At 73.3% G+C, this 40,823-nt stretch carries 36 protein-coding genes, 1 pseudogene and 1 riboswitch; of the genes and pseudogenes, 26 read left to right on the top strand and 11 right to left on the bottom strand.

Annotated elements, in window-relative coordinates:
- Positions 1–287: 287 nt before the first annotated feature.
- Positions 288–512 (bottom strand): hypothetical protein, encoded by a 225-nt coding sequence (locus tag ABEA77_RS27005; protein WP_345652894.1) that lies wholly within the window; start codon positions 510–512, stop codon positions 288–290.
- Between the two features lie 150 nt (positions 513–662).
- Here ABEA77_RS27005 and ABEA77_RS27000 point away from each other — a divergent pair, with 150 nt between their 5' ends.
- Positions 663–1,640 (top strand): carbohydrate kinase family protein, encoded by a 978-nt coding sequence (locus ABEA77_RS27000; RefSeq protein ID WP_345652892.1) that lies wholly within the window; start codon positions 663–665, stop codon positions 1,638–1,640.
- Positions 1,641–1,658: 18 nt separating this feature from the next.
- Here ABEA77_RS27000 and ABEA77_RS26995 read toward each other — a convergent pair whose 3' ends face one another.
- Positions 1,659–3,110: a cysteine desulfurase/sulfurtransferase TusA family protein gene (locus tag ABEA77_RS26995; protein ID WP_345652890.1), complete on the bottom strand. Its 1,452-nt coding sequence runs from the start codon at positions 3,108–3,110 to the stop codon at positions 1,659–1,661.
- Positions 3,111–3,354: 244 nt separating this feature from the next.
- On the opposite strand from ABEA77_RS26995, the gene ctaC reads away from it, so the two are divergent.
- From ctaC to ABEA77_RS26975, 4 genes are all read left to right on the top strand, one after another.
- Entirely contained in the window at positions 3,355–4,320 is a 966-nt protein-coding gene (ctaC, locus tag ABEA77_RS26990) for an aa3-type cytochrome oxidase subunit II (protein ID WP_345652888.1), read from the top strand.
- On the top strand, positions 4,317–6,050 hold the full coding sequence (ctaD, locus tag ABEA77_RS26985; protein ID WP_345652885.1) for an aa3-type cytochrome oxidase subunit I: 1,734 nt from the start codon (positions 4,317–4,319) through the stop codon (positions 6,048–6,050). Before ctaC ends, ctaD begins: the two co-directional genes overlap by 4 nt.
- Positions 6,047–6,445, top strand: coding sequence for a cytochrome c oxidase subunit 4 (locus ABEA77_RS26980; protein WP_345652882.1), 399 nt, complete (start codon positions 6,047–6,049; stop codon positions 6,443–6,445). The genes ctaD and ABEA77_RS26980 overlap by 4 nt, the downstream gene beginning before the upstream one ends.
- A gap of 107 nt (positions 6,446–6,552) precedes the next feature.
- Positions 6,553–7,842, top strand: coding sequence for a L,D-transpeptidase (locus ABEA77_RS26975; RefSeq protein ID WP_345652879.1), 1,290 nt, complete (start codon positions 6,553–6,555; stop codon positions 7,840–7,842).
- Positions 7,843–7,979: 137 nt separating this feature from the next.
- Here ABEA77_RS26975 and ABEA77_RS26970 read toward each other — a convergent pair whose 3' ends face one another.
- Positions 7,980–8,381, bottom strand: a complete 402-nt coding sequence (locus ABEA77_RS26970; RefSeq protein WP_345652876.1) for a DNA-binding transcriptional response regulator — start codon at positions 8,379–8,381, stop codon at positions 7,980–7,982.
- Positions 8,382–8,582: 201 nt separating this feature from the next.
- Between ABEA77_RS26970 and ctaE the strand changes: the two genes are divergently transcribed.
- The 6 genes from ctaE to ABEA77_RS26940 all read left to right on the top strand — a co-directional run bounded on the left by ctaE (position 8,583) and on the right by ABEA77_RS26940 (position 15,646).
- On the top strand, positions 8,583–9,203 hold the full coding sequence (ctaE, locus tag ABEA77_RS26965; RefSeq protein WP_345652873.1) for an aa3-type cytochrome oxidase subunit III: 621 nt from the start codon (positions 8,583–8,585) through the stop codon (positions 9,201–9,203).
- Between the two features lie 74 nt (positions 9,204–9,277).
- Positions 9,278–10,087, top strand: coding sequence for a cytochrome bc1 complex diheme cytochrome c subunit (qcrC, locus tag ABEA77_RS26960; protein WP_345652870.1), 810 nt, complete (start codon positions 9,278–9,280; stop codon positions 10,085–10,087).
- Positions 10,084–11,136 (top strand): cytochrome bc1 complex Rieske iron-sulfur subunit, encoded by a 1,053-nt coding sequence (gene qcrA / locus ABEA77_RS26955; RefSeq protein ID WP_345652867.1) that lies wholly within the window; start codon positions 10,084–10,086, stop codon positions 11,134–11,136. Before qcrC ends, qcrA begins: the two co-directional genes overlap by 4 nt.
- Entirely contained in the window at positions 11,133–12,758 is a 1,626-nt protein-coding gene (qcrB, locus tag ABEA77_RS26950; RefSeq protein ID WP_345652864.1) for a cytochrome bc1 complex cytochrome b subunit, read from the top strand. Before qcrA ends, qcrB begins: the two co-directional genes overlap by 4 nt.
- 193 nt (positions 12,759–12,951) lie before the next feature.
- Positions 12,952–14,016 carry an anthranilate phosphoribosyltransferase gene (gene trpD / locus ABEA77_RS26945; RefSeq protein ID WP_345652861.1) on the top strand — a complete coding sequence of 355 codons (1,065 nt, stop codon included), beginning with the start codon at positions 12,952–12,954 and terminating at the stop codon, positions 14,014–14,016.
- Between the two features lie 100 nt (positions 14,017–14,116).
- Positions 14,117–14,234, top strand: a riboswitch (SAM riboswitch).
- Between the two features lie 128 nt (positions 14,235–14,362).
- Positions 14,363–15,646 carry an aminotransferase class V-fold PLP-dependent enzyme gene (locus ABEA77_RS26940; protein WP_345652858.1) on the top strand — a complete coding sequence of 428 codons (1,284 nt, stop codon included), beginning with the start codon at positions 14,363–14,365 and terminating at the stop codon, positions 15,644–15,646.
- Positions 15,647–15,696: 50 nt separating this feature from the next.
- Here the strand turns inward: ABEA77_RS26940 and ABEA77_RS26935 are convergent, their stop codons facing one another.
- Both ABEA77_RS26935 and ABEA77_RS26930 read right to left on the bottom strand, forming a co-directional pair.
- Positions 15,697–15,978, bottom strand: a complete 282-nt coding sequence (locus tag ABEA77_RS26935) for an Lrp/AsnC family transcriptional regulator (protein WP_345652855.1) — start codon at positions 15,976–15,978, stop codon at positions 15,697–15,699.
- Complete coding sequence (locus tag ABEA77_RS26930) at positions 15,975–16,694, bottom strand: rhomboid family intramembrane serine protease (protein WP_345652853.1); 720 nt, start codon at positions 16,692–16,694, stop codon at positions 15,975–15,977. The genes ABEA77_RS26935 and ABEA77_RS26930 overlap by 4 nt, the downstream gene beginning before the upstream one ends.
- A 183-nt stretch (positions 16,695–16,877) precedes the next feature.
- Between ABEA77_RS26930 and ABEA77_RS26925 the strand changes: the two genes are divergently transcribed.
- From ABEA77_RS26925 to ABEA77_RS26910, 4 genes are all read left to right on the top strand, one after another.
- Positions 16,878–18,251 carry an NYN domain-containing protein gene (locus tag ABEA77_RS26925; protein ID WP_425588400.1) on the top strand — a complete coding sequence of 458 codons (1,374 nt, stop codon included), beginning with the start codon at positions 16,878–16,880 and terminating at the stop codon, positions 18,249–18,251.
- Between the two features lie 334 nt (positions 18,252–18,585).
- Positions 18,586–19,623, top strand: a complete 1,038-nt coding sequence (locus ABEA77_RS26920; RefSeq protein ID WP_345652851.1) for a C40 family peptidase — start codon at positions 18,586–18,588, stop codon at positions 19,621–19,623.
- A 244-nt stretch (positions 19,624–19,867) separates the two neighbouring features.
- On the top strand, positions 19,868–20,905 hold the full coding sequence (locus ABEA77_RS26915; protein WP_425588399.1) for a C40 family peptidase: 1,038 nt from the start codon (positions 19,868–19,870) through the stop codon (positions 20,903–20,905).
- A gap of 44 nt (positions 20,906–20,949) precedes the next feature.
- Complete coding sequence (locus ABEA77_RS26910) at positions 20,950–22,224, top strand: hypothetical protein (protein ID WP_345652845.1); 1,275 nt, start codon at positions 20,950–20,952, stop codon at positions 22,222–22,224.
- Here ABEA77_RS26910 and ABEA77_RS26905 read toward each other — a convergent pair.
- Positions 22,181–23,536: a glycosyltransferase 87 family protein gene (locus ABEA77_RS26905; protein WP_345652842.1), complete on the bottom strand. Its 1,356-nt coding sequence runs from the start codon at positions 23,534–23,536 to the stop codon at positions 22,181–22,183. The two genes, ABEA77_RS26910 and ABEA77_RS26905, sit on opposite strands and share 44 nt — an antisense overlap.
- A 141-nt stretch (positions 23,537–23,677) precedes the next feature.
- On the opposite strand from ABEA77_RS26905, the gene ABEA77_RS26900 reads away from it, so the two are divergent.
- Positions 23,678–24,814 carry a glycosyltransferase family 4 protein gene (locus ABEA77_RS26900; protein ID WP_345652839.1) on the top strand — a complete coding sequence of 379 codons (1,137 nt, stop codon included), beginning with the start codon at positions 23,678–23,680 and terminating at the stop codon, positions 24,812–24,814.
- A gap of 43 nt (positions 24,815–24,857) precedes the next feature.
- Here the strand turns inward: ABEA77_RS26900 and ABEA77_RS26895 are convergent, their stop codons facing one another.
- Positions 24,858–26,654, bottom strand: coding sequence for an AMP-dependent synthetase/ligase (locus tag ABEA77_RS26895; protein WP_345652836.1), 1,797 nt, complete (start codon positions 26,652–26,654; stop codon positions 24,858–24,860).
- A gap of 245 nt (positions 26,655–26,899) precedes the next feature.
- Here ABEA77_RS26895 and ABEA77_RS26890 point away from each other — a divergent pair, with 245 nt between their 5' ends.
- The 6 genes from ABEA77_RS26890 (at position 26,900) to ABEA77_RS26865 (ending at position 31,975) form a co-directional block, all read left to right on the top strand.
- On the top strand, positions 26,900–27,670 hold the full coding sequence (locus ABEA77_RS26890; protein ID WP_345652833.1) for a metallophosphoesterase family protein: 771 nt from the start codon (positions 26,900–26,902) through the stop codon (positions 27,668–27,670).
- 82 nt (positions 27,671–27,752) lie between these two features.
- Entirely contained in the window at positions 27,753–28,205 is a 453-nt protein-coding gene (locus tag ABEA77_RS26885) for an SRPBCC family protein (RefSeq protein WP_345652831.1), read from the top strand.
- A 5-nt stretch (positions 28,206–28,210) separates the two neighbouring features.
- A complete protein-coding gene (locus ABEA77_RS26880; protein WP_345652829.1) occupies positions 28,211–29,434 on the top strand; it encodes an ArsA family ATPase in 1,224 nt (407 codons plus the stop codon).
- A gap of 171 nt (positions 29,435–29,605) precedes the next feature.
- Positions 29,606–30,112 carry a DUF5304 family protein gene (locus ABEA77_RS26875; protein WP_345652826.1) on the top strand — a complete coding sequence of 169 codons (507 nt, stop codon included), beginning with the start codon at positions 29,606–29,608 and terminating at the stop codon, positions 30,110–30,112.
- 65 nt (positions 30,113–30,177) lie between these two features.
- A complete protein-coding gene (locus ABEA77_RS26870) occupies positions 30,178–31,119 on the top strand; it encodes an ROK family glucokinase (protein WP_345652823.1) in 942 nt (313 codons plus the stop codon).
- 103 nt (positions 31,120–31,222) lie between these two features.
- Positions 31,223–31,975, top strand: coding sequence for an endonuclease/exonuclease/phosphatase family protein (locus tag ABEA77_RS26865; protein ID WP_345652820.1), 753 nt, complete (start codon positions 31,223–31,225; stop codon positions 31,973–31,975).
- 67 nt (positions 31,976–32,042) lie between these two features.
- Here the strand turns inward: ABEA77_RS26865 and ABEA77_RS26860 are convergent, their stop codons facing one another.
- Positions 32,043–32,750, bottom strand: a complete 708-nt coding sequence (locus ABEA77_RS26860; RefSeq protein WP_425588398.1) for a hypothetical protein — start codon at positions 32,748–32,750, stop codon at positions 32,043–32,045.
- Positions 32,656–33,438 (bottom strand): alpha/beta hydrolase, encoded by a 783-nt coding sequence (locus ABEA77_RS26855; RefSeq protein ID WP_345652813.1) that lies wholly within the window; start codon positions 33,436–33,438, stop codon positions 32,656–32,658. Before ABEA77_RS26855 ends, ABEA77_RS26860 begins: the two co-directional genes overlap by 95 nt.
- Before the next feature lie 198 nt (positions 33,439–33,636).
- Between ABEA77_RS26855 and ABEA77_RS26850 the strand changes: the two genes are divergently transcribed.
- The 3 genes from ABEA77_RS26850 to ABEA77_RS26840 all read left to right on the top strand — a co-directional run bounded on the left by ABEA77_RS26850 (position 33,637) and on the right by ABEA77_RS26840 (position 36,447).
- Positions 33,637–34,395, top strand: a complete 759-nt coding sequence (locus ABEA77_RS26850; RefSeq protein ID WP_345652896.1) for a lysophospholipid acyltransferase family protein — start codon at positions 33,637–33,639, stop codon at positions 34,393–34,395.
- Between the two features lie 61 nt (positions 34,396–34,456).
- Positions 34,457–35,734: a MacS family sensor histidine kinase gene (macS, locus tag ABEA77_RS26845; protein ID WP_345652810.1), complete on the top strand. Its 1,278-nt coding sequence runs from the start codon at positions 34,457–34,459 to the stop codon at positions 35,732–35,734.
- A complete protein-coding gene (locus tag ABEA77_RS26840; protein ID WP_345652807.1) occupies positions 35,731–36,447 on the top strand; it encodes a response regulator in 717 nt (238 codons plus the stop codon). The genes macS and ABEA77_RS26840 overlap by 4 nt, the downstream gene beginning before the upstream one ends.
- A 35-nt stretch (positions 36,448–36,482) precedes the next feature.
- Here the strand turns inward: ABEA77_RS26840 and ABEA77_RS26835 are convergent.
- A pseudogene (locus ABEA77_RS26835) lies at positions 36,483–37,201 on the bottom strand (FadR/GntR family transcriptional regulator).
- Positions 37,202–37,359: 158 nt separating this feature from the next.
- Between ABEA77_RS26835 and ABEA77_RS26830 the strand changes: the two are divergent.
- On the top strand, positions 37,360–38,310 hold the full coding sequence (locus ABEA77_RS26830) for a dihydrodipicolinate synthase family protein (protein ID WP_345652804.1): 951 nt from the start codon (positions 37,360–37,362) through the stop codon (positions 38,308–38,310).
- 87 nt (positions 38,311–38,397) lie between these two features.
- Here the strand turns inward: ABEA77_RS26830 and ABEA77_RS26825 are convergent, their stop codons facing one another.
- Positions 38,398–40,395, bottom strand: coding sequence for an anthranilate synthase family protein (locus tag ABEA77_RS26825; protein WP_345652801.1), 1,998 nt, complete (start codon positions 40,393–40,395; stop codon positions 38,398–38,400).
- Positions 40,396–40,823 lie beyond the last annotated feature (428 nt).

Below are 40,823 nucleotides of genomic sequence, written 5' to 3'. Positions count from 1 at the left end.
CCTTGATCTACGAGGTGTTGGCTCCCGACGAGCTGCAGCCAGGACCCCGGCGGCCACCGCCGCGAGCGCCAGCGGCGCGGGCCGCCCGCGCCGCGCCCCCGCGCGCCGGACACCGTCCCCGCGCCCCTCAGGTTCCCCTGTACCGCTCACCGCTGCCCTCCTCAGGCCGGCCGTCCGTCCGCGGCCCGTACACCGGCGCGTACGTCCACGGTCGACGCTGGGACGCGGCCGCCCGCCGCCCGGTTCCGCGCGGCGGACCTCCCGGCACGGCACGGGCACCGCAGCCGTCAGGCCCCGTACTCGGCCATCCGCGCGACCAGCAGCACCGACGCCGGGTCGACCCGCACGCGCGAGGTCCGCACGGGCGCGTCCTGCGGGACCGGCCCCGCGGGCCGCGCCGCCCAGCGCGCCGCCATCCTGGCGCAGTCGCCCCGCAGTTCCGCGAGGCACGCCCAGGGCTCGACGCCCACATCGCCGCCCGGCCGGATTCCTCGCACACCCTGAGTCGTCATGGACTCACGGTACGCACCGTGGGCGTACCGGGCGAAACCGGGCACTCCCGCGATTTCCGGCCGGTACCCCCGGGCCTCTCCCGCACGCCGCGCGCGGATGGCGGTAGCGTGAAGCGCCCACCGTTCGTGACCCCCAGGAGCGTTCACGCCGTGCGAATCGCGATCTCCGGCTCCATCGCCACCGACCACCTGATGACCTTCCCGGGACGGTTCTCCGACCAGCTCGTCGCCGACCAGCTCCACACGGTCTCCCTGTCGTTCCTCGTCGACAACCTCGACGTGCGCAGGGGTGGCGTCGCTCCCAACATCTGCTTCGGCATGGGCCAGCTCGGCCTGCGGCCCATCCTCGTCGGCGCGGCGGGCGAGGACTTCGACGAGTACCGCGCCTGGCTGGAGCGGCACGGCGTCGACACCGCCTCCGTCCACATCTCCGACCATCTGCACACCGCGCGCTTCGTGTGCACCACGGACACCGACCACAACCAGATCGGGTCCTTCTACACCGGCGCCATGAGCGAGGCGCGGCTCATCGAGATCCAGCACGTCGCCGACCGTGTCGGCGGCCTCGACCTGGTGCTGATCGGCGCCGACGACCCCGAGGCGATGCTCCGGCACACCGAGGAGTGCCGCACCCGCGGCATCCCGTTCGCCGCCGACTTCTCCCAGCAGATCGCCCGCATGGAGGGCGACGACATCCGCGCCCTCCTCGAAGGCGCCACCTACCTCTTCTCCAACGAGTACGAGAAGGGCCTCATCGAGGCCAAGACCGGCTGGACCGACGCCGAGATCCTCAGCCGCGTCGGGTACCGCATCACCACCCTCGGCAAGAACGGCGCCCGCGTCGAGAAGGCGGGGCACCCCGCCGTCGAGGTCGGCTGCGCCCAGGAGGAGACCAAGGCCGACCCGACCGGCGTCGGCGACGCCTTCCGCGCAGGCTTCCTCGCGGGCCTGTCCTGGGGCGTCCCGATGGAGCGCGCCGCCCAGATCGGCTGCATGCTGGCGACGCTCGCCATCGAGACCGTCGGCACCCAGGAGTACACGCTGGCGCGCCACCACTTCATGGAGCGCTTCACCAAGGCGTACGGCCACGACGCCGCCACCGAGGTCCAGGCGCACCTGGCCGCCTGACCCTCCGCGCCCGGCGGTTCACGACAGCCGGCGGACCACGTACGCGACACCGCGGTCCGCCGGCCGTTCGCCCAGGTACTCCTGCCCCCGCATCCCGCACCACGCGGGGATGTCGAGGCGGGCCGCCTCGTCGTCCGAGAGCACGGCGACCGTCCCGCCCACCGGCACCCGGCCGAAGACCTTCGCCAGCTCGATCACCGGGATCGGGCACCGCCTGCCCAGCGCGTCCACCACCAGTTCCCCGGTGGGCCCGGGGGCCGCCGCGGGCTCCGGGGGCTCGGGGGACTCAGCGGCAGCGGCAGCCGGGGCCCGGGACCCAGGGGACCCAGGGGAAGCGGCAGCCGGGGCCGCGAGCCGCGCCCGCACCGCGGCGACCGCGCCGGGCAGCACCGCGAGGAACCGCTCCACGTCCGCCCGCCCGGTGCCGCAGGGCAGCGACACCCGTACGTTGCCCTCCGACAGCACGCCCATCGCGCGCAGCACATGGCTCGGCGTCAGCGTGTCGCTCGTGCATGAGGAACCGGACGACACCGAGAAGTCCGCACGGTCGAGCTCGTGCAGCAGTGCCTCACCGTCGACATAGAGACACGAGAACGTCACCAGGTGCGGCAGCCGCGCCACCGGATCGCCCACCACCTCCACGTCGGGCACCAGCTCCGGCACCCGCGTCCTGACCAGGTCCACCAGCTCCGACAGGCGCCGCGCCTCGGCCTCCGCCTCCGTCCGCACGGCACGCAGCGACGCCACCGCAGCCACCACGGCGGGGATGTTGACGAAGCCGGGCGAGCGCCCCGACTCCCGCTCGTCGGCGGGCCCCCGCACCGCGTACCTGACCCCCTTGCGCACCGCGAGCAGCCCCACGCCCGCGGGCCCGCCCCACTTGTGCGCGCTCGCCGCAAGCAGCGACCAGGCGCCTTCCACCGGGCCCCAGCCCAGCGACTGCGCCGCGTCCACCAGCAGCGGCACCCCGCGTTCCCGGCAGACCTCGGCCACCTCGGCCACCGGCTGGACCGTGCCCACCTCGTGGTTGGCCGACTGGAGGCACGCGAGCGCCGTGTCCGCGCGCAGCGCCTCGCCGTACGCGGCCGGCGCCACCGCCCCGTACCGGTCGACCGGCACCTCCGTCAGCGAGCCCCCGGCGTCCGCCGCGGCCCGTGCCGCGTGCAGCACCGACGAGTGCTCGACCGCGGAGACCACCGCGTGCCCCCCGACACGCCGACGCCCGGACAGAGCCCCGGAGATTCCGGCGTGGACCGCGTGCGTCCCCGAAGGAGTGAAAACCAGCTCGTCCGCGCGACACCCCACGGCCTCCGCCGCGGCCTCCCGCGCCGCGTCGAGGAGCAGCGCGGCGCGCCGCCCCTCCCGGTAGAGGCGGGCGGGATCGGCCCACCCCTCGTCCAGGGACGCCTGCAGCGCCCGGCGGGCCACGGGGTGCAGCGGCGCTGAGGAGGCGGAGTCGAAGTAGGACACGCCGCGAGGCTAACCCGGACCCCCGCCGCCAGGGCCGGAAGGAGCGTCAGAAGCGGGGCCCGGCCAGGGGTTGAATCCCTTCGGGGACTCGGACGGCGCGTTGGGCACCCTCCCCGCGCGACGCCAAATAGCGTCCAGTAGGGTTTGGTCCGCATAAACATCAAACCCCTGCCCGTGACCGGGCCGGCGACGACCGAGACGGCCGCAGCCGGCCGCGCGGGCGAGACTCTCGGGAAGGCGCTACGTGAGTCCCAACGGCTCCGACCGCTCGTCGCGGCGCCCGATGCGGCGGAAGCTGCCGCAGGTGGTGCTGACCGCGGGCCTGATCATGGTGACCGCCACCGGTTGCTCTTACAAGGATTTCCCACGCCTTGGTCTACCGACTCCGGTCACGGAGCAGGGACCTCGGATCCTCTCCCTCTGGCAGGGATCGTGGGCGGCGGCGCTGGTGGTCGGCGTCCTCGTCTGGGGCCTGATCATCTGGAGCGTCATCTTCCACCGGCGCAGCCGCACGAAGGTGGAGGTGCCGCCGCAGACCCGGTACAACCTCCCCATCGAGATGCTGTACACGGTGGTGCCGCTGATCGTCGTATCGGTGTTCTTCTACTTCACCGCGCGCGACGAGTCCAAGCTCCTCGACCTGTCTCCCAAGCCCGCCCACACCATCAACGTGGTCGGCTACCAGTGGAGCTGGGCCTTCAACTACGTCGAGAACGTGGACGGCGACGACGCGACGGGTTCCAAGATCCCGAGCGAGCTCAGCGCCATCCCGGACAAGTTCACGAAGGCGTTCCCCAAGGGCGCCGAGGGTGTCTACGACGCCGGTGTGCCGGCCGAGCGCAACCCCCAGACCGGGAACCCCGGACCGACGCTCTGGCTCCCCAAGGGCCAGAAGGTCCGGTTCATCCTGACGTCGCGCGACGTCATCCATGACTTCTGGGTGCTGCCCTTCCTCATGAAGATGGACGTCATCCCCGGCCACACCAACTCCTTCGAGGTCACGCCGACCCAGGAAGGCACCTTCCGCGGCAAGTGCGCCGAGCTGTGCGGCGTGGACCACTCGCGGATGCTCTTCAACGTCAAGATCGTTTCTCCGGAGCGCTACGAGCAGCACCTGAAGGACCTGGCGAAGAAGGGCCAGAACGGCTACGTCCCGGCGGGCATCGCCCAGACGGGTCCGGCCAGGAACGCGGAGGACAAGACACTGTGAGCATCCTCAACGAACAACCCAAGGGTGCCGAGGACGCGTACGCGGACGAGCTGCCGGTGCGCAGCCGGCAGCCCGGAAACGTGGTCGTGAAGTGGGTGACCACGACCGACCACAAGACGATCGGGTCGCTCTACCTGATCACGTCGTTCGCGTTCTTCTGCATCGGCGGCCTGCTCGCCCTCGTGATGCGCGCGGAGCTGGCAAGGCCCGGTCTCCAGATCCTGTCGAACGAGCAGTTCAACCAGGCGTTCACGATGCACGGCACGATCATGCTGCTGATGTTCGCGACGCCGCTGTTCGCCGGCTTCGCGAACTGGATCATGCCGCTCCAGATCGGCGCGCCCGACGTGGCGTTCCCGAGGCTCAACGCCTTCGCGTACTGGCTGTACCTGTTCGGCTCGCTCATCGCCGTCGGCGGCTTCCTCACCCCCCAGGGTGCGGCCGACTTCGGCTGGTTCGCGTACTCGCCGCTGTCCAGCGCGGTCAACTCGCCGGGCGTCGGCGGCGACCTGTGGATCATGGGTCTCGCCTTCTCCGGCTTCGGTACGATCCTCGGCTCGGTCAACTTCATCACCACGATCATCTGCATGCGCGCGCCCGGCATGACGATGTTCCGGATGCCGATCTTCACCTGGAACGTGCTGCTGACCGGTGTGCTGGTCCTGCTCGCCTTCCCGGTGCTGGCCGCCGCCCTGTTCGCCCTGGAGGCCGACCGCAAGTTCGGGGCACACGTCTTCGACGCCGCCAACGGCGGGGCGCTGCTGTGGCAACACCTCTTCTGGTTCTTCGGCCATCCAGAGGTGTACATCATCGCGATCCCGTTCTTCGGCATCATCTCCGAGGTCATCCCGGTCTTCAGCCGCAAGCCGATGTTCGGCTACATCGGCCTGGTCGCCGCGACGATCTCCATCGCCGGCCTCTCCGTGACCGTGTGGGCGCACCACATGTACGTGACCGGCGGCGTGCTCCTGCCGTTCTTCTCCTTCATGACCTTCCTCATCGCGGTACCGACCGGTGTGAAGTTCTTCAACTGGATCGGCACCATGTGGAAGGGGTCGCTCTCCTTCGAGACCCCGATGCTCTGGTCGATCGGCTTCCTGATCACCTTCGCCTTCGGCGGCCTCACCGGCGTCATCCTGGCCTCGCCGCCGCTCGACTTCCACATCTCCGACTCGTACTTCGTGGTGGCGCACTTCCACTACGTGGTGTTCGGCACCGTGGTGTTCGCGATGTTCGCCGGATTCCACTTCTGGTGGCCCAAGTTCACCGGCAAGATGCTGGACGAGCGCCTCGGCAAGATCACGTTCTGGACGCTGTTCGTCGGCTTCCACGGCACGTTCCTCGTCCAGCACTGGCTGGGGGCCGAGGGCATGCCGCGGCGCTACGCGGACTACCTGGCGAGCGACGGCTTCACCACGCTGAACACGATCTCGACGATCAGCTCCTTCCTGCTCGGCCTGTCGATCCTGCCGTTCTTCTACAACGTCTGGAAGACCGCCAAGTACGGCAAGAAGGTCGAGGTCGACGACCCGTGGGGCTACGGACGTTCGCTGGAGTGGGCCACCTCGTGCCCGCCGCCGCGGCACAACTTCCTCACGCTGCCGCGCATCCGCTCCGAATCGCCGGCGTTCGACCTGCACCACCCGGAGATCGCGGCCCTGGACCAGCTCGCCCACGTCGAGGGTGACAAGGCCCTGGCCGGCAGCACCGGCAAGGAGGCCGGCAAGTGAAGATCCAAGGTCGGCTCTTTCTCTGGCTGAGCCTTTTCGTCCTCGTCGTCGCGATCGTCTACGGCTACTGGTCGCGCGAGACCGTCGGCACAGTGGCGCTGTTCCTGGCCTTCGGCCTGGCGCTGATGATCGGCTTCTACCTGTCCTTCACGGCCCGCCGCATGGACGAGCTGGCGCAGGACGACAAGGAGGCCGACGTCGCGGACGAGGCCGGCGAGGTCGGGTTCTTCTCCCCGCACAGCTGGGCCCCCGTCTCGCTGAGCATCGGCGGCGCGCTCGCCTTCACCTCCGTCGCGCTCGGCTGGTGGCTGCTGTACTTCTCGGCGCCGCTCATCATGCTCGGCCTGTGGGGCTGGGTCTTCGAGTACTACCGCGGTGAGAACCGCAACCAGTAGCACAGAGCGGTACGGCGAGGGGCCCGGACACTCCGACACGGAGGTCCGGGTCCCTCTTTTGCCTCACCCGTCGCGCCGGGGGTGACGAAGCTTCATACCGTGAGGCCATGAACGACACGCCTCGCTACCGCACCGTTGCCGGCTGCGCCCTGCTGCTCGCGTCCCTCGGGGCGGGCGCCGCGGCGTGCGGCGGCACCGACAGCGGGAAACTGTCCACGCATCCCTACGACGCGGCCGACCAGGTCTCGTTCGGGACGGCAGGCCACGACAAGAAGCCGGTGGCCCTGAACAAGCCCCTGGAGATCACCGCGAAGGACGGCGACGGACGGATCACCGACGTCACCGCCGTCGACACCGCGGGCCACCACCTGGCGGGCGAACTCGCCGCGGACGGCCTGCGGTGGCACTCCACCGCGCCGCTCACCGCGGGCACCCGCTACACCGTGCGGGTCGCCACGGAGAACGACGACGGCAAGCCCGGTGGCCGCACCCTCACCTTCGACACCGCGCCCCCGCCCTCCAGCAAGCAGCTGAAGGTCACCTTCGGGCCCGAGAGCGGCGAGTACGGCGTGGGCGAGCCGATCACCGCGAAGCTCAGCGCCCCGGTGAAGTCGCAGGCCGCGCGCGCCGTCGTGGAGCGCTCCCTCAAGGTCACCTCCGTACCCGCGACCGAGGGCTCCTGGTACTGGGTCGACTCCACCCATCTGCACTACCGGCCGCAGCAGTACTGGCCGAGCCACGCCAGCATCAGGGCGACGAGCAACCTCGGCGGCGTGAAGGTCGAGGGCAAGCTCTACGGCGCTGCGTCCAAGCCCCTCAGCATCACCACGGGCGAGCGCCTGATCGCCGTCACCGACGCGGCGGAGCACCGGATGAAGGTGTACCGGGACGGCAAGGAGATCAACGACCTGCCGGTCACCACAGGCAAGCCGGGCTTCGAGACCCGCGACGGCATCAAGGTCGTCCTGGAGAAGCAGTCGTTCGTCCAGATGAAGAGTTCCACCGTGGGCATCGCCGCGGGCAGCTCCGACTCGTACGACCTGCCGGTGCACTGGGCCACCCGGGTGACGTGGAGCGGTGAGTACGTGCACGCCGCGCCCTGGTCGGTGGGTTCACAGGGCGCCGCCAACGTCAGCCACGGCTGTGTCGGCATGTCGACCGACGACGCCGAGTGGTTCTTCGACACGGTGCGCCCCGGCGACATCGTGCAGGTCGTCAACAGCGGCGGTGACGAGATGGAGCCGTTCGGCAACGGCTTCGGCGACTGGAACCTCGACTGGAAGAAGTGGCAGAAGGGCTCCGCGATACAGGGGGGCGGGTCCGCCACCGGCGACAAGAGCGCCGTCAACTCCTCGCAGAACGTCGTCCAGGCGTCGCGTCTGCGCCCCGCGGTCTGACCCGCGGTCGGCGCGGCGCACGCCGTGCGGGGGACAGCACGGTGCCGCCCCTGAGCCCTGTGAGAGGGCTCAGGGGCGGCACCGGCGCGTCAGCGGGACGGCGGGGACTCGGGCATCAGGAGCGGGACGGCGCGGACTCAGGCGTCCACGGCGAGCCTGCGGCGCAGCAGCGAGGCGAGCGCCTCCGCCAGGTCCACGGGTTCCACCGGAAGAGTGACAGCCGCGTCGGCGCGGCTCCACGTCGCGAGCCAGGAGTCCTGCGGCCTGCCGATCAGCAGCAGCACGGGCGGGCAGCGGAAGACCTCGTCCTTGATCTGCCGGCACACGCCCATGCCGCCCGCGGGGGCGGTCTCCCCGTCCAGTACGCAGACGTCCACACCGCCCCGGTCGAGGGCGTCCAGCACGGCGGGCAGTGTCGCGCATTCGAGGAACTCGACCTCCGGCACATCGGCGGCGGGCCTGCGCCCCGCGGCCAGCCGGACCTGCTCGCGGGTGTTGGCGTCGTCGCTGTAGACAAGCACGGTGGCGGTCGGCCGCATTGTTCCTCCATGGTTTGAGGCGTCTGCGAGGGCCCGCGACGGGTCGCCCGCCGTCGGACCGATGCGCCGGATGCTACTCCGTCCCACGCCCCGTCAGCACCGGTGCGGACGGCTGTTGACTGAGCCGTTCGGGCTGGACACAGGCCATAGACACACCGAACGGGACCCCCGGGAGTGAGGGCGGGATAAGCGACCGACATAATGTCGGTCGTGGCGACAGCAACGACAGTAGAAACCGGGCCCGCGCACCCGACGGTCAATCGGCCGAACCTCACCAGCGTCGGAACGATCATCTGGTTGAGTTCCGAGCTGATGTTCTTCGCGGCCCTCTTCGCGATGTACTTCACCCTGCGTTCGGTGACGGGCGAGGCCCACTGGCACTCCATGGCCTCGCACCTGAACGTCCCGTTCTCCGCGGGCAACACCACGATCCTGGTGCTCTCCTCCCTCACCTGCCAGCTCGGCGTGTTCGCCGCGGAGCGCGGTGACGTGAAGAAGCTCAGGGCCTGGTTCGTGGTCACGTTCGTCATGGGTGCGATCTTCATCGGCGGCCAGATCTTCGAGTACACGAACCTGGTCAAGGAGGACGGCATCTCGCTCTCCTCCGACCCGTACGGTTCGGTGTTCTACCTGACCACCGGCTTCCACGGCATGCACGTGACGGGCGGCCTCATCGCCTTCCTGTTCGTGCTCGGCCGTACGTACGTGGCCAAGAGATTCACCCACGAGCAGGCTACGGCCGCCATCGTCGTGTCCTACTACTGGCACTTCGTCGATGTCGTCTGGATCGGCCTTTTCGCCACGATCTACCTGATCAAGTAGCGGGCATCGCGCCCGACGCGCTCGCACACACTCCAGAAGCACCGACGCAGAAGATCCTGACACCGGGGTAATCCGTGAAAAAGCTCTCCGCACGACGACGCCACCCGCTGGCGGCGGTCGTCGTCCTACTCCTCGCGCTGGCGGCCACAGGGGGGCTGTACGCCGCGTTCGCGCCCGCGGACAAGGCGCAAGCTGACACTTCCGCCCAGTCCCTCGCCATCGACGAGGGCAAGAAGCTGTACGACGTCGGCTGTGCCAGCTGCCACGGAACCGGTGGTCAGGGCAGCTCCGACGGCCCCAGCCTGGTCGGCGTGGGCGCCGCGGCCGTGGACTTCCAGGTCGGCACGGGCCGCATGCCCGCCCAGCAGCCCGGCCCGCAGATCGAGAAGAAGAAGGTCCAGTACTCGCAGGGGCAGATCGACCAGCTCGCCGCGTACGTCGCCTCGCTCGGCGCCGGGCCGAACGTCCCGACCTCGCAGGAGTACAACCCCGCAGGATCGGACGTCGCCAAGGGCGGCGAACTCTTCCGCACGAACTGCACCCAGTGCCACAACTTCAGCGGTGAGGGCGGCGCGCTGACGAACGGCAAGTTCGCGCCCAACCTCGAAGGCGTCTCGGCGAAGCACATCTACGAGGCCATGCAGACCGGCCCGCAGAACATGCCGTCCTTCCCGGACACGACGATGCCGACGAAGCAGAAGCAGGAGATCATCGCCTACATCAAGACGGTCAACGGCTCGCAGTCCGCGTCGCCGGGCGGTCTGAAGCTCGGCGGCCTCGGCCCCGTCAGTGAGGGCCTGTTCGCCTGGATCTTCGGTCTGGGCGCCCTCATCGCCGTCGCCGTCTGGATCGCGGCCCACACCGCTAAGGCCAAGAAGTCATGAGCACCCACGACACCCCCTCAGAAGCGCACCTGCCGAGCGAGCAGGCGCACGGCCCCCTCGCCCGCGGTGAAGAGGACCCGTTCGCGGACCCGGGGCTCCCCCCGCACCTGCCGCGCATCCAGGACATCGACGAGCGGGCCGCCAAGCGGTCCGAGCGCACCGTCGCCTTCCTGTTCGTCCTCTCGATGCTGGCCACCGTGGCGTTCATCGCCTCGTACGTGGCGTTCCCGGTCGACAAGATCGTCTACATCTTCCCGTTCGGGCACGTCAGCATCCTGAACTTCGCCCTGGGCATCACGCTCGGCATCGCGCTGTTCTGCATCGGCGCGGGCGCCGTGCACTGGGCCAGGACCCTGATGTCGGACCGCGAGGTCCCCGACGACCGGCACGCCATCGAGGCGCCGCCCGAGGTCCGCGCAAAGGTGATGCAGGACTTCGCCGACGGCGCCGCGGAGTCCGGCTTCGGCCGCCGCAAGCTGGTGCGCAACACCCTGTTCGGCGCCATGGCGCTCGTCCCGCTCTCCGGCGTGATGCTTCTGCGCGACCTCGGTCCGCTGCCGGAGAAGAAGCTGCGCTCCACCATGTGGGCCAAGGGCAAGCAGCTCATCAACATGAACACGATGCAGCCGCTGCGCCCCGAGGACGTCTCCGTGGGCTCGCTCACCTTCGCCATGCCCGACGGGCTGAAGGAGGACAGCGAGGACTTCCAGGAGCAGATCGCCAAGGCGGCCCTGATGATCGTCCGCATCCAGCCGGACGAGATCAAGGACAAGCGCGAGCTGGACTGGTCCCACCAGGGCATCGTGGCCTACTCGAAGATCTGCACCCACGTCGGCTGCCCCATCAGCCTCTACGAGCAGCAGACGCACCACGTTCTGTGCCCGTGCCACCAGTCCACCTTCGACCTCTCCGACGGCGCCAAGGTCATCTTCGGCCCGGCCGGCCACCCCCTCCCGCAGCTGCGGATCGGTGTGAACAGCCAGGGCAACCTGGAGGCGCTCGGCGACTTCGACCAGCCCGTCGGTCCTGCCTTCTGGGAGCGCGGATGAGTACTCCGAGCGACGACAACCGCCAGGTACCCGCGGGCGAGCGCCTCGCGGACTGGGCGGACGGCCGGCTGGGGATCTACTCCCTGGCCAAGGCCAACATGCGCAAGATCTTCCCGGACCACTGGTCCTTCATGCTCGGTGAGGTCTCGCTCTACAGCTTCATCATCATCATCCTCACGGGTGTGTACCTGACGCTGTTCTTCCACCCGTCGATGAACGAGGTGGTCTACCACGGCAGTTACGTCCCGCTGCAGGGCATCCGGATGTCCGAGGCCTTCAGCTCTACGCTGAACATCAGCTTCGACGTCCGCGGCGGCCTGCTGATCCGGCAGATCCACCACTGGGCCGCGCTCATCTTCCTCGCGGCGATGTTCGTGCACATGATGCGCGTGTTCTTCACCGGCGCGTTCCGCAAGCCGCGCGAGGTCAACTGGCTGTTCGGCTTCCTGCTGTTCGTCCTGGGCATGTTCACCGGCTTCACCGGCTACTCGCTCCCCGACGACCTGCTCTCCGGCACTGGTGTCCGCTTCATGGAGGGCGCGATCCTGTCCGTGCCGATCGTCGGCACGTACCTGTCGATGTTCCTCTACGGCGGCGAGTTCCCCGGCGGCGACTTCGTCGCCCGGTTCTACTCGGTCCACATCCTCCTGCTGCCCGGCATCATGCTGGGGCTGGTGGCGGCCCACCTGATCCTGGTCTTCTACCACAAGCACACGCAGTTCGCGGGCCCCGGCCGCACCGAGAAGAACGTCGTCGGCATGCCGCTGCTGCCGATCTACATGGCCAAGGCCGGCGGCTTCTTCTTCCTGGTCTTCGGCCTGATCGCGATCGTCGCCGCGATCGCCACGATCAACCCGATCTGGGCGATCGGGCCCTACCGGCCCGACCAGGTGTCGACCGGCGCCCAGCCGGACTGGTACATGGGCTTCTCCGAGGGCCTGATCCGTGTGATGCCGGGCTGGGAGATCAACTTCGCGGGCCACACGCTGGTCCTCGGCGTCTTCATCCCGCTGGTGATCTTCCCGCTGGTGCTCGCCGCGATCGCGGTCTACCCGTTCATCGAGGCCTGGGTCACCGGGGACAAGCGCGAGCACCACATCGCGGACCGGCCGCGCAACGCGCCGACCCGCACCGGCTTCGGTGCCGCGTGGATCTCCTGGTACTTCGTCCTGCTCGTCGGTGGCGGCAACGACCTCTGGGCCACGCACTTCCACCTGTCGATCAACGCGATCACCTGGTTCGTGCGCGTGGCGTTCTTCGTCGTGCCTGTCCTCGTCTTCATCGTCACCAAGCGGGTCTGCATGGGCCTGCAGCGGCGCGACGCGGAGAAGGTCCTGCACGGGCGGGAGTCCGGCCTCATCAAGCGGCTGCCGCACGGCGAGTTCGTCGAGGTCCACACCCCGCTCGACCAGGCGGACCTCTTCAAGCTCACCGCGCACGAGCAGTACGAGCCGCTGGAGATCGGCGAGACCGTCGACGAGAACGGCGTACGGCGCAAGGTCGGCCGCGGCGAGAAGCTGCGGGCGCGCCTGAGCAAGGGCTACTACGGCGAGGGCAACCAGATCCCCAAGCCGACCGCAGAGGAGTACAAGGAGATCACCAGCGGCCACGGCCACCACTGATCCCGCACCACTGTCCGCCACGCACCGGGCCCCGGTCCGGTCCCCGCAAGGGGGCCGCGCCGGGGCCCGGCCGCGTGCGCGTCCCCGCGCCCGGCCCGGGGCCGCCCCGCCGATAGGCTGTCGCCCAGCGGCGGCGCGGCCCGCCGCCCGCCCCGGCAGGACGCCGGCGGACCCACTCACCCCAGGAGCGACCATGAGCGCTGTGACCCCCGCCGGAGGCGACACCGCGGCGGTCCCGTCCTGGCCGGGTGTGCTGAACGCGTTGCTGCGGGGCGAGGACCTCGACGCCGGGCAGACGGCCTGGGCGATGGACCGCATCATGAGCGGCGAGGCCACGAACGCGCAGATCGCGGGGTTCGCGGTGGCGCTGCGCGCCAAGGGCGAGACGGTCGAGGAGGTCACGGGCCTGGTCAGGGCGATGTACGAGCACGCCCGCACCATCGAGATCCCCGGCCGTACCGTCGACATCGTCGGCACCGGCGGCGACCTCGCGAAGACCGTCAACATCTCCACCATGGCCGCGGTCGTGGTGGCGGGCACCGGCGCGAAGGTCGTCAAGCACGGCAGCCGCGCCTCGTCGTCGCGGAGCGGCGCGTCGGACGTGCTGGAGAAGCTCGGCGTCAACCTGGACCTGAGCCCCGAGCGGGTGGCGGAGGTGGCCGACGAGGCCGGCATCACCTTCTGCTTCGCGGTCAGGTTCCATCCCGCGCTGCGGCACGCGGCGACCGCGCGCCGCGAGCTGGGCGCCCAGACGACGTTCAACATCCTGGGGCCGCTGACCAACCCGGCGCGGGTGCGCGCCCAGGCGGTCGGTGTCGCGGACGCGCGCATGGCGCCGATCGTCGCGGGCGTCCTCGCGGAGCGCGGCAACTCCGCGCTGGTCTTCCGCGGTGACGACGGCCTCGACGAGCTCACCACGACGGCGACGTCCCGGGTCTGGCGGGTACGGGAAGGGCGCGTGCGCGAGGAGCCCTTCGACCCGCGCTCCGTCGGCCTCGACATCGTGCCCGTCTCGGCGCTGCGCGGCCAGGACGCCTCGTACAACGCGGATGTCGCGCGCCGGCTGTTCGCGGGCGAGCGCGGCCCGGTGCGCGACGCGGTCCTGCTCAACGCCGCCGCGGCGCTCGTCGCCCTCGACCAGACCGACGACGCGCTCGACGTCCAGCTGGCCGCGGGCCTGGTCAGGGCCGCGGAGTCCGTCGACTCGGGCGCCGCAGCGCGGGCCCTGGCGGGCTGGGTCGCGGCCACCAACCGCTGAACCGCGCGCCCCCGTGACGCCCGCTCAGGCCGCCCGCCGGCCGCGGGCGGCACGGGGGACTTGCAGAGAACTCGTACGTGTGTGGCATACTCGCGGCCAAGGTCATGAGTGACAGCGACTACGGCCCCGGCCCGCTGTCCGGCAACCCTCCGTCCGTGGCGGGGTGCCCCGGGTGAAGACCAGGCCGTGGGCAGCGAGGTCCGCGGCAAGCGCGGGCCCTTAGTCTCCACTGGGGTCCAGGTCCTCAGAGGGAGCTGCCGTACCCATGCGAATGCGATAGGCGCAGAGCGCCCCTCCGTGTCCCCGCCGCCTCAGGCACACGTCTCGCACCCCAGAAGGCTTCGCCATGTCCGTACACCTGGATGCCCCCGTCACCCCCGCCCCGCTGCCCGTGCTCGGCACCGAGGTCTGCGCCCCGCTCGCCGACGGCACCGAGATCCCGTACGCCGCGCTCGACTACGCGGCGAGCGCACCCGCGCTGCGGCGCGTGTGGGAGGACGTCGCCGCGTACCTGCCGTACTACGGCAGCGTGCACCGCGGCGCCGGCCACCTCTCGCGGCTGTCCACCGACCTGTTCGAGGAGAGCAGGCGCACCGTCGCCGCCTTCCTCGGCTGCCGCCCCGACGACCGGGTCGTCTTCACCCGGTCCACCACCGACTCGCTGAACCTGCTGGCCACGTCGCTGCCCGAGGGGTGCGAGGTCTTCGTCTTCGAGACCGAGCACCACGCGGCGCTGCTGCCGTGGCAGCGCACCGCGTCCGTGACGTACCTCGACGCGCCGCGCTCGCCGGTCGCCGCTGTCGCCACGCTGGACGCGGCGCTCGCCGCCCGCGACACCGCGCGGCCCGCGCTGGTCTGTGTGACCGGCGCGTCCAATGTGACGGGCGAGCTGTGGCCGGTGCCCGAGCTGGCCGCCGCGGCGCACCGGCACGGCGCCCGGATCGTGCTGGACGCGGCGCAGCTGGTGCCGCACCTGCCGGTCGACGTGGCCGCGCTCGACGTGGACTGGGTCGCCTTCTCCGGCCACAAGCTGTACGCGCCGTTCGGCGCGGGTGTCCTCGCGGGCCGCGCGGACTGGCTGCGCGAGGCAGCGCCGTACCTCGCGGGCGGCGGCGCCACCCGGCGGGTCGCGCGGACCGCGGACGGCGGGGTGGAGACCGACTGGAACACCGACGACTCCCGGCACGAGGCGGGATCACCCAACGTGGTCGGCGCCTACGCCATCGCCTCCGCCTGCCGGGCGCTGGCCGAGGCCGGGTTCGAGAACCTCGCCGCGCGGGAGCAGCTGCTGCTCGGCCGGCTCGTCTCCGGCCTCGCCGAGCTGCCCCGGGTGCGGGTGCTGAGCCTGTTCGGCGAGGGCGCGCACCGGGTCGGCGTGGTGTCGTTCGTCGTCGAGGGATACGACAGCTCCGCCTTCGCCGCCGCGCTCTCCGACCGGTATGGGATCGGCGTGCGCGACGGGCTGTTCTGCGCGCACCCGCTGGTGCGGCTGCTGACCGGCGCGGCGGCGGGGGAGGGCGCGGGCTGCGGGGAGGGGCCGCTGAACGCGGTGCGGGTCAGCTTCGGCGCCGGCACGCCCGAGGAGCACATCGAGCGGTTCGTACGGGCCGTGCGCGAACTGACCGCCTGAGCGCGGTGGGGCCCGGGAGGGCTCAGGCGAGGAGGCCGACCCGGAAGGGCTCAGGCGTCGAGGCCGATCGAGAACGCCGTCTCCAGGTCGTGCTGGGAGTACGCGCGGAACGCGACGTGCGTGTCGGTCGCCTCGACGCCGGGGATCTTGCTGATCCGGCCGGGGATCACGTCCGCCAGGTCTTCGTGCTGCCCGACCCGCACCATCGCGATGAGGTCGTACGTGCCGGTGACGGAGAACACCTCGCTGACGGAGTCCAGCGTGGCGATCGACTCGGCGATCTCGGGGATCCGGTCGACACTGGTCTTGATGAGCACGATCGCGGTGATCACGGCTGACGTTCTCCCTCGGTGGCCACGGCTTGGCCGTTCACTCTACCGGGCCGCAGATAGCGCACGGCCGCGTAGGCGAAGCCGCAGGTGAACCCCACCAGGTGGGCCAGGTAGGCGACCTCGGGCCCGGCGCCCGCCGCGCCCTGGGCCTGCCGTTGGGCGAGCCACTGGAGCGCGAACCAGAACAGCAGCACGATCCACGCGGGAAAGCGCAGCGGCAGGAAGAAGAGGAACGGGAAGACGCTGGTCACCCGGGCCTTGGGGAAGAGGAACAGGAACGCCCCGAGCACCCCGGAGATCGCCCCGGAGGCGCCCACGAGCGTCTGCGAGCTGCCGGCGTTGGCCACGGCGTAGGCGGACATCGCCAGCGCGCCCACCACCAGGTAGAAGACGGCGAAGTGGAGCCGTCCCATGCGCTCCTCGGCCATCGTGCCGAAGACGTAGAGGAACAGCATGTTCCCCAGCAGGTGCAGCCAGTTCCCGTGCACGAACAGCGCGGTCAGCGGGGTGAGCAGCGCGTGCGGCGACCCGGAGGTCAGCTGGTCGGGGACGATGCCCCAGCGCTGGAAGTACGCGCTCTGCGCGGCCAGCAGCGCCTCGCCCTTCCCGTACGCGGGATCGAGGCCCGACACTGGACTGACCAGGAAGGCCAGGCAGCACAGGCCGATCAGGGCACACGTCACCACGGGTCCGCGCACGGTCCGCCTTCTGCTCACCGACAGAGCATGACGCACCGGGACGGATCGGGGCGGACCGCCTCGCCGGATTGACAGGTTCCGGAGGGGGCGGAGGCCGTAGGGTTACGGGGCCGGGAGCGTTGCCGTGGCGACACGGGGCCGCCGGGAGACGGTCCACCAGGGGCCGTCCGGAAGGAGCATGAGGTAGTGGGGTGACGGATCGTGGAGCAGCCCGCGGGCGGGGCTGAGCCGACCGGTGCGGTGGACGGGAGCGGTGATGAGCCGCAGGAGGCGTTCGACCGGCCGCTGCCCGAAGGGGTGCGGCGCAAGGTCGTCGCGCTGGTCTCCGACGCCTTCGGCGGGCTGACCGTCGCGGAGCTGCCGGGCCAGCTGCGCCAGTACGCCCGGTTCACCCCGGCGCGGCGCGCCAGGTTCGGCGGCACCGCGATGGCCGCGGCCCTGGAGAGCGACCCCCTGTTCAGGCAGCGCGTCGGCGAGCGGTACGCCGAGGCGGAGCCCGAGCTCGCCGCCGCCGTCGCCGCGGGCTCGCCGCCCGCGGCCGCGGACCCGGTCGACATCGCCGCCGCCGCGTACGTACTGCGGCCGCCCGGATGGGTGAAGCTGGTGGTCGCGGCGGGCGAGGAGGCGGAGCGCGCGCACGCCGAGCGCGCGGACGACGAGGCGCGGCGCGAACTCGAACGGCTCCGGGAGGAGCTCGCCGCCGCGAAGACCCTGACCCGCACGGAGACCGAGCGGCTGCGGGAGGAGCTGGCCGCGGCCCGCAGGGAGACCGAGTCGCTCCACCGCAAGCTGCGCAGCGCGCTCAGCGACGTGAAGCGCGGCGAGGCGGCGCTGCGCAAGGCCACGGCCGAGACGGAGGCGGCGCGCGCCGAGGCGGCCGTGCAGGTGTCGGCCGCCGAGAGCGAGACCCGGCGGGTCCGCTCGCGCCTCACCGAGGCCGAGGCCGCCGTGGAGGCGGCGCGCCGCGCCTCCCGCGAGGGCCGCTCGGTGGAGGACATGCGGCTGCGGCTGCTGCTCGACACGGTCCTCGACGCCGCGCAGGGGCTGCGGCGCGAGCTGGCGCTGCCCCCGGCGGCGACCCGGCCCGCCGACACGGTCGACGCGGTGGAGCCGGGGCGGATGTCGCCCAAGGACGTGGCGGCGCGCGCCCTGTCCGCGACGGACCCCGCGCTCCTCGACCAACTGCTCGCGCTGCCGCAGGCGCACCTGCTGGTCGACGGCTACAACGTGACGAAGACCGGCTATCCGACCATGCCGCTGGACAAGCAGCGGCTCCGGCTGCTCGGCGGCCTCTCGATGCTCGCGGCGCAGAGCGGCGCCGAGGTGACGTGCGTCTTCGACGGCGCCGAGCTGGCCGCGCCCGTGCTGCTCGCGCCGCCGCGCGGGGTGCGGGTGCTGTTCTCCAAACCGGGTGTCACGGCCGACGAGCTGATCCGCCGGCTGGTACGGGCCGAGCCGCCGGGGCGGCCCGTGGTGGTGGTCTCCACCGACCGGGAGGTGGCCGACGGGGTCGCCGCCGCCGGGGCGCGGCCCGTCGCGTCCGCTCTGCTGCTGAAGCGGCTTTCGCGGTCCTGAATAACTCCTGCGTACAATGCCCGAATTGAAGGGTCACCCAGGGCAGCGGAAAGTCAGCTGACCATTACTGTCTGTGTAAAGTCCGTATTTTATGCCCTCCTGGCGAAGATTTTTGCCGTTGGGATTTGAACTGATCACGAGAAGGTCACTAGGGTCGGGTCGAACCTTCGCGCGGTTGATCGTCCACCCGGGGCGAACAGCGAAGGTGCCGCCGAATTCGCGTAGTTCAGCTCATACGGGGGAGCGGGCGCGCGGAGCCGGAGCCGGAGCAGTCCGCCGCGCGGCGGACTGCGCAGGTCCCAGCAGGCGGTTGAGGAAGAAGGAGCTCGCCTTCGTGGCGTCCCACCGTCGTCCCAAGCAGCCGAACCGCACCCGTGTCACGGTGCTCACCGCCACGGCCGCAGCCGCCGTCGCCCTCACCTCGCAGGCCGCGCACGCCGACCCGAAGCCGACGGGCAAGGACCTCAAGGCCGTCAAGTCGAAGGTCGACGACCTCTACCACCAGGCGGAGCAGGCGACGGAGAAGTACGACGGCGCGAAGGACCAGGAGTCCAAGCTCCAGAAGGACGTCGACAACCTCCAGGACAAGGTCGCCCGCGGTCAGGACGAGCTCAACACGATGCGGGACGCGCTCGGCGCGATGGCCACCGCCCAGTACCGCACCGGCGGCATCGACCCGTCCGTGCAGCTGTTCCTCTCCGCCAACCCGGACACGTACCTGGACAAGGCCTCCACCATGGACCAGGTCAGCGCCAAGCAGGCCGACCAGCTCCGGGAGATCCAGGCCAAGCAGCGGGAGCTCGCGCAGGAGCGCGAAGAGGCCCAGAGCAAGATGAAGGACCTCGCGGACACCCGCAAGGAACTGGGCGCCAAGAAGAAGGAAGTCCAGGGCAAGCTCGCCGCCGCGCAGAAGCTGCTCAACACCCTCACCGCCCAGCAGCGCGCCCAGCTCCAGCAGCAGGACGCGCAGCGCGCCGACCGCTCCAGCTCCCGGGTGGACCTGGGCAACGCGGTCCCCGCCTCGCAGCGCGCGGCCGCCGCCTTCGCCGCCGCGCAGACCCGGATCGGCGACCCGTACGTCTACGGCGCCACCGGCCCCTCCTCCTTCGACTGCTCCGGCCTGATGATGTGGTCCTACGCCCAGGCAGGCGTCTCCATACCGCGCACCTCGCAGGCCCAGGGCGCCGCGGGACCGCATCTGACACGCGATCAGCTCCAGGTCGGCGACCTGGTCATCTTCTTCGGCGACGCCAGCCACGTCGGCATGTACGCGGGCAACGGCCAGGTGCTGCACGCCCCGCACCCCGGCGCCAGCGTCCGCTACGAGTCGATGGACGACATGCCCTTCGAGTACGGCGTCCGCGTCGGCTGAGCCGGCGCCACCAGGACCCGCTTCCCCGGCACACCGCCCCGCGCACCGCCCGAACGGGCGATGCCGCGGGGCGCGTTGCTGACGCCACGACCCGGCGGTGACCTCCCGGTCTTCCGCGACGTGCCCGCGCCGCACGCGAGCCGGTCTTTGGACCGGGCGTGATCGCGCGGCTACTGTCTGCTCCGCGCGGCACGGGCCGCGTCGGCGCGCATCCGCGCGTCCAGCGGAAGGGAGTGCGGCTCCTGTGGTGTCCCATCGCCGTCCACCGGTGTCAGGTCCTGGCAGAGGAGCCCGCGGCGGAGCCGTCGTCGCACTCTCCGCGGCCGCCGCGAGCGCCGCGGCCGCACTTGGCTCCGCCCCCGCGGGCGCGGAGCCGAGGGACACCCCCGAGGCGACCCGCGCCACCGTGGACGCGCTCTACGAGCAGGCCGAGCGCGCCACCGACCAGTACAACGCCGCCACCGACCGCGTCCACGCCATCACCACCCGGCTGCACACCGCGCAGGACGCGCTCGCCCGCGGCCAGGCCCGCGTCAACACCATGCGGGGCGTGCTCAGTTCGGTCGTCGGCGCCCAGTACCGCTCGGGCGGTATCGACCCGTCGCTCGCCCTGCTGCTGACCTCCGACCCCGACACCTACCTCGAACGAGCCACCCTTCTCGACCGGGTAGGCGACCGCGAGTCCGGCGCGCTGCACCGCCTGGAGGAGGCCGAGCGCGGGCTCGCGCAGCGGCGCGCCGCCGCCGCCCAGGACCTCGCCGCCCTGCGCGCGGGCCGCGCCTCGGTCGCCCGCCACAAGCAGACCGTGCAGGCCAGGCTCGACCACGCACGCCGCCTGCTCGCCGCCCTGCCCGCGGCCGAGCGCGACCCCTACGGCCGCGCCTCCCGCGCCGACGACCGCTTCACCCTGCCCACCGGGGCCGGGGGGCCCGCGTCCGCGCGCGCCGCCGCGGCCGTCGCCGCCGTCCGGTCCGCGCTCGGCCGCCCGTACGCCTGGGGCGCGAGCGGCCCCGGCAGCTTCGACTGCTCGGGGCTGATGCAGTGGGCCTACGCCCAGGCGGGCGTGGCACTGCCGCGCACCTCCCAGGCCCAGCGGTACGCGGGCCGGCGCATCCCGCTCTCCGAGGCCCGCCCCGGCGACCTCGTCGCCTACCGCGCCGACGCCAGCCACATCGCCATGTACGTCGGCCACGGCCAGGTCGTCCACGCGCCCTACCCCGGCGCCAGGGTCCGCTACGACCCCGTCACCATGCTCCCCGTCTCCTCCGTCACCCGCGTCTGACGACCCGCGCGCACGGGCCGCCGCCACCCCCTACGATCGGCACCGTGGCAGTCCCGTACGGCACCCCCGGCGCGCGGCGCGGTGCCGCCCCGGGCCGCCCCGCGGCCCGCCGGCGGCCGTACACCCTGCTCGCCCTCTGCCTCGCCCTGTGCGCCCTCGCCGCCTGCGCCCCCGCCGCGCCGCGCGTCGCGGCCGACACCACGGGGCAGGACGTGCGCCGGGTGCTCGCCCGGCGCGCCGCCGCCGTGCTGCACCGCGACCGCGCCGCCTACCTCGCCGTCCTCGACCCGCGCGGCAGCACGCTGCGGGCCGCCCAGGACACGGAGTTCACCGACCTCGCCGCCGTACCGCTGCGCTCCTGGCGCTACGACGTGACCGACGTCGCGCTAACCGGCGACACCGCCACCGTCCGTGCCGTGCTGCGCTACCGCGTCACCGGCTACGACACCGCCCCGGTCTCCACGCCCCGCTTCCTGGAGTTCGGCCGGCGCGCGGGCCACTGGTACCTCACCCTGGACCGGCCAGGCGCGGGAGGCGCGCAGCAGCTGTGGCAGCAGGGCCGCGTCGAGGCCGTGCGGGGCGCCCGCAGCCTGGTGCTCGGCGTCGGCCAGGGCACCGCGCGGCTGCGGACGGTGGCCGCGGAGGCCGACCGGGCCGTGCCGGCGGCCGGCAGGGCGTGGCCGGGCCGCTGGGAGCGCCGCGTCGTCGTCTACGTACCGGCCTCGCTCGACGCGATGGCCGCCCTGCTCGGCCGCGCCCCCGGCGCCTACCGCGGCATCGCCGCCGTCACCACGGGCGAGACCGGCGGCGCGGGGGCCGCGCCCGCCGACCGGATCATCGTCAACCCCGACGCGTACGGCACCCTCAGCGGCTTCGGGCAGCAGGTCGTGCTCACCCACGAGACCACCCATGTCGCGACCCGCGGCGCCACCACCGCGGCCACCCCGACCTGGCTGTCCGAGGGGTTCGCCGACTGGTCCGCGTACCGCGCCTCGAAGCGCACCGCCGGAGCGCTCGCGCCCGAACTCCGCACGTCCGTGCGCAGGGACGGCCCGCCGCGCGACCTGCCGGCCGACGGCGACTTCGCCTTCGGCTCGGAACCCGACGCGACGGCCAGGGCGTACGAGGAGAGCTGGCTCGCGTGCGCGCTGATCGCCGAGCGGTGGGGCGCGGACCGGCTCGCGGCCTTCTACCGGGTGGTCGGCGCCCACGACGGGCGCGCGGGCGCCGTCGCCGGGGCACTGCACGACGTACTCGGTACGACGCAGGCCGACTTCACCCGGCAGTGGCGCGCGTATCTGACGCGGCGTCTCGACTGATCCCGTCCCCGTCCTCGTCCCCGTCCCCGTCGCCCTCCCCGTCCTCGTCCGCCGGGTCCGCGGCGCCGGGCGGCGCGCCGGTCACCGCGCGCCGCCACAGCCGGCGCGCGCCGGTCAGCGTCGCGGCCACCAGCAGGCCGTTGCGGACCGCGAGCAGCGCGATGCCCTGCGTGTCGCTCGCGACCACATGGCCGAAGCCGCCGGGGAACTCCAGCAGGGTCACCCCCGTCGCGAGCAGCACCAGCGCGGCGGGCGGCGCCATCGCGCTCTCCCGCACCACCAGGCACACCGCCGCGAGTCCCACGAGCCACAGCATGTACTGGGGGCTGATCACCCGGCTCGTCGTGGTGAACACCAGTACCGCGACGAACGCCGCGTCGCACAGCGTCGCCGTGGTGAACACCCGCGCCCGCACCCGCCACCACAGCAGCCAGCAGAACCCGAGCGCCGTCAGGCCGAGCGCCGCGTCGGAGACGGCCGAGACGTACGGGCCCATGAACTCCACGGACCCGTAGTTCAACAGCACCTGGCCCTGCCAGCCGAAGTGCCGCGCCACATGGAAGACCAGCGAGCCGAGCGACTCCACCTCGGTGCCGCGGTCGCGCTGGAAGGTGAGGAACGCGAAGGCGCCGGGCCCGTACAGCGTGCACACCAGCACCACCGCGGCGCCCACCATCACCGCGGACGCCCACGACAGGCGGGTCCACCGGCCGCGCGGGGTGCCGAGGAGCAGCAGCACCGGCCACACTTTCAGCAGGGCGCCGAGCCCCGCGAGGCCGCCCATCAGGCGCGGGTGGCCCGCCGCCCCCGCCGCCCTGCGCCGCCGCACGCCGCCGATCCCCGCGAGCAGCGCCGCCACGGCGACCGCGGTCACCATCACGTCGTAGCGCGCGTACGCGGTCGGGCCGAGCAGCGCGACGCCCGCGGTCCACACCCACGCGCCCCGCGTCGACCTGCCGGGGCGGGTACCCGCGCGCAGCAGCAGTGCGAAGCCCGCGGCGTCGCACACGCACGCCAGCACGTAGAAGGCGGAGGCGTAGCCGAGGAACGGCAGCAGGGCGGGGGAGAGGATCGCGAACGCGGCGGCGGGCGGGTACTGCCAGGTCACGTCCGTCAGCGGATACGTGCCGGTCCTCAGCACCTCGTACCAGCCGTGGTAGATCCCGGACACGTCACTCGTCACGTCGGGGCCCGGCAGGTGCCAGAACCACGGCACCTTGAAGACCAGCAGGAGCAGGGCCGCTCTGGTCAGGACCCACAGGGCGATCACGCCGACCGTGCTCCGTGCCCTGTGGCCGTACGCGCCCGCCATTGACCGTCCCGTCGTGTACCCGTCGTGCTGCCCGTACGCACGGATGAGTACGCGTGCGCGGGGCCATGATGCCGGGCGCGGCGGCCCGGGGGCCAACGGACGCGGCCGCGCGGGTGGCGGAGGGCGGTAGTGTCGGCGGCGATGCGCAAGACCCTGATCGTGACCAACGACTTCCCGCCGCGGCCCGGCGGCATCCAGGCCTTCCTGCACAACATGGCGCTGCGGCTCGACCCGGACCGCCTCGTCGTCTACGCCTCCACCTGGAAGCGGACCGCGGAGGGCCGCGAGGCCACGGCCGCGTTCGACGCGGAGCAGCCCTTCACGGTGGTGCGCGACCCGGTCACGATGCTGCTGCCGACCCCCCGCGTGACCCGCAGGGCGGCCGGGCTGCTGCGCGAGCACGGCTGCGAGTCCGTCTGGTTCGGGGCCGCGGCCCCGCTCGGCCTGATGGCGCCCGCGCTGCGCGCCGCGGGCGCGCGGCGGCTGGTCGCGACCACCCACGGGCACGAGGCGGGCTGGGCCCAGCTGCCGGGGGCGCGGCGGCTGCTGCGGCGGATCGGCGAGGGCACCGACACCCTCACCTACCTCGGCGAGTACACCCGCTCGCGGATCGCCGCCGCGCTCACGCCCGCCGCGGCCGCCCGGATGGTGCAGCTGCCGCCCGGCGTCGACGAGAAGACCTTCCACCCGGACTCCGGCGGGGCCGCGGTGCGCGAGCGGCTCGGCCTCACCGAGCGGCCCGTGGTCGTCTGCGTCTCCCGGCTCGTCCCGCGCAAGGGCCAGGACACGCTGATCGACGCGCTGCCCGCGGTGCTCGCCGCGGTGCCCGACGCTGCGCTGCTGATCGTCGGCGGCGGCCCCTACGAGAAGTCCCTGCGCGAGCGGGCGGTACGGGCGGGCGTGGCCTCCTCCGTCGTCTTCACCGGCGCCGTGCCCTGGCCCGAGCTGCCCGCCCACTACGGCGCGGGCGACGTCTTCGCGATGCCCTGCCGCACCCGCAGGGGCGGCCTCGACGTCGAGGGGCTCGGCATCGTCTACCTGGAGGCGTCCGCGACGGGCCTGCCGGTCGTGGCGGGCGACTCGGGCGGCGCCCCCGACGCGGTCCTCGACGGCGAGACCGGCTGGGTCGTCCACGACCGAGCCCAGACGGCCGCCAGGATCGTCCGCCTGCTGGCCGACCGCGACCTGCGCCGCCGCATGGGCGAGCGGGGCAGGCAGTGGGTGGAGGAGCGCTGGCGCTGGGACCTGCTCGCCGAGCGGCTGCGCGAGCTGCTGTAGGGGGCTGAGCCGCGGGAGCGCGCGGGCGCGCGGCCTCGGCCCTTCAGGTCGTGTACAGCGCCTCGATGTCCTCGGCGAACTCCTTGGTCACCACATTGCGCCGCAGCTTGAGCGACGGCGTCAGATGGCCGTCCTCCTCGGTGAACTGCCGCGTGAGGATGCGGAACTTGCGGACCGACTCCGCCCGCGACACCTGAGCGTTGCCCTCGTCCACGGCCCGCTGGACCTCCGCGAGCAGCTCCGGGTCGAGCCGCAGCGACGCCACCGTCGAGTCCGCGGGCCTGCGGTGCTCCTTCGCCCACCGGGCGAGGAACTCCTCGTCCAGGGTGATCAGCGCGCCCACGAACGGGCGCCCGTCGCCCACCACCATGCACTCGGCGACCAGCGCGTGCGCCCTGATCCGGTCCTCGATCACGGCGGGCGCCACGTTCTTGCCGCCCGCCGTGACCAGGATCTCCTTCTTCCTGCCGGTGATCGTCAGATAGCCGTCTCCGTCGAGCGAGCCCACGTCGCCGGTGCGGAACCAGCCGTCCACCAGCGCCTGCGCGGTGGCCTCAGGATTGCCCCAGTACTCCCTGAACAGGTGCTCGCCGTGGAGCAGCACCTCGCCGTCGTCGTCGATCCGCACCACGGAGCCGGGCAGCGGCTGACCCACGGTGCCGATCTTCTGCCGGTCCCACGGGTTGAAGGTCGTCGCGCCGCACGACTCCGTCAGGCCGTACCCCTCAAGGACGGTGAAGCCGATGCCGCGGAAGAAGTGGCCGAGGCGCTCGCCGAGCGGCGCGCCGCCCGAGATCGCGTACTCGCCGCGCCCGCCGAGCACTCCGCGCAGCCTCGCGAACACCAGCCGGTCGAAGAGGCGGTGGCGCAGCCGCAGCCCGAGCGACGGGCCCTGCGGGGTGTCCAGCGCGCGCGAGTAGGCGACGGCCGTGCGCGCCGCCCGGTCGAAGACGGCGCCCCTGCCGCCCTCGTACGCCGTCATCCTGGCCGCGTTGTAGACCTTCTCGAAGACCCGCGGCACGCCCAGGACCAGCGTCGGCCTGAACGCGGCCAGTTCGTCGGTCAGGTGCCTGGTGTCCTCAAGGCAGCCCAGCTTGATCGGCGCCATCACACAGGCCACCTGCACGATCCGGCCGAAGACGTGCGCGCCCGGCAGGAACAGCAGCAGCGAGGAGTCGCCCGTGCGGAACAGCGGTTTGAGGCGCTCCACGATGTTCCCGCACTCCGCGAAGAAGTTGCGGTGCGTCAGGACGCAGCCCTTGGGGCGGCCCGTCGTGCCCGAGGTGTAGACGATCGTCGCGGGGTCGTCGGCCCGGCCGCCCGCCGACCGTTCCTCGACCTCGCGGTCCGCCACCCCGGCGCCCGCAGCGGCCAGCCGGTCCAGGTCGCCCGCCTCAAGACACCACACCTCGCGCACCGCGGGCAGCTCCGGGCGGAGCGCCTCCACCAGCGCCGCGTGCTCCTTGCTCTCCACGACCGCGGCGACCGCGCCGCAGTCGGCGAGGATCCACCGCACCTGCTCGGCCGAACTGGTCTCGAAGACCGGCACGGTGACCGCGCCGACGCTCCAGATCGCGAAGTCGAGCCGCACCCACTCGTAGCGGGTGCGGGACATCAGGACGACCCGGTCGCCCGGCCCGACGCCCGCCGCGATCAGACCCTTCGCGCTCTCGCGCACGTCGGCGGCGAACCGGCGGGCCGTCACGTCCTGCCAGGCGCCGTCCACTCTCCGGCCGAACAGGGGGGTGTCGGGGTGCTGCGCGGCATTGCGGCGGACCAGGTCCGTCAGAGTGCCGTCCGACGGGACCTCGTACAGGGCCGGAAGACTGAACTCGCGCAAGACTGCTGCTCCTCGTCGGGCGCCGGCGCGATGTCCGTCCGCGCTCCTCGGCTGCGGTGGCGCTCGGACCGCCCGGAGATGCTACCCGTTGGTACGGACCTGCGGAACGGTCCTGGCCAGATGTTTCCCGCGTCATACGGTTTTCTGCGACTCTCGGTGCACAGTAGTGCAAGGCGCGGCCCCCGGGTGATGGCCTCCGTCCCCCGGGAGCGCCGCGCGACCGGGCGAACGCGGTGAGGTGACCTGTGACCAGGGTGCATGTGGTGAGCGACGTCCACGGCAACGCGGCGGGACTCGCCAAGGCGGGTGACGGCGCCGACGCCCTGATCTGCCTCGGCGACCTCGTGCTGTTCCTCGACTACGCGGACCACTCCCGCGGCATCTTCCCCGACCTGTTCGGCACCGAGAACGCCGACCGGATCGTGGAGCTGCGCACCGCGCGCCGCTTCGACGAGGCGCGCGCGCTCGGCGCCGAGCTGTGGGCCGGGCTCGGCACCGCGCCCGCGGACGCGATCGAGGCGGGGGTGCGCCGCCAGTACGCGGAGCTGTTCTGCGCCATGCCCACGCCCACCTACGCCACCTACGGGAACGTCGACATGCCGCCGCTGTGGCGGGAGTTCGCCGGTCCCGGCACCACCGTCCTCGACGGCGAGCGCGTCGAGATCGGCGGCCGCGTCTTCGGCTTCGTCGGCGGCGGCCTGCCCACGCCCATGCGCACCCCGTACGAGATCCCCGAGGAGGAGTACGCGGCCAAGGTCGAGGCGCTCGGCGAGGTCGACGTCCTGTGCTCGCACATCCCGCCCGACGTGCCCGACCTCACCTACGACGTCGTCGCCCGCCGCTTCGAGCGCGGCAGCGGTGCCCTCCTCGACGCCATCCGCCGGGTGAGGCCCCGCTACTCGCTTTTCGGCCACGTCCACCAGCCGCTCGCGGCGCGGATGCGGATCGGCGCGACCGAGTGCGTGAACGTCGGCCACTTCGCCGCCACCAGCCGCCCCTGGGCCCTGGAGTGGTGAGGGGCGGCGGACCGCACGGGGCCCGCCGCGGACGCCCGCGATAACCTGCACGCGGCGTACCCAGTCTGCGAGGAGCACCGCGATGGCGGAACACACGATTTCGAGCATCACGATCGAGGCGGCCCCCGCCGCCGTCATGGCGGTGATCGCCGACTTCGCCCGCTATCCCGAGTGGACAGGGGAAGTCAAGGAGGCCGAGGTGCTCGCCACCGACGCGGAGGGGCGGGCCGAGCGGGTCCGCCTCGTCCTCGACGCGGGCGCCATCAAGGACGACCACACCCTCGCCTACACCTGGGCCGGCGACGAGGTCAGCTGGACGCTCGTCAAGTCGCAGATGCTGCGCTCCCTCGACGGCTCCTACCGGCTCGCGCCCGTCGACGGCGGCGGCCGCACCGAGGTCACCTACCAGCTCGCCGTCGACGTCAAGATCCCGCTCCTCGGCATGATCAAGCGCAAGGCCGAGAAGGTCATCATCGACCGGGCGCTCGCGGGGCTGAAGAAGCGCGTCGAGTCGGCCGACGGCGCGCGGGCCTGAGCGCCGTGCCGCTCCGCACGGTCCTGGTCACCGGCCTCGGCGGCGCGGGCCGTACGACCGTCGCGGCGGCCACCGCGCTCGCCGCCACCCGGCGCGGCGAGCGCACCCTGCTGCTCACCCCCGAGCCGGCCGCGGGGCCGCTCGGCCCCCTCGGACCGGGGCCGGGGGAGCCCGCCCGCGTCACGGACGGCCTGTGGGCCGCCAGGATCGACGGGGCCGCCCACTTCCGTGCCGAGTTCCTCGGCCTCCAGCAGCGGTCGGCCGCCGCCCTCGACCTGCTCGGCGCGGAGCCGCTGCGCGGCGAGGAGCTCACCGAACTGCCCGGCAGCGACCGCTTCGCCCTGCTGCACGCCCTGCGCACCGCGGCGGCCGGCGGCTGGGACGTGCTCGTCGTCGACCTGCCGCCGCTGCCCGACGCGATCGCCGCGCTCACCCTCCCCCGCGAGCTGCGCCGCTACCTGCGCCGCCTGCTGCCCGCCGAGCGGCAGGCCGCGCGGGCGCTGCGGCCGGTGCTGGCTCAGCTCGCCGGCGTCCCCGTGCCGTCGCGCGCGCTGTACGAGGCGGCCGCCCGCAAGGACACCGAACTCGCCGCGGCCCAGCTGCTGATCGAGGACCCGGCGACCACGCTCACGCTCGTGGCCGAGCCGGGCCCCACGGCCGAGGAGGCGCTGCGCGCCGCGCGCACCGGCCTCGCGCTGCACGGCCTGCGGGCCGACACCCTCGTCGCCAACAAGGTGCTGCCCCCTGCGGACGGCCACCCCTGGCTGGAGGCCGCGGCAGCCCGCCAGCGCAAGAGCCTCGACGCCTGGCGCGGCGACCCCGGCGCCTGGCCGGCCGGCTCCGTCCACGAGCTGCCCCACCTGGGCCGCGAGCCGGACGCACGGGACGACCTCGCGGCCCTCGGCGTACCGCCCCCGAAGGACGTGCAGGGCGGCACCGCGGCCGGCCGGCCGCCCGCCGCCCCCTGGTGGGTGGAGGACCTGCGTGCCGAGGACGGGCTGCTGGTGTGGTGCCTGCCGCTGCCCGGCGCGGCCAAGAGCGATCTGACGCTGGTGCGCAGGGGTGACGAACTCCTGCTGACGGTGGGCCCGTTCCGCCGGATCGTGCCGCTCTCCTCGGCGCTGCGCCGCTGCACCGTCGCGGGCGCCGCGCTCACCGGGGGCGTCCTGCGCGTCCGCTTCGCGCCCGACCCCGCGCTGTGGCCGAAGGGCGGGCCGACAGGCCCCTGAACCGCCGTACGCCGTCCGGCGGGCGGGCCGAACGGGTCCCCGAACCGCCGTACGCCGCCGGGCGGGGCGGGCCCGCGGGCCCCTGAACCATCCGTCCGCGTTCGGGTACCGTCGAAGGTGTACAGCTTCCGCCGTGCCGCGGCGGGGGACCTGTCGGAGGCGGGAGTACCCATGAGCGACACCAGCGAGCGGCCCGACGCCGACCCGGACGCGTGGGCGGCGGCGTGCGCCGAGGACCTGGCGGCCGAGAAGGCCAGGCGCCGCGCGGTCCACGGGCCGCCTCCTTCCTCGGCCGCCGACGAGCTGCGCAAGTTCGCCGACGCGGTCGCCGACAAGCTCACGTCCGTGAACGGCCCGCTGTTCGGGACGGCCGCGCAGGGGGCGGTCCAGCAGTTCCTGAGCCAGGCGAAGGCCGCGGTCGAGCCGGTGATCGAGCGCAACCCCGACTTCTTCGGGCACCTCGCCGCGGCGGGCGGCGAGCTGCTCGCCGCGTACCGCTCCGCCGTCGAGGACCAGGAGGGCCGCTGGACACGCGGCGCCTCCGCGCCCGGCCCCCGCGAGGGCGCGGCGGACGGCGGCGGACCCACGCTCGACCCCAAGGACGGCCGGCAGTCCCTCGACCCGTCCGACCCGCGGGACGAACCCCCCGGTGGCGAGGGCCACATCGACCTGGACTGAGGGGAGCGAGCCCGCCCTCGGGTACCGTTGGCCCCAGCGGGGCACGACCGAAAACTGAGGGACACATGGGACTCACCATCGGCGTCGACATCGGCGGCACGAAGATCGCGGCCGGCGTGGTCGACGAAGAGGGCACCATTCGCGATGTGCACAAGGTGCCCACCCCGGACACCGCAGAGGGCATCGTCGACGCGATCTGCTCGGCAGTCTCCGGGGCCGGTAAGGGGCACCAGATCGAGGCCGTCGGCATCGGCGCCGCCGGCTACGTGGACGACAAGCGCGCGACGGTCCTGTTCGCGCCCAACATCAACTGGCGCCACGAGCCGCTCAAGGACAAGGTCGAGCAGCGCGTCGGCCTGCCCGTGGTCGTGGAGAACGACGCCAACGCCGCGGCCTGGGGCGAATACAGGTTCGGCGCGGGCCAGGGACACGACGACGTCATCTGCATCACCATCGGCACCGGCCTCGGCGGCGGTGTGATCATCGGCAACAAGCTGCGGCGCGGGCGGTTCGGCGTCGCCGCAGAGGTCGGCCACATCCGGGTGGTGCCCGACGGGCTGCTCTGCGGCTGCGGCAGCCAGGGCTGCTGGGAGCAGTACGCGTCGGGCAGCGCGCTCGTCCGCTACGCGCGCCAGCGGGCCAACGCGCAGCCGGAGAACGCGGAGGTGCTGCTCTCCCTCGGCGACGGCACCGCAGAGGGCATCCAAGGCAGGCACGTCAGCGAGGCCGCGCGGCGTGGCGACCCGGTGGCGGTCGACTCGTTCCGTGAGCTGGCCCGCTGGGCGGGCAGCGGCCTCGCCGACCTGGCGTCGCTGTTCGACCCGTCCGCCTTCATCATCGGCGGCGGCGTCTCGGACGAGGGCGAACTGGTCCTCGACCCGATCCGCAAGTCGTTCAGGCGCTGGCTCGTCGGCGGCGAGTGGCGCCCGCACGCGCAGGTGCTCGCGGCCCAACTCGGCGGCGAGGCAGGTCTCGTCGGCGCCGCCGACCTGGCGCGCCAGGGCTGAGCCGGCCCGCTCGACCGCTGCCCGCCGTACCCCCGCCCACCTGGGGGCACGGCGGGCAGCGGTGTCTGTGAGGTCCCGTCGGGCGTTCCCGTAGGGTGTGCGCATGGCAATGCCCACGCTGCCCGACTCCCGTACCGAGCCGGACGGTTCGGCCGTGATCCGGGTGCTCAGCTACAACATCCGCTCGATGCGCGACGACCGTGCCGCCCTGGTCCGGGTGATCAGGGCCTGCGAGCCCGACCTGGTCTGCGTCCAGGAGGCTCCCCGCTTCTTCCGGTGGCGCAAGTACGCGTCACGGCTGGCCCGCGCCACCGGCCTCGTCGTGCTCGGCGGCGGCGCCCCCGCCGCGGGCCCGCTGCTGCTGTGCTCGCTGCGCGCCACCGTGGAGTCGGCCGAGGACGTGCTGCTCCCGCTCACCCCCGGCCTGCACCGGCGCGGCTTCGCCACCGCGATCGTACGGTTCGGGCGGGCGAGGCTCGGCGTGCTCAGCTGCCACCTCAGCCTGCACGCGGGGGAGCGGCTCGAACAGGCGGGCATGCTGCTCGACCGGTTGAAGGGCCTGGACGCGCCCCACGCGATCGCGGCGGGAGACATCAACGAGCGCCCCTCGGGCCGTGCGTTCCGCCTGCTCGCGGACGAACTCCAGGACGGCTGGGCGGTCAGCCCCTGGGGCACCGAGCACACACACAGCGCCACGGCGCCGTCCCAGCGCATCGACGCGGTCTTCGCGACCCCCGGCATCGAAGTCCTCGCCTGCGGCGTGCCCGCGGCCCTGCCGGGCCTCGCCGAGAGCGACCTGCGCAGCGCCACGGACCACCTGCCGGTCCTCGCCACGCTGCGCGTCCCTGCACCGTAGGCGCGAAGGGCCCGGAGCCGGGGCCGGCGGGCGCGGCCCGGTTCCCCGGGCTGTGGGCGGGGCGGTCTCAGACCACCGCGCCCCGGCCCGGGTCGTCGCCGTCGCCGTCGTCGCTGTCCGGCTTCATCCGTGCCACCAGCGTCGCGATGCCGCCGAGGAAGCCGCCCGCGCACAGCGTGGTGAGCCACCACGTCATGTCCCACTGGAAGATCACCGCGAGCAGGGCGAGCACCGGGCCGCCGACGGCGCCGAGCCAGGCGAACCTCGCCGTCGCGTCGGACTCGGGCAGCGGCGGCGGCTCCGGCGGCACGAAGTGCCCCTCGTCGTCGTCCCCGGGCGGCCGGTGGTCGCGCGGCCCCGCCGGGGACGGCATCCCCACCCCGGGTGCGAAGACCACGGAGCCGCCCAGCGGGCGCGGCGGCACGGCGCCCGGGTCGGCCGCGGCGCCGGCCCCGGAATCGCCCTTGCCGTCCCCGCCGTCCGTGCTCCCGGTGCTTCCGGTGTCCGCGCCGGGCGCCGCCTCCTGGTCGGCGCCGCCGCTCTTGCTGTCCAGGGACGCCAGGTCGTCGACCGACTTGAAGGGCCGCGCGCCGGGCGGGTCCGCCGGCTCCTCGCCGTAGCCCGCGACGATCGCGGCCCAGGCGGCCTCCTCGTCGAGCGGCTGCGGCTCGGGGTCCGCGTCATGGTCGGCCACTCGTGCCCCCCTCCTGTGCGACACCCGGAGCGAACCGTGCGACGAACGCCGCGCTCTCCTCGAAGATCCGCTCCGCGTCATGGTCCAACGTCGCCACGTGGTAGCTCTGTTCCAGCACGACCTCGCGCACGTCCGCCGACGACACCCGGCTCAGCACCCGCTCCGCGTCCCACGGCGGCACCACGTGGTCCTGCTTGCTGTGCAGCAGCAGCAACGGCTGGGTGACCTGCGGCAGCGCCCCGTCCACCAGCGCGAACAGCTGCCGCATCGAGTGCGCGGCGCGCAGCGGCACCCGGTCGTAGCCGATCTCGTCGACGCCGTCCCGCGCGATGTCGTTGGCCAGCCCCCTGGCCGAGGGGAGTACGTGGCGCAGCAGCGGCAGCGCGTACGGGGCGAGCCCGTGCATCCGCACCGCCGGGTTGACCAGGACGAGCCCGCTGACGTCCTTGGCGCGCTTGGCGGCGAGGCGCAGCGCGAGCGCGCCGCCCATCGAGAGGCCGCAGACGAAGACCTGCCCGCACTCCTCGCGCAGCTCACCGAGCGCCCGGTCGACGCCCGCGTACCAGTCGCGCCAGCCGGTCGGCTGCATGTCCTGCCAGCGGGTGCCGTGACCGGGCAGCAGCGGCAGCGAGACCGCGAGCCCGCGATCCGCCAGATACTCCGCCCATGGCCGCAGCGAACGCGGGGAACCCGTGAAGCCATGGCAGAGAAGGACACCGACATCGCCGCCCGCGTGGCGGAACGGCTCGGCTCCTGGAAGGACCGGCACCGGGGTCTCCTGTTCCTCGGGGAGGTCGGCAAGGGGCGCGAGAGGGCGAGAGGGGAAGGCGGAGAGCTGTGCTCACGCCCTGGCCACCTCACCGTACGCGACCGGTCCTGCACGGGCCAGGGCCAGGCTCCGGCAGGCCACCGCCGCGGGCGGGCCCGGCGGGTTATGGTCGACGCACAGCACACAGGAGGCACCGAGTTGATCTACGGCGCGATGAAGGTCTCCCTTGGCGGCTCCCTGAAGCTCGCCTTCAGGCCGTGGGTGGAGGGCCTTGAGCACATCCCGGCGGAGGGGCCCGCGATCCTCGCCAGCAACCACCTCTCCTTCTCGGACTCGTTCTTCCTGCCCGCGGTCCTCGACCGCCAGGTCACCTTCATCGCGAAGGCGGAGTACTTCACCTCGCCCGGGGTCAAGGGGAAGCTGACGGCGGCCTTCTTCAAGGGCGTCGGCCAGCTGCCGGTGGACCGCTCGGGCGCCAGGGGCGCGGGCGAGGCGGCGATCAACAGCGCCCTCAAGGTGCTGGAGCGCGGGGACCTGTTCGGCATCTACCCGGAGGGCACGCGCTCGCCCGACGGCCGCCTCTACCGCGGCAAGCCCGGCGGGCTCGCCCGGGTCGCGCTGCTGAGCGGCGCGCCCGTCATCCCGGTCGCGATGATCGACACGGAGAAGATCCAGCCGCCGGGCAAGGTGGTGCCCAAGCTGATGCGGCCCGGCATCAGGATCGGCGAACCGCTGGACTTCACCCGGTACATGGGGATGGAGAGCGACCGGTTCATCCACAGGTCGGTCACCGACCAGGTGATGTACGAGATCATGAAGCTCTCCGGCCAGGAGTACGTCGACATCTACGCGACGGCGGCCAAGCGGCAGCTCGCGGAGGCCGAGAAGGCCGAGAAGGCCGCGGCCGAGCGGACGGGCGGGGACCGCGGGGGCGGCGCGCGGACGCGGCGGCGCTGAGGCGCGGGGCGGAAGCGGGGGACGAGGCGGGACGACAGAGGCGGGACGACAGGGGGGGAAGATGGTGCGGGGGCGCGAGCGGCAGGCCGTCCGGATGTCGGTCGAGGTGCCGCTGTGGCGGGCGCTGGCCGCGTACCGGCTGCTGACCGTGGTCTACGCGATCGTGCTGTTCGGCTATGAGCGCGAGCGGTACGAGCGGTTCTGGATCGGCGTGCTCTACCTCGCCGTCGCCCTGGTGTGGACGGTGGCGACGCTGCCCAGGGTGTCGGGCGCGGCGCGCTGCACCCGCCCCTTCCTGGTCTGCGACCTGGCGCTCGCGCTCGCCGGCATCCTGCTCACCCCGCTCGCGGACGCGCAGGCCAGGGGCGCCGATGTGACGACGCTGCCGTCGATCTGGACCGCGGGCCCGGTCCTCGCCTTCGCGCTCAGGGGCGGCTGGCGCTGGGCGTGCTTCGCCTCCACCCTCGTCGCCGCGGCGGACGTGCTGGAGCGCGCCCACCCCAGCAAGGACACCCTGCACAACGTGGTGCTCGTGTGGGTCGCCTCCATCGGCATCGGCTACGTGGTGGAGGTGGCGCGCGCCTCCGAGCGCACCCTCGCGCGCGCCCTGGAGATCGAGGCGGCGACCCGCGAGCGGGAGCGCCTCGCGCGCGACATCCACGACAGCGTCCTCCAGGTGCTCGCGATGGTGCAGCGGCGCGGCACGGCGCTCGGCGGGGAGGCCGCCGAGCTCGGCCGGATGGCGGGCGAACAGGAGATCGCGCTGCGGACGCTGGTCACCGGGGGGCTGCTGCCCGCCTCGGGCGGGGCCGCCGGCGCCCCGCAGGAGGCGGCGCCCGTCCCCGCCCCGCCGCGCGACCGGCCCGACGGCGAGCGGGTCGACCTGCGGTCGCTCCTCGCGCCGTACGCGGCGGCGCGGGTCAGCCTCGCGGAGCCGGGCGCGCCCGTCCTGCTGCCCGCGCATGCCGCGGCCGAGCTCGCCGCGGCCGTGGGCGCCGCCCTGGACAACGTACGGCGGCACGCGGGGCCGGAGGCCGGCGCCTGGATCCTGGTCGAGGACGGCCCCGACGGGGTGGTCGTGAGCGTGCGGGACGACGGCCCCGGCATCCCCGAGGGGCGGCTCGCGCAGGCCGCGGACGAGGGCAGGCTCGGTGTCGCCCAGTCCATCCGCGGCCGGCTGCGCGACCTCGGTGGCACCGCGGAGCTGGTCTCCGTGCCGGGCCAGGGCACCGAGGTGGAGATGACGGTGCCGCGCCCCGCCGGATCGCGGAGCCCTGCGGCGGGTACGAAAGCCCCGGGGACCACCGGGAAGCAGAACTCAGGGGAGATACGGTCATGACCGCGCAGGACGGTACGGCACGGCAGCAGCGGGACGGCGACGCGCCGGTCACGGTCATGGTCGTGGACGACCATCCGATGTGGCGGGACGCGGTGGCGCGCGACCTCGCCGAGGCGGGCTACGACGTCGTCGCCACGGCGGGCGAGGGCGCGCAGGCCGTCCGCAGGGCGCGCGCCACCTCGCCGCAGGTCCTCGTGCTCGACCTCAACCTGCCGGGGCTGCCCGGCGTGCAGGTCTGCAAGGAACTCGTCGGCACGCTGCCGGGGCTGCGGGTCCTCGTGCTGTCGGCGAGCGGCGAACAGGCGGACGTGCTGGAGGCGGTGAAGTCGGGGGCGACGGGCTACCTGGTGAAGTCGGCGTCCACCGCCGAGCTGGTCGAGGCCGTCCGCAGGACGGCCGTGGGCGACGCGGTCTTCACCCCGGGCCTCGCGGGCCTGGTGCTCGGCGAGTACCGCAGGCTGGCCGCGGAACCCGGCCAGGCGGGCGCGGAGGAGCAGGGGGCGCCGCAGCTGACCGACCGCGAGACGGAGGTGCTGCGGCTCGTCGCCAAGGGGCTGTCGTACAAGCAGATCGCGGAGCGTCTGGTGATCTCGCACCGCACCGTCCAGAACCATGTGCAGAACACCCTGGGCAAGCTCCAGCTGCACAACCGCGTCGAGCTGGTGCGGTACGCGATCGAGCGCGGCCTGGACGACGTGGACGACAGGGCCTGACCTCGTGGGCGCCCGCCGGGCTCCTGGCGCGCCCGTCAGGACTCGGCGGCCAGCTTCGCGACGCGCGACTCGACGTCGTCGAAGTGGTCGAGGACCGCGCGGCGTGCCGCCTCCGCGTCGCCCGCACGCAGCGCGCCGACGATGTCGGCGTGCCGGTGCGCGAGGTCCTCCGGCGGGCCGGCGGGCCGGCGGGCCGCAGGCCGGCCCGCACGGCCTGGAAGGCGTCCCAGAACAGCTCGATCAGCTGGGCGGCGAGTTCGTCGCCGAGCGGTTCGAACAGCTTCAGGTGGAAGCGCCGGTCCGCCGCCGCGGTGTCCCGCGCCTCCCCCTCGCCGCCGTGACCGCCCGGCGCGGCGGCCATCGCGGCGACCTCCGCGTCGAGCCGGTCGAACAGCGCCTCGTCGGCGAGGGCCGCGACGTCCCCGACGAGCCCCGACTCCAGGGCGCGGCGCACCGCGACCAGTTCGCGCAGCGCGCCGGGGTTGCCGCGCACGGCCTGCCGGGTGCGGAACAGCAGCCCGGGGGCCATCGTCCCGAGCGGGGCACTGCCCACGAACGTGCCGTAGCCGTGCCTGATGTCCACGATCCCGCGGGTGTGCAGGGCGCGCAGGGCCTCGCGCACGCTGTTGCGGCCCGCCCCGAGCTGCTCGATGAGCCGGTTCTCCGGCGGCATGGCCTCGCCGGGGGCGAGGCCGAGCTCGAAGATCAGCTCGGTGATGCGGTCCTCCAGGTGCTGCCGGACTCCGTAAGCCACCGTCACTCCTCGCGGGCGGGTGTTGCCTGCTCTCGCGGACGGGTGCAGCGTCTACGCATGGGACATCCCATGTCCCATGTCCCATGTCCTGGACATCCGTGGCGGGAGGCTCCGCGCGGGGCGGCGAGAAAGACGAGAGAAGGGGCCGGAGAACCCATATGCGAAGCGAACCTGCCGTCACAGGGGTCGTCACGGGGGTCGTCCCGCCGGTGTGCACACCGCTGACCGACGAGCGCGAACTCGACGTCCCCTCGCTGGAGCGGCTGTGCGGGTTCCTGCTCGACGCCGGGGTCACTGGCCTGTTCGTCGGCGGCTCCACGGGCGAGCTCGCCTACCACCCCGACGAGGTGCGGCTGCGCGCCCTGGCCGTCGTGCGCGGGGTCGCCGCGGGCGCGGTCCCGGTGCTCGCGGGCGCCGTCGACCTGTCGACCGACCGGGTGATCGCCCAGGCGCGCGCCGCCGAGGCGGCGGGCGCCGACGCCGTCGTGGCGACCGTCCCCTTCTACTCGCCGACCCACCCCGCCGAGATGCTGGACCACTTCACCGCCGTCAGCCGCGCGCTCTCCGTGCCGCTGTGGGCGTACGACATCCCGGCCAACGTCCAGCGCAAGCTGCCCGCCGAGGTCACCGCCCAGCTGGCCGGGTCGGGCGCGATCGCCGGGCTCAAGGACAGCAGCGGCGACCTCGACGCGCTCCGCACCGTCCTCGACCTCACCGCCGCAGGCGGCGCGCGGGCCCGCGGCTTCTCCGTCCTGACCGGTTCCGAGGTCATGGCGGACATCGCGCTCGCGCTCGGTGCCGACGGCGTCGTGCCGGGGCTCGGCAACGTCGACCCGCACGGCTACGTCGCCCTGTACGAGGCCGCCCGCCGCGGCGACACCAAGGAGGCGGCGCGCCAACAGGAGCGGCTGCGGGCGCTGTTCGCCCTGGTGCGGGTCGGCGACCCGGCCAGGATCGGCGGCTACGCCTCCGCGATCGGGGCCTTCAAGGAGGCCCTCGCCCGGCGCGGGGTCATCGCCCACGCGACGACCCCGCGCCCCATGGGCCCGCTGTCCGCCGCGGAGCGCGCGGAGGTCGCGGACCACCTGCGCACGGCGGGGCTGCTGTAGGGGCGGGCCGCCTCCTTGGTGTCGCCGCGGCGGGCGGCCCTGGGGTGAGGTGCGCCCCGCCGCACCGGTGCCCCGCCGAGCCCCGGCTCAGCCCGTCCGCTCCGCCTCCGCCCCGCGGGTGTGCGCGAGGAAGCGCCCGACCACCCCCACGCCGTCCAGGGTGAGCACGGACTCGGCGTGGAACTGCCACGACGCGAAGCCCGGACCGCGCAGTGCGTGCACCTCGCCCGTCGCCGGGTCCCGCGCGACCTCGATGCCGTGCGCGGCCAGTTCGAGGGCCGTGTCGTCGTCGCAGCGCGCCGTGAAGCTGTTGTAGAAGCCGACCGTCTCGACCTGCCCGAACAGCTCCACCGCCACCTGCGCCCCCTGGTGCGGCTCCCGCTTGCGCACCACGTCGAGCCCCAGCTCGGCCGCGAGCAGCTCATGGCCGAGGCACACCCCGAGCAGCCCCCGCTTGCCCGCCCGGACCAGATCCGCCGCCAGGCCCCGCAGTACCCGCACCCTGGGGTCCCCGGTGTCCGAGGGGTCACCGGGGCCGGGGCCCAGCATCACCGGGCCCGGGTGCGCGAGGACCGCCTCGCGCAGCCCCGGTTCGTCCCAGGCGCGCACCGTCGCGCCGGGCCCCGACGCGCGCAGCAGGTGCGCGAGCATCGCCGTGAAGGAGTCCTCGCCGTCCACCACGAGCACCCGCTCCTCCGGCGGCGCCTGCGCACACGACCGCCCGGCCCCCGCGTCCTCCGTGCGCATCCGCAGCCAGAACGGCGCGAGGTCCGCCCGCCGCGCGTCCAGCGCCGCCCGCACCCGGGGATCGCCGGCGAGCCCGCCCGCCGCCGCGCCGCCGCGCGCCCACGCGGGCTCCCGCACCCCCAGCGCCGCCAGCACCCCCGCCGCCTTGGCGTGCGTCTCCGCGACCTCGCCCGCCGGGTCCGAGTGGCGCACCAGCGTCGCCCCCACGCCCACCCGCAGCACCCCGGAGCCCGCGTCGACGTCGGCCGTGCGGATCAGGATCGGCGAGTCGAGCGACTGCGCGCCGCCCGCGTCCCGCGCGAGGAGCGCGAGCGCGCCCGCGTAGTAGCCGCGTCCGCCCCGCTCGTACCGCTCGATGACCCGACATGCGTTGCGCACCGGCGATCCGGTGACCGTCGCGGCGAACATCGTCTCCCGCAGCACCTCCCGCACGTCGAGCGTGGAGCGCCCGCGCAGCTCGTACTCGGTGTGCGCGAGGTGCGCCATCTCCTTCAGCCGGGGCCCGACGACCACGCCGCCGCGGTCGCCGACCGTGCACATCATCTTGAGTTCCTCGTCGACGACCATCGACAGTTCGTCGGTCTCCTTGCGGTCCCCGAGGAACGCGAGCAGGTCCTCGACGCGCGGGGCGGCCGGCCCGCCGGGGCCCTGGGGGTAGCGGAAGGTGCCGCTGATCGGGTTCATCACGACCGTGCCGCCGCTCATCCGCACATGCACCTCGGGGCTCGCGCCCACCAGCGCGCGCCCGCCCTCACCCGTGTGCACGACGAACGTCCAGTACGCGCCCTGCTCGCCCACCAGCAGCCGCCGGAACAGCGCCAGCGCGTCGGCGCGCCCGAACCCGGGAACGCGCCCCTCGAAGGTGCGCCTGATCACGAAGTTCGCGCCCTGGCCCGCGCCGATCTCGTCCTCGACGACCCGGCGGACCACGTCCGCGTACTCCTCGTCCGAGACGTCGAAGCCGCCGTCCTCGACCCGCACGGGGTGCGCGGGCAGCGCCTCGAGCACCGCGCCGAGCGGCAGCTCGTACGCCTCGTCGGCGACGAGCACCGACAGCGGCGTGCCGTCGTCCCGCACGTCGAACCCGCGCTCCCTGATCTGCCGGTACGGCACGAGCGCGAGCGAGGGGAGCGCGCCCACGGGCAGGTCGGCGAGGCGCCCGGCTTCCCGTACGGCACCGACGAGCACCTCCACGGTGTCGTCGGCGCGCCCCGGCGTACGGCGGCGCAGCAGCGCGAACAGCGGCGCGTCTGCCGCGGCGAGCCGGCGCAGCAGCACGGCGGCGTCCGGGGAGGCGGAGCCGGCGGGCGGAAGCGGGGGAGCGGGGGTGCCTGTCATGGGCGGGCGGTCCTTCCTGGTGGGAGAGGAGCGGCCCGCCCCGGTGCCCCGCCGCGTCCGGCGCGGGGCTCACAGCGCCCGGGAAGACCCGGAAACAGAGAAGGCCGCCTCTCGGGCGGCCTTCTCGATCCGTGCGATATGCGTCACGCGCGCGGCATCAGCGGGGTCGCCGGTCGGTCCGGCCACCACCAGGTCTGATGCGCGGGAGGAAGCATGGGCCCAGCCTAGCCCACGCGCGGGGCCGCCGGCCGGGGGCTCCCGCGACGTTCCACAGTGTGAGCCACCCGTCCTGCCCGCCCGCGCGACCGCGTAATCTGGTGGCGTGACAGTGAATGCTGAGAAGCCCGCGACGCCTGTGCATACCTGGAAGGGTCTCCCCGCTGCGCAGCAGCCGTCGTATCCGGATCAGGAGGCGCTGCGTGCGGCGG

The organism is Streptomyces tremellae (assembly GCF_039540215.1).
GTDB lineage: Bacteria > Actinomycetota > Actinomycetes > Streptomycetales > Streptomycetaceae > Streptomyces > Streptomyces tremellae.
Note: the sequence above shows the minus strand (reverse complement) of the source record. Positions and strands in the feature narration are given on the sequence as shown.

Coding starts and splice junctions, on each gene's coding strand:
- ABEA77_RS27005 (WP_345652894.1), bottom strand. CDS start 512: ATGACGACTCAGGGTGTGCGAGGAATCCGGCCGGGCGGCGATGTGGGC.
- ABEA77_RS26975 (WP_345652879.1), top strand. CDS start 6,553: ATGAACGACACGCCTCGCTACCGCACCGTTGCCGGCTGCGCCCTGCTG.
- ABEA77_RS26970 (WP_345652876.1), bottom strand. CDS start 8,381: ATGCGGCCGACCGCCACCGTGCTTGTCTACAGCGACGACGCCAACACC.
- ctaE (WP_345652873.1), top strand. CDS start 8,583: ATGTCGGTCGTGGCGACAGCAACGACAGTAGAAACCGGGCCCGCGCAC.
- qcrA (WP_345652867.1), top strand. CDS start 10,084: ATGAGCACCCACGACACCCCCTCAGAAGCGCACCTGCCGAGCGAGCAG.
- qcrB (WP_345652864.1), top strand. CDS start 11,133: ATGAGTACTCCGAGCGACGACAACCGCCAGGTACCCGCGGGCGAGCGC.
- trpD (WP_345652861.1), top strand. CDS start 12,952: ATGAGCGCTGTGACCCCCGCCGGAGGCGACACCGCGGCGGTCCCGTCC.
- ABEA77_RS26940 (WP_345652858.1), top strand. CDS start 14,363: ATGTCCGTACACCTGGATGCCCCCGTCACCCCCGCCCCGCTGCCCGTG.
- ABEA77_RS26905 (WP_345652842.1), bottom strand. CDS start 23,536: ATGGCGGGCGCGTACGGCCACAGGGCACGGAGCACGGTCGGCGTGATC.
- ABEA77_RS26900 (WP_345652839.1), top strand. CDS start 23,678: ATGCGCAAGACCCTGATCGTGACCAACGACTTCCCGCCGCGGCCCGGC.
- ABEA77_RS26885 (WP_345652831.1), top strand. CDS start 27,753: ATGGCGGAACACACGATTTCGAGCATCACGATCGAGGCGGCCCCCGCC.
- ABEA77_RS26875 (WP_345652826.1), top strand. CDS start 29,606: ATGAGCGACACCAGCGAGCGGCCCGACGCCGACCCGGACGCGTGGGCG.
- ABEA77_RS26870 (WP_345652823.1), top strand. CDS start 30,178: ATGGGACTCACCATCGGCGTCGACATCGGCGGCACGAAGATCGCGGCC.
- ABEA77_RS26865 (WP_345652820.1), top strand. CDS start 31,223: ATGGCAATGCCCACGCTGCCCGACTCCCGTACCGAGCCGGACGGTTCG.
- ABEA77_RS26860 (WP_425588398.1), bottom strand. CDS start 32,750: ATGACGCGGAGCGGATCTTCGAGGAGAGCGCGGCGTTCGTCGCACGGT.
- macS (WP_345652810.1), top strand. CDS start 34,457: ATGGTGCGGGGGCGCGAGCGGCAGGCCGTCCGGATGTCGGTCGAGGTG.
- ABEA77_RS26840 (WP_345652807.1), top strand. CDS start 35,731: ATGACCGCGCAGGACGGTACGGCACGGCAGCAGCGGGACGGCGACGCG.
- ABEA77_RS26830 (WP_345652804.1), top strand. CDS start 37,360: ATGCGAAGCGAACCTGCCGTCACAGGGGTCGTCACGGGGGTCGTCCCG.
- ABEA77_RS26825 (WP_345652801.1), bottom strand. CDS start 40,395: ATGACAGGCACCCCCGCTCCCCCGCTTCCGCCCGCCGGCTCCGCCTCC.